Consider the following 57,671-nt stretch of genomic DNA (forward strand, 5'->3'; position numbering starts at 1 on the left):
TTCTGTGTAAGGCATCTTTAGATGCACAAGAGGAGGAGTTACTCGCCTCCTCTTGCACACGACGATGTTGGTGCCCCCTGTTAACCAAACAAACGGCGCTTCATCCCTGCTTTTTCAAGAATACGCGTGGTGATCTCTTCCACAGAGAGAGAGGACGTATTGATGTATGGGATCGCCTCTCTTCTAAACAACGCCTCTACGGTGTCTAGCTCCAACTTACACTGCTCAGTACTGGCGTAATCACTTCCAGACAAACGATTCTCACGGATTTCAGTCAAACGTTCAGGGTCGATAGTAAGCCCGAATAATTTATGACGATGGATCTCAAACTCAGGCAACAAACGCATCATCTTCACATCTTCCGCAATGAACGGATAGTTCACGACACGTAAACCAAACTGCATCGCCATATATAGGCTGGTGGGGGTTTTCCCGCTGCGCGATACTCCAAGTAAGATGATATCGGCTTGTTCCAGCCCTTTTAGCGTGATGCCATCATCATGCGCCAATGTATATTCAATGGCCGCGATACGATCGAAATAGGTATCGGAATCTTTCCCCACACTGCGAGAACGTTGCAACTTGGGTTTTGGCGCCATCTGAATGTCGTCTTGCACTTTCTGTACAATGCTTTCCAACACATCGTAGCTGTATGCAGGTGCTTCCAGCAGCATTTCACGTACGTCTGGCACCACGATAGAGAAAAACACCAGAGGTTTGACGCCATTGCGTTGGTAGGAAGTTTCAATTTCTTTTACAACGTCAGCAACTTTGTCCTGGCTTTCTACGAACGGAAAGGTTTTTTCGTTAGGAATGAACGGAAATTGACCGAGAACAACATGTCCTAATGTCTCACATGTTATCGCCGTACCGTCAGAAACATAGAACACATCACGACTTTGGTTATTTATTTGCATTTCTGTTTAATTTTTCAAAATCTTTTGAGTAGGATGGTAAACATAATATTAATAAATCAGTTTGGCTTTCAGTTAGGTTCACCACAGCTTTAAAAATTCTTTTGAATTTTTTTCAGCCAGAACGTAATCGTTTGCCTTTGATGTCAATCTAAATGAAGCAATGTATGGTCAACGTGTAATAACAGCCAACATGCGATTGTTTAGAGCGATTTAAGTCCCCCTACTAAGCTGCAATGTTTCTGGAGAAAGACATGCAAAAGAACACCCTCTGGTTCAATGGCCTATCCATGGATGATGTCGACAAAGTCGGCGGTAAGAATGCTTCACTTGGCGAAATGGTTTCTAACCTAGCGAACGCAGGCGTTTCTGTACCAAATGGTTTTGCGACAACCTCATACGCGTTTAACCAATTCCTTGACCACGAAGGTTTGGATGAGCGTATTCACCAATTACTTGATGAACTAGACGTTGAGGATGTGGAAGCTCTGCGTAAGACAGGTGCAACCATCCGTCAATGGGTATTAGAGGCCCCTTTCCCTGCGGACCTTGAACAAGAAATCCGTGAAAACTACCAAGAACTGATTGAAGGCAACCCTGAGCTTTCAGTCGCAGTTCGTTCATCTGCTACGGCAGAAGACCTGCCTGATGCCTCTTTTGCTGGTCAGCAAGAAACGTTTTTGAACGTGAAAGGCATCGACGCAGTACTAGAAGCAACTAAGCACGTTTACGCTTCTCTATTTAACGACCGTGCGATCTCTTACCGTGTACACCAAGGTTTCGACCACCGTGGTATCTCGCTATCTGCGGGTATCCAACGTATGGTGCGTTCAGACAAAGCTTCTTCGGGTGTAATGTTTACGCTTGATACTGAGTCTGGTTTCGACCAAGTTGTCTTCATCACCTCTTCATGGGGCCTAGGTGAAATGGTCGTTCAAGGCGCAGTAAACCCTGATGAATTCTACGTTCATAAGCCAATGCTTGAAGCAGGTGAGCACCCGATCGTTAAGAAAACATTTGGTTCTAAGTTGATCAAAATGATCTATTCAGACAACCAAGAGATCGGCAAACAAGTTGATATCGTTGATACTTCTGATGAAGAGCGCAACACGTTCTCACTGAACGACGAAGAGATCAAAGAGCTCGCCAAACAAGCGATGATCATCGAGAAGCACTACCAGCGTCCAATGGACATTGAGTGGGCAAAAGATGGCATCGACGGCAAGCTGTACATTGTTCAAGCGCGTCCTGAAACCGTATGTTCACAAACGGAACAAAACGTGATTGAGCGCTACGAACTACAGAACAAAGCAGATGTTTTGATTGAAGGTCGTGCAATCGGTCAACGTATCGGTAAAGGTGCAGTACGTTTGGTTGATTCTCTGGACCAAATGTCATTGGTTCAGGAAGGTGATGTGTTGGTTACAGACATGACTGATCCAGACTGGGAACCAGTGATGAAGAAAGCTTCTGCTATTGTTACCAACCGTGGCGGACGTACTTGTCACGCAGCAATCATTGCTCGTGAACTTGGTATTCCTGCAATCGTTGGCTGTGGCGATGCGACAAGCAAACTGACTGATGGCGCAACAGTGACCGTATCTTGTGCAGAAGGCGAAACGGGTTACGTTTACCAAGGTGAACTTGAGTTTGATGTAAAACGCTCTTCTGTTGATGAACTGCCACTACTGCCGACCAAAGTGATGATGAATGTGGGCAACCCAGATCGCGCATTCGACTTTGCTCAGATTCCAAACGAAGGTGTTGGTCTTGCTCGTCTAGAGTTCATCATCAACAAGATGATCGGTATTCACCCGAAAGCATTACTTAACTTTGATGCGCAAAGCGATGAGCTAAAAGCAGAAATTAAACAGCGCATTCGTGGTTACAAAGATCCTATCGATTTCTACGTGAGCAAGCTGACTGAAGGCATCGCGACTATCGCTTCTGCTTTCTGGCCAAAACGCGTCATCGTTCGTATGTCTGACTTTAAGTCTAACGAATACAGCAACTTGGTTGGTGGTAAAGCCTACGAACCGCATGAAGAAAACCCAATGCTCGGCTTCCGTGGTGCGTCTCGTTACATTTCTCCAGTGTTTGAAGATTGCTTCGAGTTAGAAACTCAAGCTATCAAGCGCGTTCGTAACGAAATGGGTCTGAAGAACGTTGAAATCATGATCCCATTCGTGCGTACACCAAGCGAAGCTGCATCAGTGATAGATTTGCTAGCGAAGTTTGATCTGCGCCGTGGCGACCAAGGTCTGAAAGTCATCATGATGTGTGAGCTGCCATCCAACGCCGTGCTTGCTGACGAGTTCTTGAAGTACTTCGATGGTTTCTCTATCGGTTCAAACGACATGACTCAGCTAACGCTTGGTCTGGACCGTGATTCTGGCGACGTGGCACATCTGTTTGATGAGCGTAACGCAGCAGTGAAAATCATGCTGAAAATGGCAATAGACGCAGCAACCAAAGCTGGTAAGTACGTGGGTATTTGTGGTCAGGGCCCATCAGATCATGAAGATTTGGCGGAATGGTTGATGGAGCAAGGCATCAGCTCTGTTTCACTAAACCCAGACACCGTTATCGATACTTGGTTACAGCTCGGTAAAGTTAGCAGCAAGTAACGCGCTAAAAACTCAAGCCCTCACACTCCCCTTGTGAGGGCTTTGTTATTCATACGTCATTTCGCAATCAGTTCGTGATTCCTCTCTCAAGATCGCCATTTAGTCAATTTCATTATCAAAGTCTGATGACCTAGAATGAAGATGTATCGACAACTCCAGAGAGAATTTGATGAAAAAGTCTATCGCACTCATTACCACATTGATGCTCCTAGCATCTCCCGCTTACGCAGATTGGGATGATATTTCCAACAAAATGTCTGAGCTAGGCGAAGCGGTTTCTGATACTGCGCAAGATGCTTGGGACGATACCAAAGCCTTTTCAAAGCAAGCGTGGCAAGATTTCACTAATTGGTCCGAGGAAGCAATCAATACCGCAGGCGAGTGGACAGAAGCTAGTATCGAGAAAAGCAAAGAATGGATAGATGCAGCCGACAAGAAAATTGATGAACTGATGGAAGGCGACACGCCAGAAGAAGCTCGCCAAGCCGTAGACTTAATGGCGGATAGTGCTTTGCTCAAGTTGTTTAATGAAAAGCCGGAGGCCAAAGCCATTTACGACAACGCTTACGGCTACGCGGTCTTTGATTCTCGTAAATTGTCTTTGTTGTTTCACACCAACTCAGGGTCAGGTGTCGCAGTCAATAAGGAAACAGAAAAACGCACTCATATGAATATGTTTGGTTTGGGCGTCGCACTTGGGGCTGGCGGCAAGTTTTACCAACAAGTGATTCTGTTTGAGAGCAAAGAAGACTTTGATACGTTCGTCAACGAAGGATGGGAAGCGACCAGTGAAGCCTCTGCTGTAGCTGGCGAAGACTCAGAGCAACTTTCAAAGCAATTTAACAGTGGCGTCGCCGTTTATCAGTTGAATGCAAAAGGCTTGCTCATCGATGCCAACGTGTCTGGTTCTAAATATTGGGTTAACGAAGAGCTCACCAACTCGCAGTAACGCATAGCAACTAATTGCTTAAACAGAACGGTTGTTATGCACCCTTATCAATAAGTTAACGCAGCTATGACTCCTCAAAACTGAGTACTTGTGCAACTTTCTCATGGGAAGTCACCAGAAGATGGTGACTTCCCTTTCTCGTTGGATGGCTTTTCGTTATGCTTGCCCAAAACCATCTGCGATTCGGTATCCCATGCCTGACAATAACTTTAATAATCTGCTGGCAGAAGCAATTTCTGCTCTTAATACGCCTAACTTTACTCCTAAGCTTATGCGTGTCATTCGCACTCTTTTTCATTTTGATTGCGCGGTTATTTTAGGTTATCGAGAAGGTAAACATCCTATTTATCTCTACGACTCTATTGAGAACGAGCGAGAATTACTTTTTCAACGCTACCTTACTGACTCATTTCAAAATGACCCTTTTTTTCTCAAACTAAACGAGACAAAACAACAAGGCATATTTACGCTCAAAGACGTGGCGCGTAAAGGCGTTGACTTCACCTCATACTGCGAGCAGTTCTACCATCAGACAGGGTGGAAAGACGAACTGAGCATGCTAGTCGAAGTCGAACCTGGCCGTTGGGTCATGCTGTACTTCGGGTATATGAATGATGGAAAATACTTTTCTCAACAGCAAATCAATAAATTAAAGCCCTACTTCCCGATAATTCAATCGCTTTGTCAGCAGCACTGGAAACAAACGGAGTTTACCTTTTCTGAGCCTGTTTTTGCCCAGAGTGCTTATTCTGGCAGTATGCGATTAGCCATTGAGCAAGCTTTAGCAACATTTGGCGTAGAATCACTCACTCGTCGCGAGCAAGAGGTGGCTTCACTTCTCGCTCAAGGGTTTGACACCAAAGAAATTGCCGCGCGGTTACACTTAGTTCAAGGCACAGTCAAAAATCATCGAAAACGCATTTACTCGCAGTTAAATGTGTCTTCATTGAGTGAGTTATTCCAGCTTTTCCTCAATCACCTCATTCTCCATTCAAGATAAAAAACTGTCCCTTAAGGGATATATGGAGAAAAGGTGTCGCGTTTTAGTCTGAATACAACAACCACTAAGACAGACAAAAAGAATGACGACACCATTACTGCAAGATTTACAAGATCGTGGCTTGATTGCACAAGCCAGCGATTTGGAAGAAATTCAGACACTTCTCTCACAGCCACAAACCGTTTACTGCGGCTTCGATCCTACAGCAGGCAGCTTGCACATCGGCCACCTCGTGCCTTTGATTATGCTTAAGCGCTTTCAAGATGCCGGACACCAGGCTATAGCCTTGATTGGCGGTGCAACGGGCATGATTGGCGACCCAAGCTTTAAAGCGACCGAGCGCAGTCTGAATTCTTCAAAAATCGTCTCAGGTTGGGTTAACGATCTTTCTAATCAAATTCAGCAGTTGATGAATCACCAACTGGCCAAGCCAATGATCATGGTGAACAATGCTGACTGGATGAAAGCGATCAACGTCATCGACTTCTTCCGTGATGTGGGTAAGCACTTCTCAATCAATACCATGATCAACCGAGAGTCGGTAAAGCAACGCTTGCAACGCCCTGATCAAGGCATCTCTTTTACCGAATTTAGCTACGCCCTGCTGCAATCGTACGATTTTGCCGAGCTAAACCGTCAATACGATTGTCGTTTGCAAATCGGTGGCAATGACCAATGGGGAAACATCGTCAGTGGGATCGATTTAACTCGTCGCCAAAATGGTGAGCAAGTATTTGGCTTAACTCTGCCGCTGATCACCAAATCCGATGGCACCAAATTTGGCAAAACCGAAGGCGGCGCAGTGTGGCTAGACCCTAGCAAAACCTCACCTTACGCCTTCTACCAGTTCTGGCTTGGCGCAGAAGACGCCGACGTTTACCACTTCTTGCGTTACTACACGTTCTTAAGCTGCGAAGAAATTGCCAGCATTGAAGCGCAAGACCAAGCAAGCCAAGGCAAGCCACAAGCACAACGTATTCTCGCTGAAGAAATGACGCGATTTGTTCATGGCGAAGACGGCCTATCTAGTGCCGAGCGCATCACTCAAGCACTGTTCAGCGGTAATGTGCAACAACTGAGTTTGGGTGAATTAAAACAGTTGGAGTTAGATGGTTTACCAAGCATTGAGAGCACACAACAAGATTTGGTTGAGCTATTGATTGAGTCGGGCTTAGCAAGCTCGAAACGTGTTGCACGCGAACACATCAGCAACAACGCCATCAGTGTAAACGGTGAAAAAGTGTCGGCTGATAACCCGAGTTTAAGCTTCCCACTGTTTGACCAATACTGGTTACTGCAACGCGGTAAAAAGCACTTCTGCCTCGTAAAGCGTACCGCTTAACAAAGCATCGTAGTGACACCTCACAAGGCAAAGTGATATAGCGAGTTAACTGACAAGACTTTATAAGGTTAGCTCGCTCTAGTATCGGCTGTGCATACCAAAATGATGAGACATTCCATCTTCCATTCGGCCGCCTTTCCAGCCACCAGCACCGAATAAATTAAGCACATCTTGAGCGGTATAATCGGCACCAGCAAAGAAGTCATTCGCCACATCAGAGCGGATGGCTTGCAACTCTGGTTGGTTTTCCAAATCAAGCTCTTGCGGATTCGCGTACAACGCCAACGCAATTTTTTGTTGGCACGTGCTTAACTCACTGGTGCTCGTCTTTACCTGACCGACGGAAAAGTACTCACGACTGCCGTATCCCACCATCAATCTGGTACTCATTAGCTTAATCACTTTCTTAATGCGGCGACGTTGTATAAATCTCAACATGTTGAAGTCCTTATTTATATTTCGATAATTAATAATAAGTTTTGTATACCACACATCAATACTCTAGAGTGTCAGGGTTTAGCACGGCGCTCAAAGAGTATGGAGTTCAAGAGTGAAAATTGACGATCTAAAACTGTTCACCAAAGTCGTCCAACTTGGCAGCTTTACAGCGGCAGCCAATGCTTTGGACTTGCCACGAGCAAATGTTAGCCGACGCATTGGAGAACTGGAACGTTACCTCGGAACGCAACTTTTTCACCGCACCACTCGCAGCCTTTCGCTGACAAACAAAGGCGATGCCTACTACCAAGATCTGCAAAAAGTGCTCACCTTACTTGATTCGGCAAACCAGCAAGCCAGTAACGAAAGCATCGAGGTCAGAGGCAAAATCAAACTTGGCCTTCTGCCAGAAACCTATGAACCTCTTCAACCCATTTTGTTTGAATTTCAGGATCAATATCCGCAGGTTGAGCTCGACATTCGCAATATCAACAATGGCTTTATTGATATGTTTCAGCAGGGGTTGGACATCGCGCTGCACGGCGGCATGCTGTTTGATTCAGACATTGTCGCCAGAAAGATCTTAACGCTAGACCGATGTGTCGTTGCCTCACCGAACTATCTTCAAACTCACGGCACACCAGCCACATTAGAAGAGTTGAGCGATCATCAGTGCATTTGTTTTCGTTGGCCAAATGGCAATGTCGACAACCTTTGGCACTTTCAGGAACAAAACGTAGCGCTCAAACCGAAACTCATTTCCAACAACATCGGCTTTATCAAAAGCTCCACAGTGCTAGACCGCGGCATCAGTTATATCCCAAAACTGTTGGTAAAAAATGAGCTCGAATCCGGTGCATTGGTGCAAGTATTGTCTCAATATGCCGTCACAGAAGAAACGGGGTGGTTACTCTACCCTAAGCCGAAAACGCTGAATCAAGCTAGCCGGTTACTTATTGAACATTTGTGCAATAAAATTCCAAAACTTTTGTAATTTACATTTATTGTCATAAAATTCGTGACATTGAATCATGCACACGCATGATTATCTGAACATCTGTGAATTATAAGATGGCGCCGAAATTATGGAGCCATCTTATGAATCATCAAATCAAAACCGCCGCGCTGAGCACTATCGCGCTCTCTCTACTCGGCTGTAATCAAGCTCAACCTCAGATTGAGGAGCCAAGCGCATCCAGACCCGTTCAAGTAATTGAAGTCAACGAAAGGAATGAAGAACTCAACAAATCATTCAGCGGGATCGTAAAAGCAAAAGAAACCGCCTCACTCTCTTTTCGTGTACCTGGCACCGTGGAAAGCGTGTTCGTAAATAAAGGCAGCTTGGTAGAAAAAGGCCAAGTCATTGCCACGCTGGACAAGCACGATTACCAAGTCTCACTAGAAGAATTACAAGCACGTATGTTAGAAGCACAATCAGCACACAAACTCGCGAAAGCCGAGTTAAAGCGCGTAAAACAAGCAACTTCTGATGATGCCATTGCCAGCGTAAACTTAGACCGAGCCATCAGCAGCTACGAACGTAGCCTCTCAGCCGTCAAAGTGGTTGAGAAAAACATCCAACGTGCAAAAGATGCCCTACGTTACACCACTCTACGTGCGCCATTCACTGGCATTGTTGCCGACGTTTCTATTGATCCACATGAGCAAACCTTGCCGGGCGGCAGTGTTGTGTCAATTCAGCAAGAAGGCAACTGGGAAGTCGACATCGACGTGCCGGAAAATATGATTGCGCAATTCGCACTAGGTCAGCCAGCATCGTTGACTTGGTATGATTCGGAGCAATCCTACCGAGCAACCGTGGCAGAAATCGCGCCGAAAAAGCACCTGCTCAAACAAACCTATACCATCACGCTAGACATCGATTCGATTTCCAGTGCGCTATTCAACGGTAAAGCAGTCACGGTAAATACCGCTCTCAACACCAGCCACTCAAGCCATTGCTTTCCTTACTCTGCTATTTTGGGTGAGAAACAAACTCTGCACGTGAATGTGGTTCGTGATGCGGTTATTCATTCAGAGCCGGTCAATCTTGACTCTATCGACGCATACCAAGCGTGTGTGACCGGAAGTTTTGAGCAAGGCGATTATGTGGTGATCAGCGGTAGCCATTATCTGAGCGAGGGCGATGCCGCCCCAAACCTGACCATCAAGACGTTGTAGGTGCGAATCCATGATCAATTTAGCTGAATTCGCGATTCGCCAACGTAAGTTCGTTCTGTTCTTTATCGTATTGAGCGTGATCGCTGGCATCTATTCTTACTTCGACTTAGGCAAGTTGGAAGACCCGAGCTTTACGGTAAAAACTGCGGTAGTCGTGACCCTTTATCCGGGGGCGTCTGCCGAAGAAGTCGAACACCAAGTCACCGATACCGTTGAAACCAAATTGCAGGAAATGGCGGAGTTGGATCGCTTGCGCTCATTGTCTCGCCCCGGTTTATCTATGGTCTTTGTTGACCTCAAAGAGAGCCTTAATTCCAAAGCACTTCCGCAGGAATGGGACTTATTGAGACGCAAAGTAGACGATGTAAAACTGCAGTTGCCTTCCAGCGCGCAGATCAGCGTAGTGCAAGACGAGTTCTCTGAAGTCTACGGCATGCTTTTCTCTATCCACAGCACAGATGCTGCACCAGAAGAGTTACGTCGCTACGCCGAAGAGCTGCAACGCCAAATCAAAGCCGTCGACGGCATCAAAAAGATCGAGCTACACGGCGTTCAACCTCGCGTTGTACATATCGATATGCCAGATGAGCGCCTGGCTCAATATGGTTTGTCGATCGCACAAGTTTGGAACCAACTGAGCACACAAAACAGCACGTTCGAAGCGGGAAAATTCGATGCAGGTACAGAGCGTATTCGTATTGCGCAAACCAGTGAGTTTCAGTCTCTAGAAGACATTCGCAATTTAATCATCAATGGTGGCACCGGAGAGTTTGGCTCGGGATTGATTCGTCTTGGTGACATCGCCGATATCACCATGGGTTATCAAACACCAGCATTGGCAGAAAACCGCTACAACGGAGAGCCCGCTGTCACCTTGGCGGTGAGCCCAGTTCAAGGCATTAACGTGGTGTCACTTGGCGATACGATTCAAGACATCATCTCTAACTACCAAGCAACACTGCCGCTGGGTGTCGACATCTCGACCGTTGCTTATCAACCTGAAGAAGTACAAAAGTCTATCGACGACTTTGTTGGCAACCTGCTTGAAAGTGTCGCGATTGTTTTTGTGGTGTTGTTGGTCTTCATGGGTTTTAAGAGTGCGACCATCGTTGGCGCAAGCTTGCTCCTGACGATTTTGCTCACGCTTGTATACATGAACATCGCCAGCATCGATTTGCACCGTGTCTCGCTAGGTACGTTTATTCTCGCACTGGGCATGTTGGTGGATAACGCCATTGTGATCACCGATATGATGATCGCCAAGCTCAACAAAGGTATCGAGCGAACTCGCGCCGCGATTGATTCCGTCAAAGAAACCGCCGTGCCACTTTTAGGCGCAACTGTCATCGCGATTATGGGCGCAAGCCCAGTATTGTTCTCCAAAACCGACTCCGCCGAGTTTGCAAGCTCTGTGTTCTACATTGTGGCATCGTCACTGTTGCTTTCATGGATCGTCGCGATGACGTTTACGGTATTAATGGCGTGGATGTTCATCAAGCCAAAAGCTAACAGAGAAGAGACCAAACCGAGCCGTTATAAACAGTTGGTATTCTGGACGGTGGACAACCCGCGTAAAGCATTAGCCGCTTTGGTTCCGTTAATTTTAGTCACCGCCGTGGCAATCCCGTATGTGGCCGTGAACTTTATTCCTCAGTCGGATCGTTCAATTGTGTTTCTCGATTACTGGCTACCCAATGGAGCCAAGATTGAACAAACCTCGGCAGACATGCGTAAAGTTGAAGAATGGTTGGTCGCACAACCAGAAGTGGAAAGTATCTCTAGCTATGTCGGCACCAGTGCACCTCGCTTCTCGGTAACGGTAGAGCCTGAGCCGCTCGACCCTGCCTACGGCCAGATTCTGATCAACACTAAAGACTACGAGAGCATCAGTCACTTGGTGACGCGTGGTGATGATTGGCTGAAAGAGGCGTTTCCGGATGCCGAACCTCGCTTTCGAGCGCTGAAGCTGGCAACCAAAGATAAGTTCGCGGTTGAGGTGCGTTTTTCTGGTCCGGATGAAACCGTATTACATCAACTAGCGGCAGAAGCGAAAACGATTTTTGCTTCAAACCCTGATGCAAAATACATTCGCGATGATTGGCGCCAAGAAAGCAAAGTGCTCAAGCCGATTCTAAACCAAGACAAAATGCGTCAAGCAGGCATTAACCGCGCCGATGTCGCTTTCGCGCTAAAACGTGCATCAGACGGCATGCCGCTCGGACAAATGAACCTGAATGATGAGTTGATTCCAATTCAGTTACGTGGCACATCGCAAAACATGGCGTCACTAGAAACGCTACCTGTGCGCTCGCTACTTGGCTTTAACAGCGTTCCGCTTGGTCAAGTGGTGGATGGATTCGAACTGGTCACCGAAGAGAGCATGATTTGGCGACGCGACCGCGTGAAAACCATCACGGTTCAAGCGGGTGTGAGCCGAGACTCCACACCAGCGAACGTTAGGAATGCCATTAAAGATCAGGTTGAAGCTATCCAACTTCCGGCGGGTTACAGCATGGAATGGGGAGGCGAATATTACGATGAAGACAAAGCGGTCACCGACATCATGAAGCAGCAACCAAAAGCAATGCTGATCATGGTGATCATCCTAGTTGCGATGTTCAACGGCTTTAAGCAGCCAATCATCATCCTCGCAACGCTACCACTGGCAGCATCAGGGGCTGTGTTTGCTCTGCTTGGATTCGATAAACCATTTGGCTTTATGGCGCTGATCGGAGCTATCACACTGACCGGGATGATCATCAAGAATGGCATCGTACTAATGGATCAAATTGAGCTCGAACGCGCAAATGGCATGAGCTTGTCTGACGCCATTAAAGAAGCCACGGTCAACCGTACTATGGCAATTTCTATGGGTGCGTTAACGACCGCGCTCGGCATGATCCCGCTGCTGTCAGATCTGCTGTTTGACCAAATGGCGGCAACCATCATCGGAGGCTTGGCGGCCGCAACCATATTGTCACTGTTTGTCATGCCGGCACTGTATCGCCTTGCTTATAAAGAAAAAGCACCATCCATACAAACCAACGCTGAGCTAGAGGAGGCGTCATCGTGAAAAAATTCATTCTAACGCCTGTCGTTCTAGCCCTAAGTTTAGCGGGCTGTGCAGTGGGGCCAGACTACCAAGCACCGACCACCAGCATGGCAGAAACCTACTTGAACGCCGAAAATGCAGGGTTGAGTACCGATTCACAACACGTTGAGTTTTGGTGGACTAAGTTTCACGATCCGGTGTTGAATCAAATGGTTCAAGACATGCAGAGCCAAAACATTCCGCTGAAAGTGGCGGCCGAGCGGGTGAAAATGGCCAACAACTATAAAACCATGGTGGAGTCATTCAAGGTGCCGACAATTAGTCTCGGTGCGGGTTACATGAACTATCAGTTCAGTAAAAATGACTCTTCACTCGGTCCGATATTGAATCCACTCAGTGATTCCGTGTCGGGTCTGCCACCTCAAATTGGTAACGTCACCCTAATGGATAATCAGCACGATGGTGTATTTGCAGGCGCGAGTATCGCTTGGGAAGTTGATCTGTTTGGGCGCATTGACCGCCAAGCGAACGCGGCGCATATTCGTCTCGAACAAGCTCAGATTTATCAAAGCGGCTTGAACACAGTGATCACGGCGGATTTGATTCACAACTACTTGCAATACCAAGGTGCAAGCGAGCGCCTTGAGTTGGCAAAGTCGAACTTAGAAGATCAACGACGTACACTCGACCTCGTCGAGAAAGTCGTGCGCAGCGGCTACGGTTCTGATCTCGATTTAGCCCAAGCAAAGGCCACGCTTGCGGCGATGGAATCGCTCGTTCCGCAGTTAGAAATTGCACAACAAGCGCACAAACATCGTTTAGCAGTATTGCTTGGTGAGCCGCTAACGCAAGTCGAAATCCGTCTGTCTAAGCAGCATAGTGTACCTGTCATGCAAGACATGGTGCCGGTCGGTTTACCTTCCGATCTGTTGAAACGTCGTACCGATATACGCTTAGCAGAGCGCGAAATGGCCGCGCTCAATGAAGAGTTAGCAGCAAGTGTTGCTGATCAATATCCGAAGTTCTTTTTGACAGGCGCTCCGGGGTTGTCGGCGTCAAGCTTTGACGATCTTTTCAGTAGCGATTCTTTCGGTTGGATGGGCGCGGCAGGCGTAAGCTGGAACTTGTTCGATGGGGGGCGTGGGGAGGCGATTGAAGCCATCAACCAAGCGCGTTTTGATTCGGCGACATTGTCTTATCAACATACGGTCGAGGCAGCTTTGGCAGAAACCGAATCCTCGCTGTTTGCTTATGGTCGCAGCCAAGAAAATCAGCGCCGAATCGATGAGGCATTGAAAGCCACCAATAACGCCGTCAACAAAGCCAAGTCACTGTACCGAGCAGGCTTGATTGATCACTTATCGGTTTTAGATGCGCAACGTCAGCAACGCATGATGCAAGATCAGCGAGTCGCAGCAAAGTTACAAACCGCACACGCTACGATTGCGCTCTACAAATCGCTTGGTGGTGATTGGACGCTACAACCAGAAGCACAACCCGACACGAATGCCAAAGGTTAGGTTTCTTACAAGCCTCACACCTTTGCGTCATAACGGATACCGTTAAATCGGTTAAAAAGAGGCCACTTAGATGGCCTCTTAGTTTGTGAGGCAAATATTTCTACCACCTATACCCTCTCTCGGTTGTATAATATCGGCTCTGAAATATTTTGTTACGTTACCTCGGTAACACCTGAGATTACAACATGAACAACAGCAGATGGGTCGGCTTTATAGGCGGCACGATTGTCTTACTTAGTACCTTTATCCTCTTCGGATCTTCCGTCCACTCTGCTTGGTACCGAATCCCTGCGGAAGCCATTCATGGTATCGCCTTCACTCTGGCTTTTGGTTTAGGGTTAAACAGCCTACTGGCGTACGCGACGGCAATGCTTACTCTCGCAGCGCTATTCTACATAGGTTTTGTTGTTGGCTACCGTATTCATCAGAAACTTAAATAACCTTCTGTCTCAACCTGAGCTTGATAACGGATACTTGATAACTAAAAAGGGAGCAAAGGCCCCCTTCCCAGATATCAGCATATAGATGTTCTATGCTCGTTTTAATCATTAAGGTGGTATACCCTCAACGACTGTTGCATGCCTAAAACATCATCACCTAAATACTCAACCGTCATTGGAACGTTGGTCAGCAGAGTAAAACTGGAGTCACTGAACCTTCCATCAACATCACTTTCCAAATGAACAAAAAACGCAGGCTTGTCAGCAATCAATGTAATTTGGCTTCCGTCAATAGAGACATCAATATTGGCTTTTGCCATAGGCAAAGTTTTCAGCTCATGAGTGCAAAACCATGTGTTGCTTATTCTGTCTTCACCGATTTGCGCTTCAACATAGAAGAAGCCTGACGTAAGTTCATCCTTCTCAACCGATTCATTCAATTGCCACAAAATCGTATTGCTGTCTGCTATGACCGTTTGTTCTAAGCTCCAACATTGCTTTTCTTCCCCTTGCCAATCTACCCACTTGAGCAGTGCGTTGACGCTTGCGGGCTCTTTGGCATCATTGAGCAAATGCAGGCTCAACTTGCCTGTATGCTCGGAAAATACCAAATACTGCGGCGCAAAAAAGCGTTTTGCATGGTAGTGCAACTGCTTCCATCGACCACTGTATTCCAAACTAGACCAAGAACTGACAGGCCAATTGTCGTTGAGTTGCCAGTACAGCATGCCGCGACAAACTGGAGAAATGGCACGCCAATGATCGCATGCAGTTTTGATCGCGATTGCCTGCTGAACTTGACTTAAATACAGCATGCTCTCAAATCCAGAGGGAAAACGAAAATAGCGCGTGAACATCTCTGTGATAATACTATGACCACGAGGGTTCTTCTGATGTTGTTCGAAAGTTGGGGATGTAATATTCCAGTCTTGCTCAGGGACAAACCGCTTAACTTCAGCAAAAGATGGCCAAGATTGAAAACCAAACTCAGAGCAAAAACGAGGATTCACGTCAAGGTAGGCATTGAATGATTTTCCTGAATGCCAAACGTCCCAAAAGTGCATATCACCTTTACTATCATCATGCCACGCGTCACCGAAATCCAGTTCACCATTACACGGGGAACTTGGCCAGAAACGGCGAGCGCTATCTTGTTCGGTAATCACCTGCTGAATCATGCGGTTGAGGCGATCGTAGTTAACCGTGTATTTGACTTTGTTGTGCTTGGATTCTTCATACCAACCAATGGCACCAATCACTTCGTTGTCACCACACCAAAGCGCTATTGATGGGTGCTCTTTAAGCCTAGGAATTTGGTATCGAAGCTCATCTTCGACCTCTTTTAAAAACTCGTCATTTGATGGGTACAGTGAACATGCGAACATCATGTCTTGCCACACTAACAAGCCGATCTCATCACACAGATTGTAAAAGATCTCGCTCTCGTACTGACCTCCGCCCCACACACGTATCATATTCATGTTGGCGTCAACCGCACTTTGCAAAAGGTTGCGATAACGTGTTTCGCACTCTCGCCCCGGCATTGCGTCAACAGGGATCCAGTTGGCACCTTTGGCATTAATTGGTACGCCATTAACGATAAACTCCATCGCAGAGCCACGTTCATCAGCTTGGTTATTTAGGGTTAACTGACGCAAACCAACGTTGCGCGTTAACTTTTGCTCTCTGCAAGAAATGGTAATGGGGTAAAGATAAGCTTCGCCATAACCCGATGGCCACCAGCGTTGAGGCTCCGAAATGTGGAACTGGCAGTGATAGTGGCCACTTCCTTTTGTTTGAATACATTGACGCTCACCATTAAATTCAACAATCAGTTCATGGCGTTGACTGTCCGTTTCCACTTCAACTACTACATCAAGAAACACACTCTCATCGGCTTGCCATTGCTGCTCTGTCGAGAAGCCTTTGAGCCAAAGCTCATTCACAATGTCGATTTGAATGGGGTCGTAAATACCCGATACCATCAAGCAAATGCCCCAGTCCCATCCGGAATGACATTGCGTTTTTCGGATCAAATTCATGTGCGGAATTTGATTATTTCCCATTGCGGAAGGGATTGGGAAAGGCAATTTTTTAGCACGTTCCACACCTTCTATATCGACTCTTGCGAATTGAACAAGAACAGTATTTATACCCTGTTTTAAATAAGGTTTGATATCAACTCGTTGTTGAGTAAACATGTTGCTGCAAGTTAGTGCTAACTCACCATTAATATAGAAGGTTGCCAAGGTATCGACACGAGTTAGCGTCATCCAAACTTGCTTGGCAGACAACGTAAACGCGTCGACTTCAAACTCACGCGAGATATGCCACTCACACTCTTCAATCCAACGAACTTTGTTTTCATTATCGGCAAAATAAGGATCCGGAATGCGCTCTGCTTGTAAAAGCGCCGAAATATTATCGCCCGGAATAGACATTGGAATTTCAATATCGGGACGCTGTGGCGAGGTAAGTAACCACTGTCCATTAAGTTCGAAGTGAGCCATTGAGTAAACCTCAGTTTGGAGAAGAAACATGTTTGCTCAATGTAATCCTGAGTAATCCATGCAAAAACAAGGGAGATGTTATTTACATACGAAATGCGGTGCACTTCACGTAAAAACACTTTCCTTTGATCTCTACCCAAAAATCAGCAACTTGGCTAACCTGTTAAAAATTAATCGAAATCTAAGGTTATATTTGCAACTTCGACATGTTAACATCATCGGATTTTTGAACATCCTCACACTTTTCGTCGAAACGATGTGAGGGGAAATGCACGGCTTCATAGCCCTAAAAAGCGAAGTAATTATGTCAAATATGACGAATGCCGCCTCCCACACAGCGCCTATTCAGGATGCTGACTATTCTGCTATTCATCCCCCATCTCTGCTCAAGCGCCTCGAACTCACCAATCCTGTCTTTTGGTTAAGTGGTAGCTTCCTCACTCTATTCGTTTTACTTGCCCTAACGAATACCGACTCTCTAACCGCAATGGTTAACACCGGCTTCGGCTTTGCTACTAAATATTTCGGAGCTTACTGGCAAGTACTGCTTCTTCTGAATTTCCTTATTGGTTTGGCTCTTGCGTTTGGTCGCACTGGTTATGTGCGTCTAGGTGGTCTAGCGAAACCTGATATTGATAACTTTAAGTGGTTGTCAATCGTACTCTGTACCCTACTTGCAGGTGGTGGTGTGTTCTGGGCCGCTGCTGAGCCTATCGCGCACTTTGTGACTGCTCCGCCTCTATACGGGGAAGCCTCACCGAAAACTGCCGCAATCAATGCCCTATCTCAGTCTTTTATGCACTGGGGCTTCTTAGCTTGGGCGATCCTTGGTGGCCTATCTTCCATTGTCTTAATGCACTTGCATTACGATAAAGGCCTGCCTCTTAAGCCGCGTACTCTGCTTTACCCTGTGTTTGGCGATAAAGCCATTAAAGGCTGGATTGGTGATGTTGCTGACGCATGTAGCATTATTGCCGTAGCAGCAGGAACAATCGGCCCTATCGGCTTCTTAGGTTTACAAATTAGCTACGCGCTAAACTCATTGTTTGGCCTGCCAGATACGTTCGTAACGCAAAGCATGGTTATCATGGCAGCGATCCTGATGTATACCCTTTCCGCACTAAGCGGTTTAAGCAAAGGTATTCAAATCGTCAGTCGTTACAACATTATTTTATCTGTGCTGTTAATTGGTTACATCCTGTTCTTTGGACCGACAAGCTTTATTGTTGATGGCTATGTACAAGGCGTTGGTCGCATGGTAGATAACTTCTTCCCAATGGCGCTTTACCGTGGTGATACGGGCTGGCTAAGCTGGTGGACAGTATTCTTCTGGGGTTGGTTTATCGGTTATGGCCCAATGATGGCGATCTTTATTGCTCGTATCTCTCGTGGTCGTACAATTCGCCAGCTGATCATGTCTATTAGCATCGCAGCACCGCTGATTACTTGCTTCTGGTTTAGTATCGTTGGCGGCAGTGGCCTTGCGTTTGAACTTGATAACCCTGGCTTGATTTCATCTGCGTTTGAAGGCTTTAACTTGCCTGCAGCACTGCTAGCGATTACGGGTGAATTACCTTATCCAATGATCATTTCGGTTCTGTTCCTGATCTTAACGACAACATTTATCGTGACGACGGGTGACTCAATGACTTACACAATCAGTGTAGTAATGACGGGCTCAACAGAACCAAACGCAGTGATTCGCTCATTCTGGGGCTTGATGATGGGTATTGTCGCTATTGCGCTTATCTCAATGGGCTCTGGTGGTATTTCTGCATTGCAGTCTTTCATTGTAATTACCGCCGTGCCTGTGTCTTTCATTTTGCTGCCAAGCATTTGGAAAGCGCCTGGCATCGCAAGTAAAATGGCAAAAGAGCAAGGCCTCGTTTAAACCGCCTCTCTAACCAATATGCGAAAAAGAGCCCTTCATTGGGCTCTTTTTAATTCTGCACTTTATCCTACGCTATCAATGCGAATCATCACTGCATCTGGACGCCAATACTCGAATTCGCAGTCCATTAATTTGCCATCTTGTTTGTAGTTTACTCGACGAATTTTCAGAACCGGCTGTCCTTCAGCCAAGTTCAACGCTTTAGCGACATGAGCAGGTGCTGACGTTGGAATCACATCAAAACGAGAGCGCTTTGTCTCGTAGCCATACTTCTCACGATAAATACCCGTCAGTGACATGATGAGGTTCTCGGACAATATACCTTCAAACAGTGCTGATTTGAGTATATTTTCAACAAACAATACCGCTCGCCCATCAATAAAACGTAACCGTTCAATCACATAAATTGGGGTAATTCGCTCAACCTCTAACGATTTTGCATACTCACCTGCGGCCATTTCACTTCGCACGTTGAGTAACTTGGTTTCTGCAATACGATGCTGCTCTCTAATCATTTGATGGAAGTGAGAACGAGACAACGGGTTGTAACAGATACGCTCCGGAGATACGTACCAGCCACGACGCTCTTCTCGGTAAATCAGGCCTTCGGTTTCCAAAGACACCAACGCATCTTTGATAGTGATTCGAGTCGTAGAAAATAGTTCACTGAGCTCTCTTTCTGATGGCAATTTTTGTCCTTCCGACATGATGCCGGAAAGAATCTGCTGCTTTAAGCTGCTTCTAATTTTTCCTAATTGGGTACCAAATTGGCTGGTGCCTGTCGCTCTCATTCTGATCTAGTCCAACGATAATTTGATGAACAACATAAGGCGTGTACGTAACAAAAATATGACATTAATCAACAGAACACATATTGAGCGTATGAAATATAAGTGCCATAGAAATTCATAAAAACTGTCAAATTACTTGCGCTAAATCGTCACATTCCATCCATAGCATACAAAGCGAACTTACTGACCTAGTCCAGAAGGATGGAGACAATGAAAACTTTGCTAAGTCGTTCAATTACCGCACCAGCGGCAATCATCGCGGTAACGCTTGCAGCACCAACAGTAGCGAAAGAAGCCGATATTGAGTCATTGGTTACCGCAGCACAAAAAGAAGGGGCGGTTTACAGTGTAGGTATGCCCGATAGTTGGGCGAACTGGAAAGACACTTGGGCTGATTTAAAGTCAAACTACAACCTTAAGCACCAAGACACGGATATGAGCTCGGCTCAAGAAATCGCAAAATTCGAAGCTGAGAAGAAAAACGCGACCGCAGACATTGGTGACGTAGGCTTTGCCTTCGCACGTGTAGCGGTTAAAAAAGGCGTCACTCAGCCATACAAACCAACAACTTGGAATGACATTCCAGATTGGGCAAAAGACGAAGATGGTCATTGGGCACTTGCTTACACTGGCACTATTTCTTTTATCTCCAACAATAACCTCGTAAAAGACGCGCCAAAAACGTGGGATGACCTATTAAAAGGCGACTACAAAGTGACCGTAGGTGACGTCGGCGTAGCAGCACAGGCAAACAACGCGGTTCTCGCCGCAGCGTTCGCCAACGGTGGGGACGAATCCAACCTCAAGCCTGCGCTCAAGTTCTTTTCTGAACTCACGAAGCAAGGTCGTCTTTCATTTACCGATCCGAACATCGCCAACCTAGAAAAAGGCGAAGTGGAAGTGGCGATCATGTGGGACTTCAATGCGTTGAACTACCGCGACAAAATTGACCGCGACCGCTTTACAGTGAGCATTCCTCAAGATGGCTCTGTGATTTCTGGTTATACAACCATAATCAATAAATACGCGAAGAACCCTAATGCAGCAAAGCTTGCTCGTGAGTACATCTTCAGCGATCAAGGGCAAATCAACTTAGCAGAAGGTTATGCGCGTCCAATCCGCACCAACATCACACTGCCTCAAGCAGTGCAAGACAAGCTAATTGCTAACGACCAATACAGCAATGTTCACCCAGTGACTGACTTCTCAGCTTGGGAAAAGTCCGCACGTAAGCTGCCACGTCAATGGCAAGAAAGTGTCTTAATCCACCAGCAATAAGAGTAAGTCGTTATGAGCAATAAGGTCATCCTTGTTGTTCTAGATGGACTGAACTATCAGGTAGCCCGTGATTGCATGGGCTACCTCAATGGTCTTCTAGAACAAAGTCGTTCCCAACAAGAAACTCGCGCAACGCTTTATCCTGTGCAGTGTGAGTTGCCCTCAATGTCTCGCCCACTTTATGAGTGCATTTTAACGGGCGTTCGCCCTGTAGAAAGCGGCATCGTAAACAACAATATCGTTCGTCTATCCAAACACGATTCCATTTTCAGTTTGGCAAAAGCCCAAGGCAAAGTGACCGCTGCGGCTGCCTACCACTGGGTCAGTGAGCTTTATAATCGCGCGCCATTTGAACCTGTTCGCGATCGTTTCACGCATGATGAAACCCTGAATATCCAACACGGCTGCTTTTACCATTGGGATCATTATCCTGATGAAGCCTTGTTCCTGGATGCAGAGTATTTACGTCGCAACTATAAACCTGATTTCTTACTGATCCATCCGATGAATATCGACGATACAGGACATAAGTTTGGCCTAGACTCTCGCCAATACCGCAATTGTGCGCGAGGTGCAGACATTGTTCTTTCCAACTACATCGATCAATGGCTTGCTGATGGGTATCAAATCATTGTGACCAGCGATCATGGCATGAACAACGATCTTTCCCACGGTGGGATTTTACCCGAAGAGCGAGAGGTTCCCCTGTTTGTCATTGGCGATAAGTTTACCCATCAAGATTGTCATATTAAGCAAACTGATATTTGTGGCACCGTTTGTCAATTGCTAAACCTTGACCACACGAAGCCATACACTCAGGAATTGTTAGCACTATGAGCAGTTCTGTCCTCTCCCCAAGCTCTAGCGAATCACGCTCAAATTTGGCAAGTACTTGGTTAAAGCGCTTTAAGCCAGCCATTTGGTTAGTGCCTTTCGCGCTGCTTTTCTACCTATTTCAACTCGCACCGATGATTTGGGTACTGTTAAACAGCTTTATCTACGATAGCGAGTTTGCCTTAGATAACTACATTGAAGTGCTCGACTCCGCCTTTATGATGCAGGCGTTTGGCAACAGCTTGTGGTTAGCTGTGTGGTCGAGCATTTTTGGCTTAGCCATTGCGACGTTGTTGGTCTCTTCTCTACGCAGAGTCGATTCTAAAGTCCGCGACGGTGTAATTGCGTTTACGAACATGAGCAGCAACTTTGCAGGCGTACCTCTGTCATTCGCTTTTATTATTATTTTAGGCACCAACGGGGCAATTACCCTTTTGCTCAAGCAGTATGGCTTACTCGGTGATTTCGACCTTTATGGTAAATGGGGCCTACTGGCCATTTATATCTACTTCCAAATCCCGCTGGCGGTGTTGTTGCTCTACCCTGCGTTCGACGCGTTGAGTGATGATTGGCAAGCAGCCGCTGCGCTACTAGGTGCCAAAACATCGCAATATTGGGCAAAAATCGCTCTGCCAGTGCTCTCACCAGCCTTGTTCGGTACCTTTATTATCTTAATAGCCAACGCGATTGGCGCATATGCGAGTGTTTATGCGTTGACCTCCGGTAACTATAACGTCATCACAATTCGAATCGCGAGTCTGGTATCAGGAGATCTGTTCCTTGAACCTAATCTTGCCGCTGCGATTTCAGTGATTCTAATGGCCTTACTTGCCTTTATCACAGTGATTAACCAATGGCTCATTTCGAAAAGCTATGCAGGTAGGAAGTAGTCATGCACAACGTTAATACTCGATTCCATAAAACGGTGGTTTATTCCATTGTTGGGATCATGCTCATCCCGATTTTAGCGACCTTTGTCTATTCGCTTTCATCACGCTGGGGCGCCACGGTGCTTCCGGATGGTTTCACTTTTGATTGGTACGTTAAATTGCTGACCGACCCACGTTTTTTGCAAGCGTTTGGGCGTTCGTTGTTTATTTGTATTGCTTCGCTAACCCTCAGTGTGCTTCTGGTTCTGCCAGCGATATTCGTGGTGTTTTACTACTTCCCGAAGCTCGATAAGCTCATGAACGTACTAATTTTGCTACCATTCGCTGTACCACCAGTGGTGTCATCCGTCGGCTTGCTTCAACTTTATGCTGACAGTGAAATATCTCTTATCGGTACCCCTTGGATTTTAATAGGCACTTATTTCACCATCGCGTTACCGTTCATGTATCGTGCGATTTCCAATAGCTTCGAAGCAATTAACCTTAATGATTTAATGGACGCGGCACACTTGCTAGGGGCAAGCACAACCAAAGCGTTTTTGATGGTCATTTTACCTAACCTCAAAAAAGGGCTGATGGCATCGCTTTTCCTTTCATTTTCATTTCTATTGGGAGAGTTTGTGTTCGCCAATATTTTAGTCGGCACACGTTATGAAACCCTGCAAATCTACTTGTATAACATGCGTCAGACGAGCGGCCACTTTACGTCTGCCTTAGTGATGACCTACTTCCTATTTATTTTTTTACTGACTTGGTTGGCAAGTCGTTTCAGCCGAGGAGTCAAACAATGAGCTACGTAGCAGCGAAAAATCTGACTAAACGTTTTGGTGATAACACCGTATTTGAGGACATTCACTTTAACATCGAGCAAGGTGAATTCGTTACGCTTTTGGGCCCTAGCGGTTGTGGTAAATCGACGCTACTTCGCAGCCTTGCAGGGCTTAACCCTGTCGATGGAGGCGAGATTTGGGTAAACGGAGAAGATATCACGCATCAAGTCCCGCAAGAGCGTGGTATTGGGATGGTCTTTCAATCGTATGCACTGTTTCCCAATATGACCGTTGAAGGCAACATTGCATTTGGCTTAAAAATGAAAAAGCTTGCGAATGATGATATTCGACGTGAAGTAGCTAAAGTCATCAAACTGGTGGACCTGGCAGGTAAAGAAAAACACTATCCGCATCAACTTTCTGGCGGTCAGCGCCAGCGTGTCGCACTCGCCCGAGCGTTGGTGGTGAAACCTCGCATATTATTGCTTGATGAGCCACTTTCTGCGCTTGATGCCAAGATCCGCAAACATCTTCGTCAGCAAATCCGAGATATTCAGAAAGAAATGAATCTCACCACTATCTTCGTAACTCATGACCAAGAAGAGGCGATGATTATGTCTGATCGTATCTTCTTAATGAGTAAAGGGGAAATTGTTCAAGCAGGAACACCTGAAGAAATTTATACTCATCCTGCTAACGAGTTTGTGGCCGGTTTCATGGGACACTACAACCTTGTAGAGGCCAATAAAGCCAAGCAACTCTTCAACATTGATACCGAATGGAAAGTAGCGATTCGCCCAGAGTCTATATATGTAAAAGAGCAAGGTCGTCAATATGATAGCCACATCTCAGCGCCACAAGTAGGTACGATCACCAACCACCAGCTTCTAGGTAATATTATTCGCTATCAAGTGAACGTTGAAGAGTGTGAGCTCACTGTTGACTTACTTAACCGCTCTTCAGAACGCTTACTAGCGAATGGCAGCCAACTAGAGCTACTCTTTAACCTAAACGAAATACAACCAGTGAGAGCCTAAACATGTCCAAACCTTTGTATGTTTTTGATATGGATGAAACCCTAATAAACGCTGACTGCGCAATGATTTGGAACGAGTTTATGGTTGAGAGAGGCATCGCGACTGATCCTTTATTTATTAAGGAAGATCAGCGTCTAATGGCCTTGTACTCTGAAGGCAAAATGGACATGGAAGATTACCTAGCGTTCTCCATGAAGCCACTAGAAAACATGCCGATTGAAGAAGTAAACGCCTTGGTTGAAGAATGTGTTGAAAGCCATATTCTGGCTAAACAGTTTCCTCAAGCCAAAACTCTGATTGAGCAACTGTCTCGTGATGGTATAGATATGGTTATCATCTCTGCCAGCGTCACTTTTTTGGTGGAAGCCGTTGGTCGCCGTCTTAATATTCCAATCGCACTCGGCATCGATTTAATCGAGAAAGACAACCGTTATACTGCTGAAATCGACGGTGTCCCTAGTTATCGTGAAGGTAAAGTCACGCGCTTAAAACAGTGGCTAGAAAATCAGCCTGAGCCTTATTCTGAAATCCATTTCTATACCGATTCAATCAACGATTTACCGCTTTGTGAATACGCAGACTACGCTTACCTGGTAAATCCATGCCCACAACTAAAAGAACACGCGAATCGATCAAATTGGACGCTATTACATTGGGATTAGCCTTCAGTCTTTATAGCAATAAAGGGCAGATAACTGCTGCTCTTTTCCTTTAATTGTCTGGTTATACGTGAACTCAAATTTGAGACCATCGAAAAACAAACACACCAGTAACAAAATGGCGTAATCCATGTCGAATTATTAAAAATAATGAAGATTTAGCAGTGTGATATGACAAGATTTATATAACCAAAATGGATAAAGAAAGGGCCATCTATATCTCATGATGTATTCAAATTCGACAGTCAAGCATTCCAGGAACAATAGAACAACATATTCACAATCCAGACTAACGATAATGAAAACATTGATTGAAGAATTAACATTTTAACAATCATTGCAACAATGTTAACTTTAGCTCCGTTGGTCGCGCTGGTGGTAAGCCTCTCACCAAGCCTATTGTCAGTTTTATATGGACGTTCGACCACCTCCAAAATGAATAGACACCCAATTTGGTGCCCTTTATTACGCCCGCAGAGGAAATTCTTTGCGGGCTTTTTTCTTTAAGTTGAAAGTCAGAGCGCACAGGATCAATTTTATTTGGTCAATCTCTCTACCTTGGAGGTAGTATACGAATCAACAAGCGGAGACAATTCTAGTAACTCTAACACCTTTTTCTCAAAGGTTTCATCAGCACTTCTCACCCAATCTAAAAACTTTTTTTGAGCAAACATAGGCTCGATTTCGTATAAAAACTCGATACTAAAGTAAAACTCATTTTTGATATGCAAATTGTAAACTCTTCGATAGTCCTTCTTATATTCCAAGTTACCTTCTACGTATTTTGAGTACGTTTTCTCTCCAACATCAATAGCCTGGCATTTAATTGGGGGGTAGCTGCGAAGAAACTCTCCTACGAGAAACTCTTCTTTCGCTCTCTTTTTTTCTTCGTTTATCGGCTCTAATCCCCAGCGATGATTTGCGTAATCGTTAGCATCATTCATCATCTCTGTATGATCTCCTTTCTTAGATCCTTCAGGAGACTCTAGAGCATGATAAAACTCCACATACTCTTTTTCTATGAATGAAGATAATTGATTGACAGATCTAATATTCTCATTGGCAGACTTGATCCTTAGCCTAATATATAAACCACCTTGTTTATTTATAGGTAATAGAGGGTTTAATATTTTTTTTTGAAATGAGAAATAAATAGAAGCCAATTTTATTAACTTTTCATGCCGTTCTTCTTTTGAGTCAACATCGAATTGTTTTAACTCCACAAGATCTTGGTATACATGCCCTTCATATATATTGTTCGGACACTCAAATGACAATACTAAGTCATCTATCTGGAATACATTATGTAGCAAGTTTGAAAAATCTGGCTTTCCTCGAAAGCCATCTTTACAAGTTTTAATAAGGCCCATATTTCTAACTCTTATTCTTTAAATATGCATCAATATCTTTTAAACGTTTACTAGCCATATTAGTACCAGACATCATCAGTTGTCGTCGATAGGATTCAACACCAAAATAGGGTAATGTATGTGGGCTCTCTGTGACCTCTCCATTCATCACCAATCCCAAGAATTTACAACAACGAACGAGACTACTTGCCGATAATGGAGTTTGTCTCGCAGCAATATTTGGGACAATATCAAAGGGATTCGTTCGGGTTTTATTGTAGTTTATCTTCAAACCAAGCTGCTGTGCGTTTTTTCCAATCTTCGTTGTATTGGCCCCTCCTGCGTGCACCACAACTTGTTGATTCAATAGTTTTAAGCTCGGATTCTTTTTCCTTACATATTCAAGCGCAGAGTTAAAAATAATCGCACCTTGGCTATGTACTGTCCATTTCACTTGTTTACCCTGCTCTGCACATTGTTTCATTACTGCTGCTAGGTGTTGAGCATTGTGCGAAGTAAAACGAGTTTTGTCATAAACACATTCAATAAGATCCAGCTTCGCATTATCAGAAGGGTTGTGAAACAACGTATACTCTGTTGGCTTATCTTCTTTATATGCCACCTGCGTATGTACTCCCATCAGTGTCGCCGCTTTCTCATAATCATTCAGCATTCCATTTACCGTAGCATGAAGCGTATTGACTTGATGAGTTACTTGAGCTTTAGTATGGTCCCACTCAGCCAACAATAACTTTGCTTCGTCATTGTTCTGCACTCCATTATACTCACCATTTTTACCTGTTTCTTTCTTCACATGATACATTTGGGTTCTTTGATGTGAATGCTTAAAAATAGACTTACCATGCAATTGTCGATCAAAAGCTATATCATGAATTACAACTTTCCCGTCTCTAAGGATACAAGTTAATAAATAATGATAATTTTTGAAGGGATACCTAGTTCGAAATATTCGAAGCAATGGATTACGTTTGTGTCTAACTACAGACGGTGTGCTTGGGTTAGATGAAAGAAAATACATTTCTTTGACAACTTGCTTCTGATCATATTCATTCAGAGACGCAAGCATGATGAGGGATTGTCTTGATAAGTATAGTTTTTTATTGCTAAAGAGTGTAGCTGAAAGTCTCACTCTTCCATGTAAGAATTGTTCAATCTCATTAACCGACTTATTACTTAGCCCAATATAATCAAAAGCCTCTTTCCTTTCAATAAACTCCCAAGTCATTACGAATCCCTCTTCAAATAAAAGTGAGGCATATACTAAGATATTATTAAGGTCAACAAGGAGACTAGATCTTTCTGAATTTCAAATATATAGCATCGCCTCCAATTTAATGAAATCAACAGTTTTAAAAATTACATTCATCCCCATCTCGATGATAAATCACTAGATATATACACCTATTGATACGAAGGTTAAGTGCCTTAAGTCACGTTTGAAACAAGAGACATTTAATCATGAACTACCAATTATTGGGGGAACGTACCCATAGATACTAATTATACAGTATACCTTTAACAAAAAAGCCAGCCTTAAAAGGCTGGCAAGTAGAGCAACAAGGTCAGTGCTTACTGCTAACTAACACCGAACTCGTATTGGATTCATTTTCGTCTGTTAGTCTCTTTTATCGGCGGTTATGACTTGCTTGCTTTCTCTTTGTGGCACGTTACCTTTACTAACTGTTCTTGCTCATCTTTAATGTTTTTCACGATACGCTCATCGCGTGCGTGGATGGCATCCATATTCATTTGCTGAATATCTGCTACAGCTTCATGCTTCATTTCAGAAAAGTCCTGACGTAAATCTGAGCTCCACTCCTCTTTGTCTAAAGTGTTAGCAGCAGCGATTGGTGATGACATTACAACAATAAGACTTAGAGTAGATAGAAATACGCTTTTCATAATAAGCTCCTTGAGGATTAGCAGTTCGTTTTAGTTACAATTTATATATTGCACATACGATGCCAACTTTTATTTTGTTATTTTTCAATAATTTAAATAAATCCATATATTCATCATTATCTCCCTCTGGTAAATTTCGCTAACCAAGTGTTAAATTAACCAATGGAATCAAACACGCAAAAGGTATTCATAAAAAGAATAACTTATCAGGAGATTTTCTCGCTGTTCTTTCATCGAATAAATTACGTAACAACCCACTCTAGAACTGCTTTGAATCAAAATACAGAAATAAAAAAGCAGCCCGAAGGCTGCTCCTAATCGTTAACATCAAGCTTGTTAACTCTATATATTTACTTCAACGCTCGACGTCACTGGCGACTTTCTGAAACGATTGATAAAGCGATGAAGAAGCCCCTTAATCGATCTGAAAATATTTTTAATATCTTCAAGCATTAAATACAAACAAGGCACCAGCACTAAAGTCAGAACCGTTGCGTACAACACCGCAAAGCCCAAAGCTACAGCCATTGGTATGACAAAACGCGCCTGCAAGCTCGTTTCAAACATAATCGGCAATACACCCGCAAACGTCGTTATTGAGGTGAGCGTGATCGCTCGAAAGCGTGCACAGCCCGCTTCAACCACCGCTTGTTTGATGTTCATACCCTTTTCTCTCACTTGGTTTACGTAATCTGTCATAACTAGAGAGTCGTTGATAACCACGCCAGCAGCGGCGATCAAACCAAATGTCGACATCATACTGATATCCAAACCTAGCCAGAAGTGGCCCCAAATCGCCCCCGTCAGACTAAATGGAATGACTGACATTACAATCAAAGGTTGGGTATAACTTTTTAACGGTACGGCTAACAAGATGTAGACGATGATCATGCCTGCAATAAAGAACAGAATCTGTTCATTACGCTGCGCTGCTTGCTCTTCAATATCACCACCCAATTCCGTTTTCACACTCGGGAAGACTTGCTTCATGTCCGGTAAGATATTGTCGTCGATGACCTTCACGACTTCTTGAGGTTCAACCAATTCTTCGTCTATCGAACCATAGACATAAACGGTTTGATACCCGCCTTCACGCCGAATGCTACTCACGCCCGGCTGCTCGTTGATCTTAACCACATCACCCAGCATGACCTTCTTACCTGCTGGCGTGGTAATCACAGCGTAACGTAATGATGAGAATGCTTCACGTGTCAGTTGCGGGTAACGCACCATAACTTTGATTTCTTCACCATCACGAATAAGACGCTGTGCTTCACCACCGTAGAAGCTGCCACCCACTTGCTCTGCGATCATGGTGAGATCCAGTCCGAGATCGTACGCTACAGGCGCAAGAGAGAGGAGTACTTCTTTGCTTCCTGAATCAATAGAAGATGAAATATCGTATAACCCTTCTTCCTGCTGTAAACGCTCTATCAAGTAACGCCCAGCCTCGTTCAATTCATTAATATTAGAACCAAACAGCAAGTAACCAAACTCATCTCTGTCACCGCCACCCGCGCTCTGCTCGCGGATTTTGATGCTCTTCATTCCAGGAATAACTGGCATAGCTTCACGCCAACGTCGAGCAAGTTCAAATGTATTGAACGGGCGTAATTCCTCATCAACCAATGGCACCAAAACACGGCCTTCGGTGCGGCTTCGGTTGTACGAAAGCACATCACGAATCATACCTTGACCATGTTCTGCGATGGTCTCTGATTCAATTTTTTGCATCACACGTTCGATGGTCTTAAGAGCACTGATTGTTTGCTCACTTGAAACGGTATCGTTCATTTCAATAGTGATCGCAGGATAGTCAGTAGGCACTTTAGGGTTAGGGATCACCCGAACATAATTCGCGTTGATCAAAGCCGCACTGATCAGCAGTAAACCGCAAAACACAGCAAACACTGTCCAGCGCCAATGCGTACATGTCGTGACAAAGTTACGATAAGTGCCGTTTACAAAGCCAAAAAAGCGTTGGTTAAATCGGTCACGCCAGCCACCAGGTTTAACTGGCTTAAAGTGGGTATGTGCGAGGTGAGCAGGAAGGATTAACTTTGATTCAATCAAACTGAAGATCAAACAAAGAATCACAACACCCGCGATACCATAGAAGAAAGCACTATCAATACCGCTAGACAACAAGAAAGGGGCAAACACGGCAATTGTGGTTAAAACGCCAAAAGTAGCTGGCGTGGCAACACGTTTGACACCGCGAACCACATTTTCGACGCCACCGCCTTTTTCTTCAATTTCGCTGTAGGCGCTCTCTCCCATCACGATGGCGTCATCGACCACAATACCGAGCACCATAATGAAGGCAAAAAGAGATACGATGTTTACCGTGATCCCTAATGCAGGCATCATCATCACCGCGCCAAGAAAACACACTGGCAGCCCAATCATTACCCACATTGCCAAGCGAAAGCGCAAAAAAATGGTCAGCATAATCGCCACTAGAGCTGCGCCTTGCAGCAAGTTTTTCAACATCATGTCGAGACGACCATTTAAATAATAGGTCGTATCCACTAAGACTTTGAGCTTAACGTCCTGCGGTAATGTCTTATTTTTTGCTTCGATATAATTACGAACAGACTCGGCAACAGGGATAATGTTCTGATCGCGAGTCGCTTCAACAGACATGTAGATCGCATTTTGCCCTGAGTACTCAAAGTAGCGCTCTTCTTCCGTAAAGCCATCTTTGATCGTGGCGATATCTTGCAGTAAAACCTTCGCACCATTTGCGCCAAGCTTTACAGGAATATTCCTAAATTCATCACCACGGTAGTACTGATTTTCAATCCTTACTGCGATCATCCCTGAGTTTGTTTTGACTTCGCCCGCAGAAAAGTTGGCAGAATAACGACTGATCGCGCTGCTGATATCGCTCAACGTCAAGTCGTATTTACGAAGAACGAGTGGATCAACTTCAATCGCTATCTCTTCCTCTGGTGCACTCAAATACACCAACATGACATTTTTGAGTTGAAGTAATTCATCCTCGACTTGCTTAGCAATGGGTTTGAGCTCTTCAAGCGGTCGGTCCCCAACTAACCCCATTTCGATTACATCTTGGCGCCACTCAACTTGGTAGACATTGATCGGTTCCATACCGGCAGGTAAGTTGGATAAAGTATCAATGCGTTGATTTACATCATCCAAGACACGCTTGATATCAGCATTAACGTCGACCTCGATAGAGACATACGCGCTACCTCTAGAGGCCGTTGAGACCGTTTTTTTAATCCCGGTGACATCTTTAATCGATTCCTCAACCTTAACGAGAATGCTTTCTTCAATTTCTTGAGGTGAAGCGCCAGGATAAGTCGCACGAACATCAATGTAGTTCACCTCAATATTCGGAAACATCTGCCTTTGAATAAAGAGAAAACTCACCACACCCATGATGATGATGAACACCATCAAAAGGTTGGCAGCGACGGGGTTATTCGCAAAATAGGCAATTAAGCCCTTTTGTTTAGTATCTTCCATGACAAACTCCTACTTACTGTACGACGGTTTCGGAGTCGTCACTCTTTTTTGCGATTTGTACCGCCATGCCTTTTTGAGGGTACTCCGGCAAGGTAAGTACCAACTTATCACTTTGCTCTAAGCCTTCCCCCACGAGTAAAAACTCACCTTCTGCTCTCAAGACCGTTACCGTCCGAGGTTGAAGTTGATTCTCACCATTCACTACCCATACCGTGCGATTTTTGACTAATTCCTGTGGCAGGCGATAGATATGCTTTAGCTCCTTACCTGTGAAGCTCACTTCAACGTAGGAGCCAAATTTAATTGGAGGCTGCTGATTATCAATACCATATGGGTCAGCGATTTGAATGACCATGTTAATCATTCGGGTAGCGCTATCAATCATGCCTAAATCACGAACAACTCGACCTTCTCTAGTGGTAGAAAATACACCTTGCTGCGTCACTGTCGCGGTGAGCTCACCAATGGATTCGGGTAAAAATGCACTATCAAAACCGGCAATTGGTACATGCACCTCCGCCACTTCAATGTTATTTAGCGTTGCAACTCGAGAGCCAGATGTGACAAATTGACCAACACCAATATCACGCTCAACAACCAGCGCATCGTAAGGTGCTACGACTTTGCAATTTTCTAAATCTCTTTTTGCTCGTTTGAGTGCCGCCTGAGCCGACTTCACTTGCGCTTGCGCGCTCAAAACGTGAGGCTTACGTAAATACAGGTCTGTCACTTGCTTATCGCTCAGTCTCTTGGCCTGGCGTTTTGCCACTTCCGCTTTGGCTTGCTCCTCAATCAAGCTCGCACGTGCGCTAGCTAAATTGGCTTCGGCTTGCAAAACCGACGCTTCGTAGTTGTCACTTTCAATCGTGAACAGCACTTCTCCTCGTTTCACGATCCCACCCGTTACAAAATTAGGGTGCCAACTTATCACTTCACCACTGACTTGCGCGGAAAGGTGTGTTTTTTCAAAAGGGACTAACTCACCATGGCTGGTTATCACCACTTTATGATCGGTAGGAAAAAGAGAAGAAGCCTGAACGGTAGGCTCTGTAATGGCATCTTTGGTTGACTCTTTTTCCGGAGCTGTCGCGGCGATTGCGGCATATCCTGCATAAGAGCCACCAACGACAACGAAAGGTAAAAGCCAACGTAATACGGGTTTTGCTAACATCGAAAATCCTTTTTTATTGTTGTTTTCATCACCATGCTTTTATTAAATCTTTGACTCCCTGTAAGCATGATGGTGAGGGAATTACATTTGAATAGACGTCAAAGCAGCGCGTACCTTGCTTTTTCGGTTGCTAACTACAGAGTTATTGCCAATTCAAAGTTAATAAAATTAACAAAAAATTAACCAACCTCGCAAGTTGCCCTGACTTAACTCTTCTTTTAAATAGCAAGGGACGTGCCAGACATTTATTTATTAAAATTCAAATAGTTATTATTACTCAACTATTTTAACCAGTGTGCTATTGGTCATAATCACCAGATATTAGTGATTATGACCAATTCAGACACAATCATAATTAAAATAAATGATTATCTGCGTTCAAAAAGGTGAACTTAATCCCGAGAACATGACAATTCATTGATTAATAGCCCGTTATCCAACCTTGTTGGATGCACGCTGCGGCAACTTAGGTCTATAATTTCTGATAAGTAACACTCTGTAAGACAAGGAAATGTACTTTGTTACATACACTCGCTAAGCTGCTCTTCCCTTCTTTATTCACAATTTTATCGGCATGTTCATCCGTGTCATTGAACGATCCCAGTGAAAAATCCACTAGCTTCCAACTTGGGTATCAAGGTGACTCTGTGCTTGCACAGTACTTTGAAGCTTACGGGAAAGACCCAAAGTCAATCACTGGCTTTTCTCCTTTAAATCAAGGACACGATGCCCTTCTTGCTCGCACCTCTCTAATCGAGTCCGCACAAAAAAGCCTTGATCTTCAATACTATATTTACCGTGGTGACGAAACGAGTCAGCTAATAACGTGGCGCTTGTATGAAGCTGCAAAGCGTGGAGTCCGAGTAAGGCTGTTGCTTGACGATATGCAAAAGCGAAACGATGACGTGATGGCTGCCCTCAATGCACATCCTAATATCGAAATCCGCTTATTCAATCCGCATCAGTATCGCGACTCCCGCTGGTTCGCACTTGCTAGCGATTTTGAACGTCTTAATCGTCGTATGCATAATAAGTCTTTGATTGCAGACAGTGTTTCTGCCATTGTCGGGGGTAGGAATATCGGCAATGAGTACTTTTCTTTTGAATCACAGGTCGAATTTGGTGATTTTGATCTACTGCTCTATGGTGAGGCGGTACAACAAACTGCAGATCAGTTCGACCTCTACTGGAATAGCGCCTATGCGATACCAATGGAATGGATAACACCGGACTCACAGCAAATTACAGACCTGGCGATTCAAAAGCAGGTCGACAAACTCCAGCTAGAGGAAAAGTTCTCAACCGGCCGTTATGACTTCACTAAACTGGATATGTACCAAGCTCTCAAACAAGGCAATCTCAAGCTCTACTGGGGAGAAGCAAAAGTATGGTTTGACTTACCCGATAAAGTTGCGACCCGAGAGAGCCAACTTATTGATAATTTAACAGAGCTGGTTAAAAGTGTTGAACATTCATTTGTTCTTATCTCCCCCTATTTCGTCCCAACCGAAGTCGGCACTCAAGCATTGAGTAACGCGGCCAAGCGAGGCGTTGATATCACGATAGTGACCAATAGTCTCGCCTCTAACGACGTGTTTGCCGTGCATGGTTGGTACGCAAAATATCGAACAGACCTACTCGAAGCTGGGGTCAAGCTATGGGAAGTAAAAGCGAGCGCGAAACTCAAAAGCAAGTGGAGCCTAACGGGGAGCAGCAGAGCAAGTTTACACGCAAAAGCAATGACGATTGATGACAAGACGCTGTTTGTTGGCTCGATGAACTGGGATCCACGTTCAGCCGCTTTGAATACCGAAATGGCCGTTGTTATCGAACAGCCAGAATATGTGCAAATGTTTCTAGAACAACTGCCGAATCAATTGTCGAATAACGCCTATGCCTTAACTCTACGCGACGGAGACATTGTCTGGACTGACATAAAAACAGGCAAAGAATATGATTCTGAACCAGAGGCCGGAGTATGGCGAAAAATGGGCGCTTGGTTCTCCGGCATATTGCCAATTGAAGATCAGCTATAACAATTGCCAATGTTTCAAAACCTCCCCGATAAAGCAATACAAGAATGGACACTAGATTTGGGGAAACACAATAATACAAGGAAGTTCAATGTCAGCACAGTGGAACGAGTACTATCAGAAAATTTTAAACCAACCTCACCGCCCAAACGTAGAAAATGCCGTAAACCTACTGAAACTCGAGAGCAAAGTCGCTCTTGATATTGGCTGCGGAATAGGTCGAGACAGTCATTTCCTCCTCGAACAGGGGTTTAACGTTCACGCATTTGATAGCCATGAAGATGCAGTAAAAACTTGTTTAACACGCTTTGAAGGCCAGAAGCGTTTCTCAATTTCACAGTGCTGTTTTACTGAGTTTAACTACCCTCAATGCAGCCTGGTTATCGCGAATGCCAGTTTGTTCTTTTGCCCGGACGAAGGCTTTGAGCAAGTTTGGACCAATATAGACAGTGCCTTACAACCTGGCGGTATCTTTTGCGGTGATTTCTTAGGAGTAAAAGACTCCTGGGTTGCATCAGAAATGCATCCGAACATTACCGCATTAACGAAAAAGGAAGTGGAAAGTTTATTCGCGGATTACGAACTCATTTCATTGAATGAAAGAGATGAAGACGGAACCACAGTAGTCGGAAGCCCAAAACACTGGCACATGTTTAGTGTGACCGCTCGCAAGCGCTAAAAGCGGTCTCTCAAGAAAGCAGCACTTCAAATCAGTGCTGCTATCAGCGATTAATTGACTGGATACACCACTTCAAAACGTTCCAAAACTAGCGTACGTTTCTCATGCCAATCTATGTTCAACTCATCGCATTCAGCTTTAAAAAATGCAGTATGCGCGTCACGCCACCAGTTTAAGGTTCTATCACCTTCGCCTTCTGCGTAGGCAAACTCTGCGGTTACATCCTCATATTTGCATGTGCTGACATCAGTAATTCGTATCACACAAACGGGGTCCCCGTTCCAATTCGTGACGACTTGTAAATGGCCCACTTGTGGCATGCTTTCGCCATGCTCTCGATACCAAAGCTCCATACTGCAAGAGGCGATTTTCTGTCCAATTCGAACCAAATCGGCGCATACGTTGGCGTTGTATTCATCGGCACAATAATAGTCAGCACTAACTGATGGTACGGCTGCTCTTTGTTCTGGTGATAATAATTTTAGATACTGCTCTAAGTAATCCTTAGCTCGCGCGTCCATGCTCACTCCATTAATCATAAATTCGCAAGGAGGATAAAAGATATCACGGCAAATAACCACCAGGAACAAACTGAAAAACAACAAGAATATGACTTTTACGTAGACGACAATTATTTCTTTTGTAATAACTTTGCTAAACGTTTGTGCTATTTGCTATTGTTGCATGGTCTATCTGTACTCTTCTCGTGAAAGGACGTTTTATGCGCTTATTTATTGGTATTTTTTTCTCGCTGATACTTGCCTTGCCGACAATGGCATCGGACGAAAAGTATTCAGAATCGGATCTGTTAGATAGACCATTAATGGAACGCTATATTTTAGATGAGCTAAAAGCACTGCGTCAGGACTATCAGAGCCTAGAAAAACGAATGATCACAGAGATCACCGACCGCGAGCTGACGGTTGCGGATAAATCGTTGAACTATGCCAACGTGACCGTAACCTACTTCTTCTACATCATCGCAGGTGTCGCATCGCTGATCGCCTTTGTAGGCTGGCAATCTCTGCGTGAGTTTAAACACAACACCAAAGAGATGGCGGATAAACGATTAGAAAAGATCGCCCAAGAATACGAGAAGAAATTTGTCGCCCTTGAGCGAGATTTAAAACGCAAAACTCGCATTATCAGTGAAAACAATAAAGAAATTGAGAAAATCAACGAGATCCATAACTTATGGTTGCGTGCGCAAAGCTCACAAACACCAGAGCAACGTATTGAAATCTATGATGAGATCTTGCTGATTCGCCCAGGTGATTTAGAAGCGTTGACTTACAAAGCAGACGCCGCGATGGAAATCAACGAATACCACTGGGCACTAAGCATCTGTAACCGCGTACTTGAAGTCGATTACACCAATGGTCCTGCACTGTATCAACGCGCTTGTGCATACTCTCGTCTTGGCATTGAAGAGCAAGCCATTGAAGACTTGGAACGCGCTATTGAATACAGCCCATCTATTCGTGACTTGCTTGCCGAAGAGCGAGACCTCGAATTGCTGCATGGTAACGAGCGCTTTGAAAAGCTCTTACACCTAGCAAACGAATAATGGAATGAGCAGCATGAGTAGTCACTTTAACTTAGAAGACGCCAGCCAAGTGTTGGTTGGCGCTTTTGCCCTCGCCGTCCCCATCTCTTTTTCTGAAGAGGCGTGGCGACTGGGTGAAAGCTTGCCAATGGCAAACCTGCTCATGCTGTTAAGCCTTTCTGTCATTTTCCTCAGTTTTTTCGCCTATCAAAGCGTGTTCCAAAGCCACATCAAAAATCGCGTATCCATTTTTATTTTTCGTGTGGTTATCGCGTACCTCATTGCGGCCGTTGTGGTGGCGTTAGTTCTTTTCTGTCTTGATAAGCTGCCACTAATGAATGAGCCTTTGGTTGCGATAAAACGGGTCATCGTCATCACAATGCCGGCGTCAATGGGCGCGATCGTGGTGGACAGTTTCGACAAAGAATAGGAATAACACCTACTCTTCTAACGTTAAGTTAGAACCCGAGTGGTCTTTGCCTAACACATCTTCTGGGTTTCGCAGCGCGCAGGTTTCTAACGACAAACACCCGCAGCCAATGCATCCACCCAAATCGTTTTGCAGGGCTTTGAGCTTTTGAATTTTTTGCTCCAACTGTTCATGCCAATGACTCGCCATGACTTCCCATTGCTGTTTGTTTGGCGCTTGATGTTTCGGCAGCTCATCTAGCGCATGTTTGATTTCTTCTAACGACAACCCCACTTGCTGTGCCGCTTTAATCACCGCAACACGGCGCAACACACTTCGATGATAGCGACGCTGATTCCCTTGATTTCTCCAGCTCGAAATTAGTCCTTTTTGCTCGTAAAAATGTAGGGCAGATACTTTCACTCCAGAACGTTTTGCCACTTCTCCTACGCTGATTTCCATCCTTGACTCCCTGTGTATCAATTTTGTTAAAAAAATACTTTACCTCAAGTTTACTTGAGGTTTTAAAGTTGCACCATCTTAATTAACGCTAAACCCCGGCGATCTCAAGATAATGTGTTCAGCGCGAACGACTTGGTTGTCAAACACAGAACAGTTGGACATCAACCTTTTGAAATCCATCGGGAGTTAGAGGCAAACATAATGAAAAATAAAACTCAGCCGTACTTAGCTGGCCGCTTATTCGACAGCATTTCCTCTGGCTTGTTCATGATGGCACTACCATGGGTCATGCTTTCCGAACCTAACATGGGTACATTCGTCGCTTTAGTTTCTCTGAGCTGCACCGCGATTTCTTTTCTAGCAACGCCTTTCTTTTCCACTTTAATTGACCGACATTCACGCAAAGTACTACTCGTGCTCAATCAATGGATTCAATCGGGTATGGCTTTGGTGGTGTTCATTGCTTATTGGTTAGGGTTTGAGTCACACTGGTTGCTGGCTTTTGCGCAATTGGTGTATTGGGTTTCGAGTAATTTTGCATGGACGACCAACAATGCCTTCACCCAAGAAAATTATCAGCACCATGAGTATGCGAAAATTTCGGGTCAGCAAGAAATTGTAATGCAATCCACGACCCTCGGAGCTGGCGCGTTGGGTATTGTTTTGCTTGAAATGTGGGGTATGAAAGAGTTTGCTTTGTTTGCGGCCAGCGCCTCTGCGTTAGCAGCGATGTTCTATATTCTGACGCCTTATACTCAACAATTAAGGGCATCAAAATCCGTTGCTTTCATCGCGCAACTCAAAGAGAGCAAACAAATATTCCGTCTCGAACCCCGATTTTATGGCTTTATTCTGCTCTCTTGCCTCTCTTATCCTGCATTGACGTATTTGAGCAAACTGGTGCCGATTTGGTTTTCTGAACAAGGCATCTCTGGCGATTGGTTTGCAGGGTTCAACATCAGTTTTGGCCTCGGCTCGTTGCTAACCGGCTTTATTGTCACCAAAGTGCTAAGCCGTGCCTCCCATAGCCACATTATGTTTGCTTCGATGGTCATGGTATCTCTGGCGTTTATCGGAATGAGTTTTGCGATAAGCCCGCTGACCATCTTATTGTTTACAGCTCTGTTTGGTGTGTTTAACGCGCTAAATCGCATTGCGAGAGTCAACTGGATGCATCACACCGTAGCGGTTCATCAACGTGGTCGTGTTGATGGCGGCATCAGCATGTTTTCCACCACCATTCAATCTCTCAGTTATGTATTAATCGCGATGTTGAGTCATTACGAGCTAACACAATACGGTTTTGCAATCGCAGCTGTTGTCATGGTATTAGCAGTGGTATTGATGGGATTACTCAGCCGAGACGTTGAGCCGTTTAACGATCTGCCCCTTCATGCAGCAGCAAAGTGAAGCATAGAAATTGAGAAGTTGAGAAATTGAAAAAGCGAGATAAGAAGGCAACCAACATCGTCTTACTATTTTTTACGCCAGCACTTTTGCCTCTATCGCTCATCAGCAAGGTTGGGTATTCTGAGGCGACCAACATGAGCAGAAGGAATTCGCAGTGAACTTAAGACAATTGGAAGTCTTTTACGCCATTATGCAAGCAGGAACGGTGTCTGGTGCTGCTCGCTTACTGCACGTTTCCCAACCTAATGTCACTCGAGTTCTCGCCCATACAGAACAACAACTGAGCTTCGCTTTATTTGAGCGTGTAAAGGGACGTCTCGTTCCCACTCAAGAAGCCAAAGCCTTATTGCCAGAGGCAGAAAAGGTCTATCAACAACTCGGACAATTTCGCTCTCTGACCAACAAAGTCAAACAGGGAACTCAACATTTACGAGTCGGTGCCCCGCCTGTTTTGGCTGCGCACTTGTTAGCGCCGACTGTCGCGTTGTTGTCGAAAGAGCACGGCATCTCCTTTGAGCTCTTAACGGCCAATCGCGATGAGCTGTGCTCCGGGTTGCTGAAACATGAATTGGATGTCGCCATCGCGTTCGGTGAAGAAACACCACCAGCGATCATGGGGCACGTGTTATTGAAAGAAAACTTAGCACTGATCGCTCCTAAAAGCGCAGCGATACCCGCAGAAAAAGTCGTTATTTTAGAAGAACTCATCAGTCACGATTTACCCATTATCGGTTTAGATAGCCGAGACCCTCTGGGCTTATTGCTGCATCAAACCTTGTCGGCGCGTGACGAGCATTATCAACATGCCATCACCGTACGCAGCTACTCCGCAGCGGCTGAACTGGTGAAACACCAAGCAGGATTCGCCATTGTCGATCCATGGACTGCAAAACAATATCGCCAAGATGATGCCGTCTCCGTGCATGCTTTGGAGCCAAACATGTCCTTCTCTGTCTCTATTTTATTCGCAGAGCACACTCCTCAATCCATTGCGACAAAGCAGTTTATCACCGCCCTAAAACAACAGATGGTTTAGAGGTATAACTTGAAGTTATACCTGCCCGACAAATAAGCATTCGGTTTCCTAAATCAGTCTGGCTACATTAATGAGCAATAACGATGACGAAGGGAACCATCATGCAAATTGCTCAACCTTACCTACTCTTTCTTGGCGATGTAGCCGATCCACTCGCAGCAAAAACCGCGCGTGGCATTTACCAATGGCGACCTGAGATTTGTCTTGGCCAAATCCGCCTGACGCCAGAAACCGTATCACTTGGTTTAACCGACATGACACTACAACAAGCGCAGCAGCAAGGAGCAAAAACGCTGGTGCTTGGCACAGCAAATCCGGGGGGAGTCATTCCCGAAGCTTGGCAAGCTACCTTACTTGAAGCGGCAGAAATGGGATTTGAAATTGCATCGGGCATGCACCAACGTTTGACGGAATTTGCTCCTCTTGCCGCTCTAGAACAACGCGGATTAACCAAACTGTATGATGTTCGCCATTATGATGTCCCGCTCAAGGTCGGTAATGGCAAAGCTCGCGCAGGCAAGCGAGTACTTACTGTAGGGACAGATTGCTCCGTGGGCAAAATGTACTCTGCTCTTGCCATTGAGCATGCATTAAAGCGTAAAAACTGTCGCGCAGAGTTCAAAGCAACGGGTCAAACCGGAATTCTCATCGCAGGCAGTGGCATTTCAATTGATGCCGTAGTTGCCGATTTTATCTCCGGCGCAGTAGAAGCGATCAGCCCCGACTTCACCGACCACGATTGGGACATCATCGAAGGGCAAGGTTCGTTATTTAACCCTTCGTTTGCTGGCGTAAGTTTGGGCTTACTTCACGGCGCACAAGCGGACGCTCTGATACTGTGCCATGAGATTGGTCGCCCGCACATCCGCAACTTACCACATGCGAGCTTGCCAACCATTGAACAAACGATAGAAGCGAATCTGGCCGCTGCTCGCCTGACAAATCCAAAAGCTCAATTAGTGGGTATTTGCTTAAACACTTCGGCGATCAGCGAAGAAGATGCTGCCCAGTTATGCCAGGATTGGAGCGACAAATATCGGGTGCCCGTCACCGACCCTGTGCGTTTTGGCGTTGATGCGGTTGCAGATAAGATCCTTACGATTTAGGAAACATTTACGGTTTAGAAAATAACTGCGGTTTAGGGAAAACTAGTGAGATGAAAATTCATGTAGAACCCGTCACGATTGCTATGGCGACACCATTTCGCATCTCTCGCGGCAGTCGGACAGAGTGCCACGTAGTCCGCGTGACAATTGAACACCGAGGCATGACAGCCCAAGGTGAATGCACGCCATACCCTCGTTATGGTGAATCGGTTGAATCGGTGATTAAGGCGATTTCTCACGCCGCGCATGAACTGCAAAGTTTGTACGCAAAAGGCGAAGCTGATGCGATGGCTCTCAAAAACCAGCTTCAATCGTTATTGCCTGCAGGGGCGGCAAGAAATGCATTGGATTGCGCCCTTTGGCATCTTCACGCGCTTTTGAGCTACAAGCAGCAGGTTCACGACCTCTTTACGTTACCAGAGGCGATTGTGACGGCGATGACGGTTTCTATCGACACGCCGCAAGCGATGGCAAAACAGGCGCAAGCCTACCTTAGCCAAGGCGCAAAACTGCTAAAGGTAAAACTGGATGGTGAAAACGTGATTGAGCGCGTTGCAGCAGTACGCGATGCCGCGCCGCACGTACAAATTGTCTTAGATGCGAATGAAGCGTGGCAAAACCTCGACCTCGCGACGGTATTTGATCAACTCGAACCGTTTAATATCATCATGATCGAGCAACCGTTGCCACAAGACTGCGACGACGCACTCGCCAGCATTCCGCACCCCATTCCACTTTGCGCCGATGAAAGTTGTCACACCAGAGAGCAATTGCATCAACTGCTTGGCAAATATGAAATGGTGAACATTAAGCTAGATAAAACGGGCGGGCTCAGTGAAGCATTATTGCTGGCCGACGATGCAAAAAAACTCGGTTTTAGCCTCATGTCCGGTTGTATGTTGGGGACGTCGCTGGCGATGCGTGCTGCGTTACCCATTGCTGCTCAGGCGAGCGTTGTCGATCTTGATGGCCCGGTGTTGCTCGGACAAGATATAACGCCGAGCTTAGTTTATCGCGACGGCGAAATCGTTCTTTCCAAATAGCCTAAACAATCCAGAGGTTTTGATCGAAAAGTCAGAACCTCTGAGTTTATGATCTCGATTAAAAAACAATCAGCCCCATCATGAAATAAGTCACATAAATTATACGGTTATTACGGCATGCTAAGATTACAGTAGTCCAAGAAGGTGGTCTTATGCATCGAGTCATCCGGAAAATGACATGGAAGACGAATAGGCGGTAATCCCGCCCTACTCCAATGCAGTGCGTGGGTTTCTCTAACAACCCACTTCCTAGCAATTCGTAGGTTTTTCACGCCATCTTGCAAGGAGGCTCTATGCCTATAAACAAAATACGCAATATCGCTTTCGTCGGCCAAACCGGGACCGGTAAAACCACGCTGATAGAAAAACTGCTCTTCACCTGCGATGCCACTCACCATTTAGGCAGCGTAGAAAAAGGCGATACCGTTACCGACTTCGACCCTCAATCCATCCAATATCAACACAGCATTGAAGCAACGCCAGTCGCACTGCGCTGGAATAAACATCGGCTCAATATCATCGACACTCCGGGACAAAACGAGTTACTTGGCCGTACGATCAGCGTCTTTCCTGCCGTTGAAACATCCGCCCTTGTCATCGCCCCTCAAACCCCACTAAACCAAACTTCCGATCGCTTATTCACCTTTGCTAAAGAGCAGCAAAAATGTCAGATGATCATCATCAATAAGCTCGATAACCACGGTAGTCAGTTAGAAAGATTGATGGAGAACATCGTTGAGCATTTTGGGGACCACTGCTTACCGATCAACTTACCTTCGGCTGACGGGGAATCTGTAGTTGACTGCTATTTCGAACCAGAATTGGGACGAGAAACCTTACTTGCGACGGTAGATGAAGCTCATGAGACCTTGATTGACCAAGTTATCGAAGTCGATGAAGAACTGATGGAACTGTATCTGGAACAAGGCTCCGAACTCACCGCAGAGCAACTGCATGATCCGTTTGAAGAAGCACTGAGAACTGGACATGTGATTCCGGTCTGTTTTGTCTCAGCACAAACCGGCGCGGGCGTCGAGCTTCTGCTGCGCACCTTGGCGGAGATCATGCCCATGCCAAACGAAGGTAACCCTCCTCTATTGGAAAAGAACGGCAAAAAAATCAAAGTAAATTGCGAAACCTTTGAGCACACCGTCGCACACGTGTACAAAGTCAGCGTCGACCCATATATGGGAAAACTTGCCTACTTACGTGTGTATCAGGGTGAAATCAATGCGGGCAGCCAGCTTTATATTGGCGAAAGCAACAAGGCATTTAAAGTTGGGCACTTATATCAACTGCAGGGCAAAGATAGAACCGAGATCCCTCGCGCGCTTGCCGGCGACTTCTGCGTTTTAGCCAAAGTGGATGATCTCGAATTCGATTCAATCGTTCATGACTCTCACGAAGAAGATGGTGTTCAACTCAAGACATTGGACCTTCCTGACTCCATGTATTCTTTGTGCTTGAAGCCTCTTAAGCGTGGAGATGAGCAAAAATTAGGCGATGTACTGAATAAAATCGCCAGCGAAGATCCTTCGCTGCGCATCGAACATCGCGCTCGCACCAACGAAACCATCATCAGCGGCCAAGGGGAGTTTCACCTCAAAGTCGCATTAGAAAAGATGGCGAACGTGTACAAGCTGGACGTCGAAACCTGCCAACCAAGCGTCGAATACTTTGAAACCATCACTAAACCTGCCGAAGGGCATTATCGACACAAAAAACAAAGTGGCGGTGCAGGCCAGTTTGGTGAAGTGCAATTGAAGGTTCGCCCACTCGAGCGTGGCGCCGGATTTAAGTTCATCAACAAAGTGGTGGGTGGCGCAATTCCAACCGCGCTCATTCCTGCTGTTGAAAAAGGTATTTTGCAAGCGTTAGAGGAAGGCGCGATTTCTGGCAACCCAATTAAGGATGTGGAAGTCACCGTTTATGACGGTAAATATCACTCCGTCGATTCGAAAGAAATAGCGTTTGTCATCGCAGGTAAGAAAGCCTTTTTAGATGCGATTAACAACGCAGATCCTATTGTGCTAGAACCCATTGTCCAGATGGAACTGCACATCCCAACCGCGAACGTTGGCGATGTTTCTGGTGATTTATCTGGAAACCGAGGCTTGATCGAAGGCACCGAGCCAATCGACAGCAGCTTCACCTTACTCAGAGCCAAGTCACCAGTAAATGAGCTACAAGATTACGCTCGTCGATTACGCTCCATCACTGGTGGTGAAGGCAGCTTTAGTATGACCTTAAGCCATTACGAGCCCGCGCCACCAGCAGTGCAAAAACAGGTCTGCCAAGGCAGTGCACAACAAGGTTAATTCCCTACGATTCAAATCAATCATACAAATAAAAAAGCGCCCTCATTTTGAGGGCGCTTTTAGGTAAAAGAAAAGTTATTTATCGAGAGACAAACCTATCTGACTGATTTTGCTTTCAAACTCTTCGATGCTGTTCGCTTTGTAAGTCGGAGCACCGTTAAAGTAACGCGGTTTCTCTGGCAGCATCGCATTTTTCAGCTCTTGTTCTTGATCGACATTGTCATGATAAACCGTTACACGATTTGGAATATCCTGCTTTATTACAGCCATAGTGGTTCTCCTTGTTTAAATCGAATATTAAGCGTAGAACGTGGTTAACGATGCGTAAAAGCCACTGTGCAAAATTTAGACACCAGCGACAATTTCATACTCAAACCATTGCATTGTTTTGTTTCAATGTTCTCTTTAAGTATTCTTGGCGCACACACCTTTCGCGTTTAAGGTAAGTGAAGATTCCACCATCAAAAGACAGGATGTCTTATGTCAAAGCAAGAGCTTAACCAGATGGGCAGTGCCAAAGTTTATCTGGTAGAAAAACAAGGCATTTCATTCATTGAAAAGCAGCAGGTAGAACAGGTTGAGGTCGCTTTTTATCAACACCAGGCTAAACCATTCAATGAACTTGGCATTCTTGTACCTGAGCTCATTGATTACGATCACCAACAAAATACGTTACGAATCGAGTATATCCCGCACTCTGTCAATCAAGAATTCCTGCTTGAAGAGCCGCGCGTGATAGAACAACTAGCTAAAATACATAGACTATCTCCGACATCAGACGGTGTTTATCATCCTCATCAGTGGACACAACCAGCCACTTCCCAAGCTCTAAACACGCTCAAACTAGACGCAAAAACAGAGCGGTTCTTTTATCAGCTACAAGAGCAATCCGGCCCGCTTTTCAACGCCAAAAATTTGATCTCTGGAGACACCAATGCCGGGAACTGGGGGCGACGAGATAATGGCGATTTGGTGCTGTTCGACTGGGAACGTTTTTCGACAGGGCATATCGCGATAGATTTAGCGCCACTAGTCAAAGGCATGGGCACATTCGAAGATTATCTTGGTGTGGCGCATACCTATACCAAGACGGCAAAGCAAGGCGATGCGAGTAATTTAGCAAGAACGATTGCAATAGCTAAAACGTGGATGGTGGTAGAAGTGGTGAATATACTGGTCTCGAGACAGAACCCGCAGACCAGTAAATACATTGACTGGTTTAAACAAACCTTACCGAAATGGGCAAAAGATCTTAGCGCTCAGATGACGAATTAGGTTCGGATATTTGATACAAACGTCTTTCAGGCTCTGCACAAGAGGTTTCACAATTGCACACCTTATCAACACCGACATTATTCAATCCGCCACAACTCCCTTGAATACGCTTGTTGTGGAAAATGACGCCAAGCGACATCAACAAAATGATTGCGAGAAAACCAAGAAAGGTAAATAACCAAACCATATTAACCTGCCTTATTAGCCATCGTCTTTAGCCTAAGTATAGCAGGGCGAGAAGTCACTTTAAGTAGCCCTGTTGGTGCTTTCGGTCTTGCCAGCAATGAGAGTTTGGATTTTTTGCCACCACAACCACAGGAACCGCAACCACCTTTTGGCTTGTGAGCATTTTTCTTATGATTGTTTGAGGGACGACCTTGAGACGGCTCAATGAGAGGCTCTCTTGGAACCGCAAGTACATCTTCCAATGAGCTACGGGTAGAAAGCCTGAATACTTGCGTGCCACTACGAAGTAATTTGGCTAGTGCGCGTTCACCGATATTTCGTACAAGTACAGCATCCACATTGTACTCTTGCAGAGACTGAATTAACTGAGACTTCGCATTGCAACCTGCTTGTGGCATCGAAGCAATGTTCGCTAAGTTTTTTAGCATACCGTCAGTATCAGAATAAATAGCAATATATGGTGCTTTAACAAAGTGGTTTGCCACCCGCTCACCATCATTAGGAATAGCATAAATCATAAGTTTGACTCCTCATCCGGAAAAACTAATGCATGACCTTCAACTAAACTTTTTGCGACTTTCAATCTTGCACTTTTTACTGTGTTACCAAAAGTTTGTCTAGAGACGCCCATCTGATCAGCAGCTTGCTGCTGGCTAAGCCCCTCTAAATCGGCCAAACGCAGTGCTTCTAGCTCTTCTGGTAATATGGCGACTTGCTCCAACTGATGAAATGGCACGCCATTGGGTTTGAAACAATGGTGTGCAGCACGTCCGCATATTCGTCTTTCTATCTTTGGTCTTGCCATCATTATCCCTCAAAAACACAGGATCAAATTACGCCTTAAGTTGGCATATGCCAACAACATTTTTAGCATATGCCAATAAACTAAGTTTGCAAAAATCGACACGATAAATACGTAAGACATCAGGATTAATTAGACATCTAAAAATTTACAAACTTTGGTGACAAACGAGCAAAAAGATCAATTCTAATTATCTAGATAATAAAAACGTTAGTTTGCGCAGACTTTTCATACAAATACGCGCTAATGTATTCATTTTATTGGAGAAGAAAAACTATAATCCGATCAAATCATTCATTTGAACACTAATGATTATTTTATTAAAAGGGTGTCTACCTAAGTAACTATAAAGTGCAGGTCGACCGCATTGAAATGAGCCTAAAGGGTAAAACAATAGATGGAGGACCTATCGAACCACCAATCATTACTTGGTCTACGATCCCAGCCATTCTTGCTGAATCACGTCTCTTGAGGGCACCTAGATATATCAGAAAAGGAAGTAAATATGTCTGACTCGAATTGGCTCAGCGAATTCCCAGAAATGGATCGCTCTGATCTTAGAGCGATTCGCAAAACACTCGATGGCGCCTACCGAGATTTCTCTCGTGAATATGGTGAACTTATCGAGTCTCTCTTTGATCCGCTCCTTTCATTTCTTGTCTGGTTTGAAAAACTGCTTATTTCAACACCTTGGGTCGTTGTTTTAGGCGTCTGCACCGCCCTCGTTTATGCCGCTAGTCGCTCTTGGAAACTGGCTATCGCATGTTTTGGCTCACTTATCCTGATTGGCTACTTCGGCATGTGGGAAGACACAATGCGCACGCTCAGTATTATCACGGTGTGTACCATGCTGGCAATCACACTCGGGATCCCTATCGGCATCGCCATGGCGCGCTCTAATCGTATTCAGTCTGTTGTGACGCCATTACTCGACGTCATGCAGACCATGCCGGCATTTGTGTACCTCATCCCCGTTGTGATGTTACTCGGGATCGGCAAAATTCCTGGCCTCATCGCAGTAGTGATCTACGCGATTCCACCTGTTATTCGTTTAACTAATTTGGGGATTCGTTTGGTGGATAAAGAAGTGTTGGAAGCCGCAACCGCATTTGGTGCCAGCAGTAAACAGCGGCTTTTTGGGGTCCAACTTCCGCTCGCAATGCCAACCATCATGGCGGGAATCAACCAAACGATCATGATGGCACTGTCGATGGTCGTCATCGCATCGATGATTGGGGTAAAAGGTTTGGGCCAGCCCGTTCTTAAGTCGATTACCAATCAATATTTCACTCTTGGTCTTTTAAATGGTCTAGCCATTGTCGCTCTAGCGATTCTTTTCGACCGCGCTTCACAAGCGTATGCGAAACGCACTCAAGCCCATCTAGGAGATTTAAAGCATGACTAGCCCACTTATCGAAATCAGCGGTCTGTATAAAATCTTCGGACCCAAACCCGACAGCGTGATTGAGCGCGTCAAGTTGGGACATAGTAAAGAACACGTGTTAGCGGAAACGGGGCACACGGTCGGGCTAAAAGACATCAACCTCCAAATTAAAAAGGGCGAGATTTTCGTCATCATGGGTTTATCCGGTTCAGGTAAGTCCACCATGATTCGCCACTTCAATCGCCTAATCGATCCAACCAAGGGACAGATTTTGGTGGAAGGGGTAGATGTCATGCAGCTTTCTAACAAGGAGTTAGAGCAGTTTCGTCGTCATAAGATGTCGATGGTGTTTCAACGTTTTGGCTTATTGCCTCATCGCACTGTTATCGACAACATCGCTTACGGTTTGGAAATTCAAGGAATAAGTAAAGAAGCGCGCTTAGAAAAAGCAAACGAATGGTTGGATACCGTTGGATTAACGGGTTATGAGAACCAATACCCCGCTCAGCTATCAGGTGGTCAGCAGCAACGCGTAGGCCTCGCGCGAGCATTGGCAACCAATGCCGAAATACTGTTAATGGACGAGGCATTTTCAGCGCTGGACCCACTGATTCGGAGCGAAATGCAGGATCAGTTAATAGAACTGCAACAGCAGTTACACAAAACGATTGTTTTTATTACTCACGACTTAGATGAAGCATTGCGCCTTGGCGATCGCATTGCGATCCTTAAAGACGGTGAGCTTGTCCAGCAAGGTTCACCAGACGAAATATTGCTGCATCCTGCCGATGAGTACGTTGAAGCCTTTGTAAAAGACGTCAATAGAGCGCGAGCATTGACGGTTGAGACTGTGATGCAGCCACCTTCATATCGCATTGCCGCTAAAACCATTGAAGAAGCGCTCAGTGAGATGAAACGTGTTAAACGTAATTATGCTTATCATGTGACCGATGCAGGCTATCAAGGCGTGATAACGCAACAAGGGTTACTAGACGCGACTAAGTTAGCTCAAACCCCAAGCTGGGATGATGATATCTATGAAGAAGTGCCTATCATCTCTCCCCATTCAGCCATTGAGCAAATATTGACTGAAACCATGTCGTGCGAATACTCACTGCCCGTTGTCGATGAGCATGGTCATTTGAAAGGTGAACTAGAGCGTCGTACTGTTGCTGATCTATTCGCTTATGAAGACAGCACAAAACGAAGCACCTCACGTTCAAACATCGATAAGGCCTCTTAACTGATTTAATAAAACAGCTCACAGCAATGTGGGCTGTTTTCACTATCTCTGCCCCCCCTCTAGATATTTATTTGTAGACTCAAGCTTGATATCCCAATCAACATTTACATTGTTCTGATTTTCCTGACAATTTTATGCTCATATTCGGTTTTATTGACATAGATAGATCATTCTATTGCTTTTTGATGACGCAAATACCTGATAAATGTCTACTATTACTCTCATACAAAATCTTGATTTAAAGAGGGATAAAATGAAAAAAACAATGTTGGCACTAACAGGCGCGGTAATCATTCTTGCAGGCTGTCAAGATGAGAAACCTGCCGAAACAAGCGCAGTTGAAGTACCTCAAGCGACGGAAACTGAAGTCACTACTAGCGCAGAAGTTACTACAGAGACAATTGACACGCTGCCAGTAGCAGAAGAACAAGTCATCACTGAAGAAACATTTGTAGACTCTGAGCATAACGCTCAAAATGCCCTTGACTGGAACGGCACATACAAAGGTACGCTTCCATGTGCGGATTGTTCAGGTATCGACATGACCATCACACTAAATCAAGATGGCACTTACGTACTTGAAGAAAGCTACCAAGACAAAGAAGACGGTCAGTCAAAGTCTGAAGGCCAATTCACTTGGGATGCAAACGGCAGCATCGTAACGTTGACAAACGAAGATGCGCCAAACCAATACTTTGTTGGTGAAAATGTACTTATGAAGCTAGACATGAATGGCGAAAAAGTAACAGGTGACCTAGCACCGTTATACAATTTAACGAAACAACAATAAGTTAGTATCGATACCTGATAAATAATCTAAATCCGAGCTACCCCAGCTCGGATTTTTCTTTCCATCGACGGCGGTTGCCTTTCTTATCTTCCTTCTATGATCTTACATTCCGCTTCTTATCCTGATGGTTCATTACATTTCCATACGCTTTGCTGATAGAGGCTTACAACTTCATTTTGTACAGTGTTCAAAACAAATCAGAACAACTCGGAAAAATGATGAAAAAGACATTAATTGCACTACTAACTCTGACTGCTGCTGCTTCAGCGGTTGCTGGTGATACTTATATTCGTAACGGTAACATCTACAACAATGAAGGTGGCTGGAACGCGGAAGTCGGAGTGGCTCATGGCAGCGATCTTTTCAAAGATCAAAAATACAATACAGCTCCAATTCTAAATGGCGGTTACCATGGTGACGACTTTAACGCCGATCTAAGTGGCATTAACTACCGCTTCTTCGGTAACACCAATGAATTAATCAACATGAGTGCTTACCTTGTTGGCAGTGGTGTCATGCGTGACGGTGATATTGCAAAGAGCCTGAAAGGCACGGATAAACGTCGCTTTGCTGTCGATTTAGGTTTGAACACTGACTTTACGTTAGATCAACACAATGTGATTTCAACATACCTTCAACATGATATCAGTGGTGCTTACAAAGGTTACTTAGCGGGCGCGACTTACTTCCACATTATGAACTTCGGTAGTGTTGATTTTGTTCCTTTTGCTAACCTAACTTATCAAAGTGAAGACTACGTAGATTACTACTTTGGCGTAAAACAACGCGAAGCAAATGCAAACCGCAAAGCGTACAAAGGTGATTCAACAGTAAGCTATGGTTTAGGCTACAAGCTAGTCATGCCAATCAACGATAACTGGCAAGTGAGCCAAATGACACAATACACTCGCCTAGGCAGCGGTATCAGCGATTCCTCGATTGTTGATAGTGCAAATCAATGGGTTGTTGGTGCGAGTGTGTCGTACAACTTCTAACTCTACATTCCACATAAAGCCATCATTGCGATGGCTTTATGTATTCATACTCTATGCTCACCGTATCGAAATATGCTAGTTAGAGTGAGCGATCCAGAGACGATGCAAATCGCTATAACCCGTATTTTTCACCTGAACACCGCGCACTTGCTGTGTTTTTGTCACCTCTTCATAGCCAACAAATAAAGGCAAATAAAGGTACTGCTCTCGTAACGCTTTTTCTACGCCTAAAAGAGATTGTAAAGATTGAGCATTTGTCATGGCTTCGCGAAGGTTTTCTCGATGGATCAACATCTGGCTTTGATCAAAACTAAAACGCAAACCTGTTGCTATCGATAGCCATTCAAATACGCCATACTCAAACGGCGCTTCCATGACTTCTTCAATTAGGAGCAAGTCCGCTCGATGTGATACGACTTCAGGAAAACTAATGTCATCAATAATGACGATCTCTAGCTCTAATCCCGTCGCCCGAATCACTCGGTGCAACCACTCAGAGTGACGAATTAAACTTGGTATCGTCCAGACTGGCTCAGCTAGCGCTACTTTACCTTGTAGCTTAGGCGTCACAATAGCCTCTGCTATTAGTAAATCTTGCCCTTGAGTCACTAACTGAATGCTGTCAACGGCACTTTGCGCCTCATAGATTCTCTTTTGCGCATTGATGTAATCGGCGAGTTGATGCCAGTCTTCTTTTGCGAGATTAGAGTCCGCGCGCTCCCGATAGGTCAAATATGAAAATGCGCTGATTTTTTCCACTTCAACGTGATCAGAAGTTTGGTTAAAACTCAACATATTCAAGGTCTTAACATCACCATGAGACAGCGTAATTTGGTCTAACAATGCGCGCGCTGAAAAATATTCTTTGTGTGCTTGAAGAAGCATACTCTCTTGGTTCCAACCACTGATTTTAAATGGTCCGGTGCCTATGTGGTAAGAATAACCAGAACCGAAAGAAACAACATCTCGACAAAGAATAGAAGCGTGAGGAGTGGCTAACATGTATGGAAAAAACATGTTCGGATGTTTCAATGTAATTTTTAAGCAGCTCGATGTTTCGGCAATCACACTGTCAATACACTGCCAGAGCTCGTGTACTGGTCCTTTTATTTCCTTAAGTCTTTCGATGCTCCAAACAACATCTTGTATGCTGAGAAGTTCGCCATCGTGACGATATATTCCAGGCCTCAACCATAACGTCATCACATTGCCTTCCATTTTCCACTCATGTGCTAGCGAAGGCTCAATGCCACCATTGGAATTTTGAGTCAGCAAAACATCATAAACACTTTTCGCCACATGCAGTTCAGTATGACGATAAGTATTCGCAGGATCGACCTTAGACACCCAAGGATAAGAGGAGATCAAAATAGCGTTATTTGACTCATTCAACTGGTTCACTTTTTCAGAGGCAATCGTCAGCGCCCTGACAGCACTTTGGCCGAACCAATCGATAAGTTTTGTTATCGAATTCATTCTTCCCCGACCAAGCTCCTCAACCAAAAATTCGGTCATCGCTTGTTGAAGGGAAATAGTAATATTCAGACGACTGGCGTTACTTCTGCCAATTGCAGGTTTCCAATCTACCCAACCGTAAGAGGCAAGCTTTTTCATCACAATAGAAACATTGCGCCTTGACGTACAAATTACCACTTCAAGATCAGACAGCGTAACGAAGTGATATTGATGAGGTTCAAAGTGCTTTAACAGTAGATCCAGATACCTAAGATTGACATCGTTCACAAAGATTCCTAAGAGTTATTCCAAAGCAAAAAAATAGCACAGGACGCTTAGCAACTAAACTTCCTGTGCTATATCTAAACATATTCAAAGCTTGGACTCAGCTCGACCAACAGAAGTCAAAAACGTGTACTAAGCCAAGAGGTAACTTGAATAAGTATTCTTAGAAACGGTAGCTCATACCTACAGAGAACACGTTGATATCTGCATCAACCGTTACTTTTTCATTGCCAAATTTCGCAATGTCTAGCTCAGGCATCATGTATTCCCATTCAACTTGTAGAGCAAAATTTTCTGTAATAGCGAACTCTGCGCCTAAACCGTACATGCCTGTCACAGTGCTGTCAGAAATGGTGGTATGGCCTGCGCTACCGTCAATCACAGAGTTGCTAATTTTGAATTCAGCATTGAAGTAAGAAAGACCAGCCTTAGCAAAAAGGTTGAAACGATCACCAATAGGTAGAGTCGCCTTTGGTTGAATCGATAGATACTTCATATCACCAACAGTAACAACTTTGCCGTCTAAAGCGTCGTAGCCACCAATGGCTGCTTCTAGAGAAATGTATTCGTTGAACTTGTAACCACCAAATACTTTACCTGAAAGGCTTGAGTCATCTTCAAGTTTAAGCTTAGTGCTAGCGTTGGTACCACCACCATTGATAGAGCCATTAACATCACCAAACGATGCTTGACCTACCGATGCGCCAACGTAAGGAGCTGCGTTTGCAACAGAACATGTTGCTAGAAGGGCTGTCATTAGCCATGTTTTTTTAAACATTGTATTTCACTGCCTGTTAATTATTGAGGTTGTGTTTTGCCCATCCTTAAGCACGTCATGCTATCCATTTCACTCGGTTTCAAAACCAAGTTGATGTTAATGAATAAAAACTCAATAAAACATGAAATATTTAAACACAACTTTGCTACTTTATTTCTTAATTATGACAATTTAGTCATTTTACAAGCACTGTTGCTTCAACCAATTGGTGAGTTTGATGATTTCCGCCTGCTTGGCTCGGCTCTTTTTATGAATAAAATAAAAGCTGTCCCCCGTCTCTAATCCATGAGAAGGGATATACACCAAATCATGCGCTTTATCTCTTTCATTGAGCATAAAATCATTCGCAAATGCGATGCCTTGGTCATAACGTGCAGCCTCAATTGCCAGCAACATATGACTAAAATGTTGAACATCGACATCTTTCGGCAAAGTGTAACCACCCGCTCTGCACCACTCTGCCCAGTCTTTTCCTCTCTCACGATAAATAGAGTCTGTTGACAAAATAGGATATCGCCAAAGCGCTTCTGGAATGGGTTGATCTTGTAACTCTTTCCAAATTTTATGGCTGCATACCGGATACAGCGTTTCCGCGTATAACTTCACCGACATATAGTTGCGCTTTGGCTTCTCTACCGTGATAAAACAATCACCAACGCTATCTGTCTGCTCAGGATCACCAACAACCATATTGAGTGTCAGATCGATTTCCGGATGTAACCGCTTAAAATCAGACAAACGCGGAATAAGCCACTTTACGGCAAGCGAGCTATAAATCGCTAAACGTATGCTGCCTTTGTCCCCTTCTCTCACCTTTTGGCTGGCCATCGCAATAGAGCTAATTGCCGGGCTAATATCCTCTAAATAACGAGCACCAGTATCCGATAAAGAGAGCTTTCTTCCTTGACGAATAAATAATGACTCGCCCAAATAATCTTCCAATAATCGTATCTGATGACTAACGGCACTTTGCGTCACATTGAGCTCTTCAGCCGCAAGCGAAAAGCTAGAGTTTCGAGCGACAGATTCAAAACAGTGAACCGCTCTGAGTGGTGGCAATTTCATTATCTAAAAATCTCATACTTAAACTAATAAATATCACTTCACTTCATCCTATGACATCACCTACTCTTTGGCAAAGAAAGAGGAGAGGAAATAAGTGAAAGTTACATCGGTCGGCGCAGCTATGCTGCTATTAATTGTTGGGAATCTCATTGCGGTGCTTTCAGACTCTTTAATTAAAAGTGTCGGAAATGAAGTGCCTATTTTTCAGTTTGTCTTTTTCCGACAAATTTCCGCAGTGCTTTTTCTACTGCCTGTCTGCTTGCTGACAAAAAAGACTCATTTTCTTGAAGGATTTAAATGGCATGCTGTCCGCGCTCACGTGTGGTTGCTTGGTGCTATATTTATGGTTTTGGCGATTTCATCTTTACCGCTCGCAACTGCGAACGCAATCTTCTACGCCGCGCCATTGATCATGTTGCCGCTTGCAGCAATCTTTTTTGGAGAACAGTTATCTAAGCAATCGGTCGCCGCTGCGATAATGGGCTTTGCCGGTGTATTGGTCATCATTCGTCCAGACCAAATCGATTGGGCAGCGATTTCAGCTTTAGTTGTTGCAATTACTTTAGCAATCAATAACTTGCTCATTCGAAAATTGCCAAAAAATCAGTCTGTGATGCAAACGTTATTGATGACAAACTTGGCAGGTATTCCAGTAGCCTTCTTGCTTGTTCTGATCGAAGCGGAACCTTGGGACTGGAGTGCTTTCCCTGTCGCTGCTGGCTCAAGTTTGTTCATCATGATTTATGCGGCAACATGTGTGATCGCTTACCGCTCGATTGATAGCAACAAAATTGCCAGCGCTGAATACAGTGGTTTAATTGGTGCCGTGTTTGTGGGATTAATCTGGTTTGGAGAAGTGCCAGACATATTTATGGCTATAGGAACAATAATGATTGTTGTGCCGCTGGTTTGGCTTTCTAAACGAGAACGTCGCAAGAAAAAGCTGCAAGCTCAGCAAGAGCGAGAACAAAAAGAGGCGCACGTTACTTAAAATCGCGCTCTATCTCAAAATCTCAAAGACTAAAAAAACCGAGTCGTAAGTACTCGGTTTTTTTATGTGGCTCTAATCCATTCTGATGTAAGCGACCACATGAGATAAAAACTGCCTTGCAAAACGATCATTAAACCGGATGCGATATTCATGATCGGCTTCCGATACTAAACGCCAACCTTCAGCAAAGTACTCTTTGATATCATCGACCGCTTCGTCTTCATTTTTGATGTGTTTCGCGTTCCACTGATAAGTGCAAGAGACAACCATCAGCCCGCCAACCTTGGTGGCTTCTTTTAGAGCGTTGATCACGCTAAGTGGCGACTCACATTGATCAACCACGTTCAAACATACGACTAAATCAAAGCTAGACTGGAGAGTATCGTGCTCAAAAGGTTGGTTAATCAGCGTCAAATCAACATGAGCACATTTCTGTACGATATCTCTATTCTCTACCTCTAAAGCGTTTAAGGTGTTCACATCGTGAAGATAAGTTAGCTCGACTCGTTGTTCTTCTATTAATAGTTGCTTCAAGCCATCCATCAACCTATTTGAAGGCTCCACAAGCGTCGCTTCTTTAAGGTTAGGTAAGCGTTGCACTAACTCATAATAGTTTCTTCCCAGCGCCGCGCCAACCTCAAGTAGGGAATACGGCTGAACGCCGCTCTCAAGTACCATCTGCGCAATAAAATCAGCAACTTGGGAGCAGTGAGGTGATGAAAAAAAAGAGAGTGGGACTTGTTTTGAGCGACTGTTTATCGTCTCAATCTGCTTATCTTCGATGAACTTGTCGAACCATTGCGCTTCGAAATAACCAGCTAAACCGCGATCGGTCAGGTAAAAATCTTCCATGTTTTTTCCGTTCGTACTTTTCGAAAAGTGATTGTATCGAACGCTGAAATTAGCTGGTAATTCTGGCTGCACATTCCCGCGGGAAAATAGATGAAAACACCGCTTATGTGAAAAAGCCCTTTCATCTCAAAGATAAAAGGGCTTGTTAATTACTTCGGTTGAGGAGCTAGTTATTGCGGAAGAACAACTTTGCCATCTTGAATTGGGAACGTTTTTGTCGCTGGCTTGCTCGCTAAGCGAACCGTCGTTGGCGCACCTGAAACTTCATAAGTGACATCGTAACCCACTACTTTTTCAGATGTTGTGTATTCTGTGTGGCACTGCTTTTTCGTCGTTGTCACTACATCGCCTTGTTGCACATTCTCCTGAATCTTACGACCCGTTAATGCACCAGCGATCGTACCAGCTGCAGTTGCAATCACTTTACCTGAGCCGCCACCGATTTGGTTACCCAATGCCGCGCCAGC

Annotated in this window: 51 protein-coding genes (1 of these 51 only partly in view); 31 read left to right on the top strand and 20 right to left on the bottom strand. The window is 44.8% G+C overall.

Features of this window, described 5'->3' with window-relative positions; genetic code table 11:
• Nucleotides 1-80 precede the first annotated feature (80 nt).
• Nucleotides 81-917 (bottom strand): posphoenolpyruvate synthetase regulatory kinase/phosphorylase PpsR, encoded by an 837-nt coding sequence (ppsR, locus tag EX191_RS06800; RefSeq protein WP_005392709.1) that lies wholly within the window; start codon nucleotides 915-917, stop codon nucleotides 81-83.
• A gap of 251 nt (nucleotides 918-1,168) precedes the next feature.
• On the opposite strand from ppsR, the gene ppsA reads away from it, so the two are divergent.
• The 4 genes from ppsA to tyrS all read left to right on the top strand — a co-directional run bounded on the left by ppsA (nucleotide 1,169) and on the right by tyrS (nucleotide 6,832).
• The gene (ppsA, locus tag EX191_RS06805; protein WP_006741382.1) at nucleotides 1,169-3,541 is read left to right on the top strand and encodes a phosphoenolpyruvate synthase; all 2,373 of its coding nucleotides are present in this window, start codon (nucleotides 1,169-1,171) and stop codon (nucleotides 3,539-3,541) included.
• 169 nt (nucleotides 3,542-3,710) lie between these two features.
• Complete coding sequence (locus EX191_RS06810) at nucleotides 3,711-4,490, top strand: lipid-binding SYLF domain-containing protein (RefSeq protein WP_193447418.1); 780 nt, start codon at nucleotides 3,711-3,713, stop codon at nucleotides 4,488-4,490.
• A gap of 193 nt (nucleotides 4,491-4,683) precedes the next feature.
• On the top strand, nucleotides 4,684-5,490 hold the full coding sequence (locus EX191_RS06815; RefSeq protein WP_041853148.1) for a response regulator transcription factor: 807 nt from the start codon (nucleotides 4,684-4,686) through the stop codon (nucleotides 5,488-5,490).
• A gap of 82 nt (nucleotides 5,491-5,572) precedes the next feature.
• On the top strand, nucleotides 5,573-6,832 hold the full coding sequence (gene tyrS, locus EX191_RS06820) for a tyrosine--tRNA ligase (RefSeq protein WP_193447419.1): 1,260 nt from the start codon (nucleotides 5,573-5,575) through the stop codon (nucleotides 6,830-6,832).
• Between the two features lie 78 nt (nucleotides 6,833-6,910).
• On the opposite strand, the gene EX191_RS06825 is transcribed toward tyrS, so the two are convergent.
• Nucleotides 6,911-7,270 (bottom strand): DUF6559 family protein, encoded by a 360-nt coding sequence (locus EX191_RS06825; RefSeq protein ID WP_193447420.1) that lies wholly within the window; start codon nucleotides 7,268-7,270, stop codon nucleotides 6,911-6,913.
• A gap of 112 nt (nucleotides 7,271-7,382) precedes the next feature.
• Here EX191_RS06825 and EX191_RS06830 point away from each other — a divergent pair, with 112 nt between their 5' ends.
• The 5 genes from EX191_RS06830 (at nucleotide 7,383) to EX191_RS06850 (ending at nucleotide 14,463) form a co-directional block, all read left to right on the top strand.
• Nucleotides 7,383-8,264 carry a LysR family transcriptional regulator gene (locus EX191_RS06830; protein ID WP_005392703.1) on the top strand — a complete coding sequence of 294 codons (882 nt, stop codon included), beginning with the start codon at nucleotides 7,383-7,385 and terminating at the stop codon, nucleotides 8,262-8,264.
• A 104-nt stretch (nucleotides 8,265-8,368) separates the two neighbouring features.
• A complete protein-coding gene (locus EX191_RS06835) occupies nucleotides 8,369-9,451 on the top strand; it encodes an efflux RND transporter periplasmic adaptor subunit (RefSeq protein ID WP_193447421.1) in 1,083 nt (360 codons plus the stop codon).
• Between the two features lie 10 nt (nucleotides 9,452-9,461).
• Nucleotides 9,462-12,524: an efflux RND transporter permease subunit gene (locus EX191_RS06840; protein WP_193447422.1), complete on the top strand. Its 3,063-nt coding sequence runs from the start codon at nucleotides 9,462-9,464 to the stop codon at nucleotides 12,522-12,524.
• The gene (locus tag EX191_RS06845; protein WP_193447423.1) at nucleotides 12,521-14,023 is read left to right on the top strand and encodes an efflux transporter outer membrane subunit; all 1,503 of its coding nucleotides are present in this window, start codon (nucleotides 12,521-12,523) and stop codon (nucleotides 14,021-14,023) included. Before EX191_RS06840 ends, EX191_RS06845 begins: the two co-directional genes overlap by 4 nt.
• A 185-nt stretch (nucleotides 14,024-14,208) precedes the next feature.
• Complete coding sequence (locus EX191_RS06850; protein WP_006741374.1) at nucleotides 14,209-14,463, top strand: hypothetical protein; 255 nt, start codon at nucleotides 14,209-14,211, stop codon at nucleotides 14,461-14,463.
• 101 nt (nucleotides 14,464-14,564) lie between these two features.
• Here EX191_RS06850 and EX191_RS06855 read toward each other — a convergent pair whose 3' ends face one another.
• Nucleotides 14,565-16,973 (bottom strand): beta-mannosidase, encoded by a 2,409-nt coding sequence (locus EX191_RS06855; protein WP_193447424.1) that lies wholly within the window; start codon nucleotides 16,971-16,973, stop codon nucleotides 14,565-14,567.
• A 304-nt stretch (nucleotides 16,974-17,277) separates the two neighbouring features.
• On the opposite strand from EX191_RS06855, the gene EX191_RS06860 reads away from it, so the two are divergent.
• Nucleotides 17,278-18,864 (top strand): BCCT family transporter, encoded by a 1,587-nt coding sequence (locus tag EX191_RS06860; RefSeq protein ID WP_005392697.1) that lies wholly within the window; start codon nucleotides 17,278-17,280, stop codon nucleotides 18,862-18,864.
• A gap of 62 nt (nucleotides 18,865-18,926) precedes the next feature.
• Here EX191_RS06860 and EX191_RS06865 read toward each other — a convergent pair whose 3' ends face one another.
• Nucleotides 18,927-19,655 carry a UTRA domain-containing protein gene (locus EX191_RS06865; protein ID WP_074189836.1) on the bottom strand — a complete coding sequence of 243 codons (729 nt, stop codon included), beginning with the start codon at nucleotides 19,653-19,655 and terminating at the stop codon, nucleotides 18,927-18,929.
• A gap of 210 nt (nucleotides 19,656-19,865) precedes the next feature.
• Between EX191_RS06865 and EX191_RS06870 the strand changes: the two genes are divergently transcribed.
• Genes EX191_RS06870 through EX191_RS06895 form a run of 6 tightly spaced genes read left to right on the top strand, consistent with a single transcriptional unit; the run spans nucleotide 19,866 to nucleotide 25,126 of the window.
• On the top strand, nucleotides 19,866-20,933 hold the full coding sequence (locus EX191_RS06870) for an ABC transporter substrate-binding protein (protein WP_193447425.1): 1,068 nt from the start codon (nucleotides 19,866-19,868) through the stop codon (nucleotides 20,931-20,933).
• A 12-nt stretch (nucleotides 20,934-20,945) separates the two neighbouring features.
• A complete protein-coding gene (locus EX191_RS06875; protein WP_134645436.1) occupies nucleotides 20,946-21,770 on the top strand; it encodes an alkaline phosphatase family protein in 825 nt (274 codons plus the stop codon).
• Nucleotides 21,767-22,657 carry an ABC transporter permease gene (locus EX191_RS06880; RefSeq protein ID WP_193447426.1) on the top strand — a complete coding sequence of 297 codons (891 nt, stop codon included), beginning with the start codon at nucleotides 21,767-21,769 and terminating at the stop codon, nucleotides 22,655-22,657. The genes EX191_RS06875 and EX191_RS06880 overlap by 4 nt, the downstream gene beginning before the upstream one ends.
• A gap of 2 nt (nucleotides 22,658-22,659) precedes the next feature.
• Nucleotides 22,660-23,448 (top strand): ABC transporter permease, encoded by a 789-nt coding sequence (locus EX191_RS06885; RefSeq protein WP_006741368.1) that lies wholly within the window; start codon nucleotides 22,660-22,662, stop codon nucleotides 23,446-23,448.
• Nucleotides 23,445-24,464: an ABC transporter ATP-binding protein gene (locus tag EX191_RS06890; protein ID WP_193447427.1), complete on the top strand. Its 1,020-nt coding sequence runs from the start codon at nucleotides 23,445-23,447 to the stop codon at nucleotides 24,462-24,464. The genes EX191_RS06885 and EX191_RS06890 overlap by 4 nt, the downstream gene beginning before the upstream one ends.
• Nucleotides 24,465-24,466: 2 nt before the next feature.
• Nucleotides 24,467-25,126: an HAD family hydrolase gene (locus EX191_RS06895; RefSeq protein ID WP_193447428.1), complete on the top strand. Its 660-nt coding sequence runs from the start codon at nucleotides 24,467-24,469 to the stop codon at nucleotides 25,124-25,126.
• Nucleotides 25,127-25,659: 533 nt separating this feature from the next.
• Here EX191_RS06895 and EX191_RS06900 read toward each other — a convergent pair.
• The 5 genes from EX191_RS06900 to EX191_RS06920 form a co-directional block, all read right to left on the bottom strand.
• A complete protein-coding gene (locus EX191_RS06900) occupies nucleotides 25,660-26,493 on the bottom strand; it encodes a DNAase (protein WP_145534416.1) in 834 nt (277 codons plus the stop codon).
• Between the two features lie 4 nt (nucleotides 26,494-26,497).
• A complete protein-coding gene (locus EX191_RS06905) occupies nucleotides 26,498-27,718 on the bottom strand; it encodes an alpha/beta hydrolase (RefSeq protein WP_053808078.1) in 1,221 nt (406 codons plus the stop codon).
• 410 nt (nucleotides 27,719-28,128) lie between these two features.
• Nucleotides 28,129-28,395 (bottom strand): hypothetical protein, encoded by a 267-nt coding sequence (locus EX191_RS06910; protein ID WP_046873807.1) that lies wholly within the window; start codon nucleotides 28,393-28,395, stop codon nucleotides 28,129-28,131.
• 342 nt (nucleotides 28,396-28,737) lie between these two features.
• Nucleotides 28,738-31,890 carry an efflux RND transporter permease subunit gene (locus EX191_RS06915; protein ID WP_193447429.1) on the bottom strand — a complete coding sequence of 1,051 codons (3,153 nt, stop codon included), beginning with the start codon at nucleotides 31,888-31,890 and terminating at the stop codon, nucleotides 28,738-28,740.
• A gap of 13 nt (nucleotides 31,891-31,903) precedes the next feature.
• Nucleotides 31,904-33,061 carry an efflux RND transporter periplasmic adaptor subunit gene (locus EX191_RS06920; protein ID WP_006741362.1) on the bottom strand — a complete coding sequence of 386 codons (1,158 nt, stop codon included), beginning with the start codon at nucleotides 33,059-33,061 and terminating at the stop codon, nucleotides 31,904-31,906.
• Nucleotides 33,062-33,579: 518 nt separating this feature from the next.
• Here EX191_RS06920 and EX191_RS06925 point away from each other — a divergent pair.
• Together EX191_RS06925 and EX191_RS06930 are read left to right on the top strand one after the other, a co-directional pair.
• On the top strand, nucleotides 33,580-35,097 hold the full coding sequence (locus tag EX191_RS06925) for a phospholipase D family protein (RefSeq protein ID WP_046873810.1): 1,518 nt from the start codon (nucleotides 33,580-33,582) through the stop codon (nucleotides 35,095-35,097).
• A gap of 88 nt (nucleotides 35,098-35,185) precedes the next feature.
• Nucleotides 35,186-35,773: a class I SAM-dependent methyltransferase gene (locus EX191_RS06930; RefSeq protein ID WP_193447430.1), complete on the top strand. Its 588-nt coding sequence runs from the start codon at nucleotides 35,186-35,188 to the stop codon at nucleotides 35,771-35,773.
• A 50-nt stretch (nucleotides 35,774-35,823) separates the two neighbouring features.
• Here EX191_RS06930 and EX191_RS06935 read toward each other — a convergent pair whose 3' ends face one another.
• Nucleotides 35,824-36,294: an ASCH domain-containing protein gene (locus EX191_RS06935; protein WP_193447431.1), complete on the bottom strand. Its 471-nt coding sequence runs from the start codon at nucleotides 36,292-36,294 to the stop codon at nucleotides 35,824-35,826.
• A gap of 200 nt (nucleotides 36,295-36,494) precedes the next feature.
• Here EX191_RS06935 and EX191_RS06940 point away from each other — a divergent pair, with 200 nt between their 5' ends.
• Together EX191_RS06940 and EX191_RS06945 are read left to right on the top strand one after the other, a co-directional pair.
• Entirely contained in the window at nucleotides 36,495-37,340 is an 846-nt protein-coding gene (locus tag EX191_RS06940) for a tetratricopeptide repeat protein (protein WP_005392681.1), read from the top strand.
• Nucleotides 37,341-37,353: 13 nt separating this feature from the next.
• Nucleotides 37,354-37,749: a DUF2391 family protein gene (locus tag EX191_RS06945; protein ID WP_005373896.1), complete on the top strand. Its 396-nt coding sequence runs from the start codon at nucleotides 37,354-37,356 to the stop codon at nucleotides 37,747-37,749.
• Between the two features lie 9 nt (nucleotides 37,750-37,758).
• Here EX191_RS06945 and soxR read toward each other — a convergent pair whose 3' ends face one another.
• On the bottom strand, nucleotides 37,759-38,190 hold the full coding sequence (soxR, locus tag EX191_RS06950) for a redox-sensitive transcriptional activator SoxR (protein ID WP_005392679.1): 432 nt from the start codon (nucleotides 38,188-38,190) through the stop codon (nucleotides 37,759-37,761).
• Between the two features lie 201 nt (nucleotides 38,191-38,391).
• Here soxR and EX191_RS06955 point away from each other — a divergent pair, with 201 nt between their 5' ends.
• The 5 genes from EX191_RS06955 to fusA all read left to right on the top strand — a co-directional run bounded on the left by EX191_RS06955 (nucleotide 38,392) and on the right by fusA (nucleotide 45,103).
• Nucleotides 38,392-39,600 (top strand): MFS transporter, encoded by a 1,209-nt coding sequence (locus EX191_RS06955; RefSeq protein ID WP_193447432.1) that lies wholly within the window; start codon nucleotides 38,392-38,394, stop codon nucleotides 39,598-39,600.
• A 154-nt stretch (nucleotides 39,601-39,754) separates the two neighbouring features.
• Nucleotides 39,755-40,636, top strand: a complete 882-nt coding sequence (locus EX191_RS06960; RefSeq protein WP_085343285.1) for a LysR family transcriptional regulator — start codon at nucleotides 39,755-39,757, stop codon at nucleotides 40,634-40,636.
• Nucleotides 40,637-40,737: 101 nt separating this feature from the next.
• Entirely contained in the window at nucleotides 40,738-41,742 is a 1,005-nt protein-coding gene (gene dgcN / locus EX191_RS06965; RefSeq protein WP_193447472.1) for an N-acetyltransferase DgcN, read from the top strand.
• Between the two features lie 50 nt (nucleotides 41,743-41,792).
• Nucleotides 41,793-42,785, top strand: a complete 993-nt coding sequence (dgcA, locus tag EX191_RS06970) for an N-acetyl-D-Glu racemase DgcA (protein ID WP_193447433.1) — start codon at nucleotides 41,793-41,795, stop codon at nucleotides 42,783-42,785.
• Between the two features lie 293 nt (nucleotides 42,786-43,078).
• Nucleotides 43,079-45,103, top strand: coding sequence for an elongation factor G (fusA, locus tag EX191_RS06975; RefSeq protein ID WP_193447434.1), 2,025 nt, complete (start codon nucleotides 43,079-43,081; stop codon nucleotides 45,101-45,103).
• Nucleotides 45,104-45,178: 75 nt separating this feature from the next.
• Here the strand turns inward: fusA and EX191_RS06980 are convergent, their stop codons facing one another.
• Nucleotides 45,179-45,373, bottom strand: coding sequence for a hypothetical protein (locus EX191_RS06980; RefSeq protein WP_193447435.1), 195 nt, complete (start codon nucleotides 45,371-45,373; stop codon nucleotides 45,179-45,181).
• Between the two features lie 210 nt (nucleotides 45,374-45,583).
• Between EX191_RS06980 and EX191_RS06985 the strand changes: the two genes are divergently transcribed.
• Entirely contained in the window at nucleotides 45,584-46,378 is a 795-nt protein-coding gene (locus EX191_RS06985; RefSeq protein WP_193447436.1) for an aminoglycoside phosphotransferase family protein, read from the top strand.
• Here the strand turns inward: EX191_RS06985 and nqrM are convergent.
• The 3 genes from nqrM to EX191_RS07000 are packed head-to-tail and all read right to left on the bottom strand — an operon-like array spanning nucleotide 46,356 to nucleotide 47,369.
• Nucleotides 46,356-46,565 (bottom strand): (Na+)-NQR maturation NqrM, encoded by a 210-nt coding sequence (gene nqrM, locus EX191_RS06990; protein ID WP_005392671.1) that lies wholly within the window; start codon nucleotides 46,563-46,565, stop codon nucleotides 46,356-46,358. The genes EX191_RS06985 and nqrM overlap by 23 nt on opposite strands.
• A 1-nt stretch (nucleotide 46,566) precedes the next feature.
• The gene (locus EX191_RS06995; protein WP_150917078.1) at nucleotides 46,567-47,082 is read right to left on the bottom strand and encodes a NifB/NifX family molybdenum-iron cluster-binding protein; all 516 of its coding nucleotides are present in this window, start codon (nucleotides 47,080-47,082) and stop codon (nucleotides 46,567-46,569) included.
• On the bottom strand, nucleotides 47,079-47,369 hold the full coding sequence (locus EX191_RS07000) for a DUF134 domain-containing protein (RefSeq protein ID WP_048625148.1): 291 nt from the start codon (nucleotides 47,367-47,369) through the stop codon (nucleotides 47,079-47,081). Before EX191_RS07000 ends, EX191_RS06995 begins: the two co-directional genes overlap by 4 nt.
• Nucleotides 47,370-47,871: 502 nt before the next feature.
• Between EX191_RS07000 and EX191_RS07005 the strand changes: the two genes are divergently transcribed.
• From EX191_RS07005 to ompV, 4 genes are all read left to right on the top strand, one after another.
• Complete coding sequence (locus EX191_RS07005) at nucleotides 47,872-48,771, top strand: ABC transporter permease (RefSeq protein WP_046873819.1); 900 nt, start codon at nucleotides 47,872-47,874, stop codon at nucleotides 48,769-48,771.
• Nucleotides 48,764-49,993, top strand: coding sequence for a quaternary amine ABC transporter ATP-binding protein (locus EX191_RS07010; RefSeq protein WP_193447437.1), 1,230 nt, complete (start codon nucleotides 48,764-48,766; stop codon nucleotides 49,991-49,993). The genes EX191_RS07005 and EX191_RS07010 overlap by 8 nt, the downstream gene beginning before the upstream one ends.
• 253 nt (nucleotides 49,994-50,246) lie before the next feature.
• Nucleotides 50,247-50,783: a copper resistance protein NlpE gene (locus EX191_RS07015; RefSeq protein WP_046873821.1), complete on the top strand. Its 537-nt coding sequence runs from the start codon at nucleotides 50,247-50,249 to the stop codon at nucleotides 50,781-50,783.
• 218 nt (nucleotides 50,784-51,001) lie between these two features.
• Entirely contained in the window at nucleotides 51,002-51,778 is a 777-nt protein-coding gene (gene ompV, locus EX191_RS07020; protein ID WP_012842379.1) for an outer membrane protein OmpV, read from the top strand.
• A gap of 75 nt (nucleotides 51,779-51,853) precedes the next feature.
• On the opposite strand, the gene EX191_RS07025 is transcribed toward ompV, so the two are convergent.
• The 3 genes from EX191_RS07025 to EX191_RS07035 form a co-directional block, all read right to left on the bottom strand.
• Nucleotides 51,854-53,521, bottom strand: coding sequence for an ABC transporter substrate-binding protein (locus tag EX191_RS07025; RefSeq protein WP_193447438.1), 1,668 nt, complete (start codon nucleotides 53,519-53,521; stop codon nucleotides 51,854-51,856).
• 160 nt (nucleotides 53,522-53,681) lie between these two features.
• Nucleotides 53,682-54,296, bottom strand: a complete 615-nt coding sequence (locus EX191_RS07030; protein ID WP_005373936.1) for an outer membrane beta-barrel protein — start codon at nucleotides 54,294-54,296, stop codon at nucleotides 53,682-53,684.
• Between the two features lie 180 nt (nucleotides 54,297-54,476).
• Nucleotides 54,477-55,361 (bottom strand): LysR family transcriptional regulator, encoded by an 885-nt coding sequence (locus EX191_RS07035; protein ID WP_005392662.1) that lies wholly within the window; start codon nucleotides 55,359-55,361, stop codon nucleotides 54,477-54,479.
• 94 nt (nucleotides 55,362-55,455) lie between these two features.
• On the opposite strand from EX191_RS07035, the gene EX191_RS07040 reads away from it, so the two are divergent.
• The gene (locus tag EX191_RS07040; protein ID WP_046873824.1) at nucleotides 55,456-56,352 is read left to right on the top strand and encodes a DMT family transporter; all 897 of its coding nucleotides are present in this window, start codon (nucleotides 55,456-55,458) and stop codon (nucleotides 56,350-56,352) included.
• Nucleotides 56,353-56,424: 72 nt separating this feature from the next.
• On the opposite strand, the gene EX191_RS07045 is transcribed toward EX191_RS07040, so the two are convergent.
• Together EX191_RS07045 and EX191_RS07050 are read right to left on the bottom strand one after the other, a co-directional pair.
• Nucleotides 56,425-57,204, bottom strand: coding sequence for a methyltransferase domain-containing protein (locus EX191_RS07045; protein WP_193447439.1), 780 nt, complete (start codon nucleotides 57,202-57,204; stop codon nucleotides 56,425-56,427).
• 170 nt (nucleotides 57,205-57,374) lie between these two features.
• Nucleotides 57,375-57,671: the 3' portion of a glycine zipper 2TM domain-containing protein gene (locus EX191_RS07050; RefSeq protein ID WP_005392659.1), read on the bottom strand. It continues 222 nt past the right edge of the window; the window shows 297 of its 519 coding nt (coding positions 223-519); its start codon lies beyond the right edge, outside the window; the stop codon is at nucleotides 57,375-57,377.

Source organism: Vibrio chemaguriensis (genome assembly GCF_012275705.1).
Classification (GTDB): domain Bacteria; phylum Pseudomonadota; class Gammaproteobacteria; order Enterobacterales; family Vibrionaceae; genus Vibrio; species Vibrio diabolicus.

Coding starts and splice junctions, on each gene's coding strand:
- EX191_RS06945 (WP_005373896.1), top strand. CDS start 37,354: ATGAGTAGTCACTTTAACTTAGAAGACGCCAGCCAAGTGTTGGTTGGC.
- EX191_RS06880 (WP_193447426.1), top strand. CDS start 21,767: ATGAGCAGTTCTGTCCTCTCCCCAAGCTCTAGCGAATCACGCTCAAAT.
- EX191_RS07010 (WP_193447437.1), top strand. CDS start 48,764: ATGACTAGCCCACTTATCGAAATCAGCGGTCTGTATAAAATCTTCGGA.
- EX191_RS06840 (WP_193447422.1), top strand. CDS start 9,462: ATGATCAATTTAGCTGAATTCGCGATTCGCCAACGTAAGTTCGTTCTG.
- EX191_RS06905 (WP_053808078.1), bottom strand. CDS start 27,718: ATGACTTGGGAGTTTATTGAAAGGAAAGAGGCTTTTGATTATATTGGG.
- EX191_RS06980 (WP_193447435.1), bottom strand. CDS start 45,373: ATGGCTGTAATAAAGCAGGATATTCCAAATCGTGTAACGGTTTATCAT.
- EX191_RS06920 (WP_006741362.1), bottom strand. CDS start 33,061: ATGTTAGCAAAACCCGTATTACGTTGGCTTTTACCTTTCGTTGTCGTT.
- EX191_RS06910 (WP_046873807.1), bottom strand. CDS start 28,395: ATGAAAAGCGTATTTCTATCTACTCTAAGTCTTATTGTTGTAATGTCA.
- EX191_RS06875 (WP_134645436.1), top strand. CDS start 20,946: ATGAGCAATAAGGTCATCCTTGTTGTTCTAGATGGACTGAACTATCAG.
- ppsR (WP_005392709.1), bottom strand. CDS start 917: ATGCAAATAAATAACCAAAGTCGTGATGTGTTCTATGTTTCTGACGGT.
- EX191_RS07015 (WP_046873821.1), top strand. CDS start 50,247: ATGAAAAAAACAATGTTGGCACTAACAGGCGCGGTAATCATTCTTGCA.
- EX191_RS06940 (WP_005392681.1), top strand. CDS start 36,495: ATGCGCTTATTTATTGGTATTTTTTTCTCGCTGATACTTGCCTTGCCG.
- EX191_RS06900 (WP_145534416.1), bottom strand. CDS start 26,493: ATGGGCCTTATTAAAACTTGTAAAGATGGCTTTCGAGGAAAGCCAGAT.
- EX191_RS07035 (WP_005392662.1), bottom strand. CDS start 55,361: ATGAAATTGCCACCACTCAGAGCGGTTCACTGTTTTGAATCTGTCGCT.
- EX191_RS07030 (WP_005373936.1), bottom strand. CDS start 54,296: ATGTTTAAAAAAACATGGCTAATGACAGCCCTTCTAGCAACATGTTCT.
- EX191_RS06985 (WP_193447436.1), top strand. CDS start 45,584: ATGTCAAAGCAAGAGCTTAACCAGATGGGCAGTGCCAAAGTTTATCTG.
- EX191_RS06815 (WP_041853148.1), top strand. CDS start 4,684: ATGCCTGACAATAACTTTAATAATCTGCTGGCAGAAGCAATTTCTGCT.
- EX191_RS07045 (WP_193447439.1), bottom strand. CDS start 57,204: ATGGAAGATTTTTACCTGACCGATCGCGGTTTAGCTGGTTATTTCGAA.
- EX191_RS06895 (WP_193447428.1), top strand. CDS start 24,467: ATGTCCAAACCTTTGTATGTTTTTGATATGGATGAAACCCTAATAAAC.
- dgcA (WP_193447433.1), top strand. CDS start 41,793: ATGAAAATTCATGTAGAACCCGTCACGATTGCTATGGCGACACCATTT.
- EX191_RS06870 (WP_193447425.1), top strand. CDS start 19,866: ATGAAAACTTTGCTAAGTCGTTCAATTACCGCACCAGCGGCAATCATC.
- EX191_RS06955 (WP_193447432.1), top strand. CDS start 38,392: ATGAAAAATAAAACTCAGCCGTACTTAGCTGGCCGCTTATTCGACAGC.
- EX191_RS06890 (WP_193447427.1), top strand. CDS start 23,445: ATGAGCTACGTAGCAGCGAAAAATCTGACTAAACGTTTTGGTGATAAC.
- EX191_RS06885 (WP_006741368.1), top strand. CDS start 22,660: ATGCACAACGTTAATACTCGATTCCATAAAACGGTGGTTTATTCCATT.
- EX191_RS07005 (WP_046873819.1), top strand. CDS start 47,872: ATGTCTGACTCGAATTGGCTCAGCGAATTCCCAGAAATGGATCGCTCT.
- ompV (WP_012842379.1), top strand. CDS start 51,002: ATGAAAAAGACATTAATTGCACTACTAACTCTGACTGCTGCTGCTTCA.
- EX191_RS06810 (WP_193447418.1), top strand. CDS start 3,711: ATGAAAAAGTCTATCGCACTCATTACCACATTGATGCTCCTAGCATCT.
- EX191_RS06915 (WP_193447429.1), bottom strand. CDS start 31,890: ATGGAAGATACTAAACAAAAGGGCTTAATTGCCTATTTTGCGAATAAC.
- fusA (WP_193447434.1), top strand. CDS start 43,079: ATGCCTATAAACAAAATACGCAATATCGCTTTCGTCGGCCAAACCGGG.
- EX191_RS06995 (WP_150917078.1), bottom strand. CDS start 47,082: ATGATTTATGCTATTCCTAATGATGGTGAGCGGGTGGCAAACCACTTT.
- EX191_RS06935 (WP_193447431.1), bottom strand. CDS start 36,294: ATGGACGCGCGAGCTAAGGATTACTTAGAGCAGTATCTAAAATTATTA.
- EX191_RS06835 (WP_193447421.1), top strand. CDS start 8,369: ATGAATCATCAAATCAAAACCGCCGCGCTGAGCACTATCGCGCTCTCT.
- EX191_RS06855 (WP_193447424.1), bottom strand. CDS start 16,973: ATGGCTCACTTCGAACTTAATGGACAGTGGTTACTTACCTCGCCACAG.
- EX191_RS07000 (WP_048625148.1), bottom strand. CDS start 47,369: ATGGCAAGACCAAAGATAGAAAGACGAATATGCGGACGTGCTGCACAC.
- EX191_RS06930 (WP_193447430.1), top strand. CDS start 35,186: ATGTCAGCACAGTGGAACGAGTACTATCAGAAAATTTTAAACCAACCT.
- dgcN (WP_193447472.1), top strand. CDS start 40,738: ATGCAAATTGCTCAACCTTACCTACTCTTTCTTGGCGATGTAGCCGAT.
- soxR (WP_005392679.1), bottom strand. CDS start 38,190: ATGGAAATCAGCGTAGGAGAAGTGGCAAAACGTTCTGGAGTGAAAGTA.
- EX191_RS06850 (WP_006741374.1), top strand. CDS start 14,209: ATGAACAACAGCAGATGGGTCGGCTTTATAGGCGGCACGATTGTCTTA.
- EX191_RS06825 (WP_193447420.1), bottom strand. CDS start 7,270: ATGTTGAGATTTATACAACGTCGCCGCATTAAGAAAGTGATTAAGCTA.
- EX191_RS06865 (WP_074189836.1), bottom strand. CDS start 19,655: ATGAGAGCGACAGGCACCAGCCAATTTGGTACCCAATTAGGAAAAATT.
- nqrM (WP_005392671.1), bottom strand. CDS start 46,565: ATGGTTTGGTTATTTACCTTTCTTGGTTTTCTCGCAATCATTTTGTTG.
- tyrS (WP_193447419.1), top strand. CDS start 5,573: ATGACGACACCATTACTGCAAGATTTACAAGATCGTGGCTTGATTGCA.
- ppsA (WP_006741382.1), top strand. CDS start 1,169: ATGCAAAAGAACACCCTCTGGTTCAATGGCCTATCCATGGATGATGTC.
- EX191_RS06860 (WP_005392697.1), top strand. CDS start 17,278: ATGTCAAATATGACGAATGCCGCCTCCCACACAGCGCCTATTCAGGAT.